General features: G+C 70.7%; 43 protein-coding genes. 35 read left to right on the top strand and 8 right to left on the bottom strand.

All coding sequences use genetic code 11. The features are described 5' to 3' along the window. Both D7W79_RS04120 and fdh read right to left on the bottom strand, forming a co-directional pair. The coding region (locus D7W79_RS04120) for a 4Fe-4S dicluster domain-containing protein (RefSeq protein WP_208729632.1) at nt 1-783 on the bottom strand (783 nt) is incomplete at its 3' end. Between the two features lie 4 nt (nt 784-787). After that, complete coding sequence (fdh, locus tag D7W79_RS04125; protein WP_276375042.1) at nt 788-4,054, bottom strand: formate dehydrogenase; 3,267 nt, start codon at nt 4,052-4,054, stop codon at nt 788-790. Nucleotides 4,055-4,354: 300 nt separating this feature from the next. On the opposite strand from fdh, the gene D7W79_RS04135 reads away from it, so the two are divergent. The 16 genes from D7W79_RS04135 to D7W79_RS04215 all read left to right on the top strand — a co-directional run bounded on the left by D7W79_RS04135 (nt 4,355) and on the right by D7W79_RS04215 (nt 20,861). Next, nucleotides 4,355-4,747 (top strand): response regulator, encoded by a 393-nt coding sequence (locus D7W79_RS04135; RefSeq protein ID WP_120524020.1) that lies wholly within the window; start codon nt 4,355-4,357, stop codon nt 4,745-4,747. Nucleotides 4,748-4,871: 124 nt separating this feature from the next. Then, nucleotides 4,872-5,483 carry a DUF2378 family protein gene (locus tag D7W79_RS04140; RefSeq protein WP_120524021.1) on the top strand — a complete coding sequence of 204 codons (612 nt, stop codon included), beginning with the start codon at nt 4,872-4,874 and terminating at the stop codon, nt 5,481-5,483. A gap of 132 nt (nt 5,484-5,615) precedes the next feature. Next, nucleotides 5,616-6,614: an SDR family NAD(P)-dependent oxidoreductase gene (locus D7W79_RS04145; protein ID WP_120524022.1), complete on the top strand. Its 999-nt coding sequence runs from the start codon at nt 5,616-5,618 to the stop codon at nt 6,612-6,614. Between the two features lie 288 nt (nt 6,615-6,902). Next, a complete protein-coding gene (locus D7W79_RS04150) occupies nt 6,903-7,502 on the top strand; it encodes a hypothetical protein (RefSeq protein WP_120524023.1) in 600 nt (199 codons plus the stop codon). A 118-nt stretch (nt 7,503-7,620) separates the two neighbouring features. Then, complete coding sequence (locus D7W79_RS04155; RefSeq protein WP_120524024.1) at nt 7,621-8,583, top strand: protein kinase; 963 nt, start codon at nt 7,621-7,623, stop codon at nt 8,581-8,583. 362 nt (nt 8,584-8,945) lie between these two features. Then, entirely contained in the window at nt 8,946-9,596 is a 651-nt protein-coding gene (locus D7W79_RS04160; protein WP_120524025.1) for a cytochrome c3 family protein, read from the top strand. Beyond that, on the top strand, nt 9,584-12,769 hold the full coding sequence (locus D7W79_RS04170) for a TAT-variant-translocated molybdopterin oxidoreductase (protein ID WP_244221585.1): 3,186 nt from the start codon (nt 9,584-9,586) through the stop codon (nt 12,767-12,769). The genes D7W79_RS04160 and D7W79_RS04170 overlap by 13 nt, the downstream gene beginning before the upstream one ends. Next, a complete protein-coding gene (nrfD, locus tag D7W79_RS04175) occupies nt 12,766-14,190 on the top strand; it encodes an NrfD/PsrC family molybdoenzyme membrane anchor subunit (RefSeq protein ID WP_120524026.1) in 1,425 nt (474 codons plus the stop codon). Before D7W79_RS04170 ends, nrfD begins: the two co-directional genes overlap by 4 nt. Next, complete coding sequence (locus D7W79_RS04180; RefSeq protein ID WP_120524027.1) at nt 14,187-14,717, top strand: DUF3341 domain-containing protein; 531 nt, start codon at nt 14,187-14,189, stop codon at nt 14,715-14,717. The genes nrfD and D7W79_RS04180 overlap by 4 nt, the downstream gene beginning before the upstream one ends. Next, nucleotides 14,714-15,667 carry a c-type cytochrome gene (locus D7W79_RS44460; protein WP_244221586.1) on the top strand — a complete coding sequence of 318 codons (954 nt, stop codon included), beginning with the start codon at nt 14,714-14,716 and terminating at the stop codon, nt 15,665-15,667. The genes D7W79_RS04180 and D7W79_RS44460 overlap by 4 nt, the downstream gene beginning before the upstream one ends. Continuing rightward, on the top strand, nt 15,664-16,854 hold the full coding sequence (locus tag D7W79_RS04190; RefSeq protein ID WP_120524028.1) for a hypothetical protein: 1,191 nt from the start codon (nt 15,664-15,666) through the stop codon (nt 16,852-16,854). Before D7W79_RS44460 ends, D7W79_RS04190 begins: the two co-directional genes overlap by 4 nt. Further along, nucleotides 16,851-17,210 (top strand): hypothetical protein, encoded by a 360-nt coding sequence (locus D7W79_RS04195; RefSeq protein WP_120524029.1) that lies wholly within the window; start codon nt 16,851-16,853, stop codon nt 17,208-17,210. Before D7W79_RS04190 ends, D7W79_RS04195 begins: the two co-directional genes overlap by 4 nt. Then, nucleotides 17,207-18,238 (top strand): cytochrome c oxidase subunit II, encoded by a 1,032-nt coding sequence (gene coxB, locus D7W79_RS04200; protein ID WP_120524030.1) that lies wholly within the window; start codon nt 17,207-17,209, stop codon nt 18,236-18,238. The genes D7W79_RS04195 and coxB overlap by 4 nt, the downstream gene beginning before the upstream one ends. Continuing rightward, nucleotides 18,219-19,826, top strand: a complete 1,608-nt coding sequence (locus D7W79_RS04205; RefSeq protein WP_120524031.1) for a cbb3-type cytochrome c oxidase subunit I — start codon at nt 18,219-18,221, stop codon at nt 19,824-19,826. Before coxB ends, D7W79_RS04205 begins: the two co-directional genes overlap by 20 nt. Beyond that, entirely contained in the window at nt 19,816-20,445 is a 630-nt protein-coding gene (locus tag D7W79_RS04210) for a cytochrome c oxidase subunit 3 (protein WP_120524032.1), read from the top strand. Before D7W79_RS04205 ends, D7W79_RS04210 begins: the two co-directional genes overlap by 11 nt. Before the next feature lie 11 nt (nt 20,446-20,456). Continuing rightward, nucleotides 20,457-20,861, top strand: a complete 405-nt coding sequence (locus tag D7W79_RS04215) for a cytochrome C oxidase subunit IV family protein (protein WP_244221587.1) — start codon at nt 20,457-20,459, stop codon at nt 20,859-20,861. Between the two features lie 7 nt (nt 20,862-20,868). Here the strand turns inward: D7W79_RS04215 and D7W79_RS04220 are convergent, their stop codons facing one another. Both D7W79_RS04220 and D7W79_RS04225 read right to left on the bottom strand, forming a co-directional pair. Beyond that, on the bottom strand, nt 20,869-22,200 hold the full coding sequence (locus D7W79_RS04220) for a DUF2254 domain-containing protein (protein ID WP_120524034.1): 1,332 nt from the start codon (nt 22,198-22,200) through the stop codon (nt 20,869-20,871). A 70-nt stretch (nt 22,201-22,270) separates the two neighbouring features. Next, nucleotides 22,271-22,822 (bottom strand): hypothetical protein, encoded by a 552-nt coding sequence (locus D7W79_RS04225; RefSeq protein WP_120524035.1) that lies wholly within the window; start codon nt 22,820-22,822, stop codon nt 22,271-22,273. A 279-nt stretch (nt 22,823-23,101) separates the two neighbouring features. Between D7W79_RS04225 and D7W79_RS04230 the strand changes: the two genes are divergently transcribed. From D7W79_RS04230 to D7W79_RS04290, 13 genes are all read left to right on the top strand, one after another. Further along, entirely contained in the window at nt 23,102-24,226 is a 1,125-nt protein-coding gene (locus tag D7W79_RS04230; RefSeq protein ID WP_120524036.1) for an enolase C-terminal domain-like protein, read from the top strand. Continuing rightward, a complete protein-coding gene (locus D7W79_RS04235) occupies nt 24,223-27,264 on the top strand; it encodes an FAD-binding and (Fe-S)-binding domain-containing protein (RefSeq protein WP_120524037.1) in 3,042 nt (1,013 codons plus the stop codon). The genes D7W79_RS04230 and D7W79_RS04235 overlap by 4 nt, the downstream gene beginning before the upstream one ends. Nucleotides 27,265-27,339: 75 nt before the next feature. Further along, nucleotides 27,340-28,221 (top strand): AAA family ATPase, encoded by an 882-nt coding sequence (locus D7W79_RS04240; RefSeq protein WP_120524038.1) that lies wholly within the window; start codon nt 27,340-27,342, stop codon nt 28,219-28,221. A 63-nt stretch (nt 28,222-28,284) separates the two neighbouring features. Further along, nucleotides 28,285-29,490 (top strand): AAA family ATPase, encoded by a 1,206-nt coding sequence (locus D7W79_RS04245; RefSeq protein WP_120524039.1) that lies wholly within the window; start codon nt 28,285-28,287, stop codon nt 29,488-29,490. After that, nucleotides 29,487-30,098 carry a DUF4276 family protein gene (locus D7W79_RS04250; RefSeq protein WP_244221589.1) on the top strand — a complete coding sequence of 204 codons (612 nt, stop codon included), beginning with the start codon at nt 29,487-29,489 and terminating at the stop codon, nt 30,096-30,098. Before D7W79_RS04245 ends, D7W79_RS04250 begins: the two co-directional genes overlap by 4 nt. Before the next feature lie 136 nt (nt 30,099-30,234). After that, nucleotides 30,235-32,520: a hydrogen gas-evolving membrane-bound hydrogenase subunit E gene (gene mbhE / locus D7W79_RS04255; protein ID WP_120524041.1), complete on the top strand. Its 2,286-nt coding sequence runs from the start codon at nt 30,235-30,237 to the stop codon at nt 32,518-32,520. 7 nt (nt 32,521-32,527) lie between these two features. After that, nucleotides 32,528-32,971 carry an MnhB domain-containing protein gene (locus D7W79_RS04260; protein WP_120524042.1) on the top strand — a complete coding sequence of 148 codons (444 nt, stop codon included), beginning with the start codon at nt 32,528-32,530 and terminating at the stop codon, nt 32,969-32,971. Next, entirely contained in the window at nt 32,968-33,336 is a 369-nt protein-coding gene (locus tag D7W79_RS04265) for a sodium:proton antiporter (RefSeq protein WP_120524043.1), read from the top strand. The genes D7W79_RS04260 and D7W79_RS04265 overlap by 4 nt, the downstream gene beginning before the upstream one ends. Continuing rightward, nucleotides 33,336-34,703, top strand: coding sequence for a complex I subunit 5 family protein (locus tag D7W79_RS04270; protein WP_120524044.1), 1,368 nt, complete (start codon nt 33,336-33,338; stop codon nt 34,701-34,703). The genes D7W79_RS04265 and D7W79_RS04270 overlap by 1 nt, the downstream gene beginning before the upstream one ends. Continuing rightward, nucleotides 34,700-35,197: a Na+/H+ antiporter subunit E gene (locus tag D7W79_RS04275; RefSeq protein WP_120524045.1), complete on the top strand. Its 498-nt coding sequence runs from the start codon at nt 34,700-34,702 to the stop codon at nt 35,195-35,197. Before D7W79_RS04270 ends, D7W79_RS04275 begins: the two co-directional genes overlap by 4 nt. A gap of 8 nt (nt 35,198-35,205) precedes the next feature. Then, on the top strand, nt 35,206-35,493 hold the full coding sequence (locus D7W79_RS04280) for an MrpF/PhaF family protein (RefSeq protein ID WP_120524046.1): 288 nt from the start codon (nt 35,206-35,208) through the stop codon (nt 35,491-35,493). After that, complete coding sequence (locus D7W79_RS04285) at nt 35,490-35,855, top strand: cation:proton antiporter (RefSeq protein WP_120524047.1); 366 nt, start codon at nt 35,490-35,492, stop codon at nt 35,853-35,855. Before D7W79_RS04280 ends, D7W79_RS04285 begins: the two co-directional genes overlap by 4 nt. A gap of 135 nt (nt 35,856-35,990) precedes the next feature. Then, a complete protein-coding gene (locus D7W79_RS04290) occupies nt 35,991-37,784 on the top strand; it encodes a thiamine pyrophosphate-requiring protein (protein ID WP_120524048.1) in 1,794 nt (597 codons plus the stop codon). Between the two features lie 25 nt (nt 37,785-37,809). Here D7W79_RS04290 and D7W79_RS04295 read toward each other — a convergent pair whose 3' ends face one another. Genes D7W79_RS04295 through D7W79_RS04310 form a run of 4 tightly spaced genes read right to left on the bottom strand, consistent with a single transcriptional unit; the run spans nt 37,810 to nt 40,950 of the window. Beyond that, nucleotides 37,810-38,277 (bottom strand): hypothetical protein, encoded by a 468-nt coding sequence (locus D7W79_RS04295; protein WP_120524049.1) that lies wholly within the window; start codon nt 38,275-38,277, stop codon nt 37,810-37,812. Between the two features lie 3 nt (nt 38,278-38,280). Next, the gene (locus tag D7W79_RS04300) at nt 38,281-39,219 is read right to left on the bottom strand and encodes a proline dehydrogenase family protein (protein ID WP_120524050.1); all 939 of its coding nucleotides are present in this window, start codon (nt 39,217-39,219) and stop codon (nt 38,281-38,283) included. 35 nt (nt 39,220-39,254) lie between these two features. Then, nucleotides 39,255-40,139: an alpha/beta fold hydrolase gene (locus tag D7W79_RS04305; RefSeq protein WP_120524051.1), complete on the bottom strand. Its 885-nt coding sequence runs from the start codon at nt 40,137-40,139 to the stop codon at nt 39,255-39,257. After that, entirely contained in the window at nt 40,132-40,950 is an 819-nt protein-coding gene (locus D7W79_RS04310; protein ID WP_244221588.1) for a lysophospholipid acyltransferase family protein, read from the bottom strand. The genes D7W79_RS04305 and D7W79_RS04310 overlap by 8 nt, the downstream gene beginning before the upstream one ends. Nucleotides 40,951-41,027: 77 nt before the next feature. Here D7W79_RS04310 and D7W79_RS04315 point away from each other — a divergent pair, with 77 nt between their 5' ends. The 6 genes from D7W79_RS04315 (at nt 41,028) to D7W79_RS04335 (ending at nt 45,361) form a co-directional block, all read left to right on the top strand. After that, on the top strand, nt 41,028-41,537 hold the full coding sequence (locus D7W79_RS04315; RefSeq protein WP_120524052.1) for a hemerythrin domain-containing protein: 510 nt from the start codon (nt 41,028-41,030) through the stop codon (nt 41,535-41,537). 180 nt (nt 41,538-41,717) lie between these two features. Next, nucleotides 41,718-42,245 (top strand): cell wall protein, encoded by a 528-nt coding sequence (locus D7W79_RS04320; RefSeq protein WP_120524053.1) that lies wholly within the window; start codon nt 41,718-41,720, stop codon nt 42,243-42,245. Nucleotides 42,246-42,373: 128 nt separating this feature from the next. Continuing rightward, nucleotides 42,374-43,237 carry a tryptophan 2,3-dioxygenase gene (locus D7W79_RS04325; RefSeq protein ID WP_120524054.1) on the top strand — a complete coding sequence of 288 codons (864 nt, stop codon included), beginning with the start codon at nt 42,374-42,376 and terminating at the stop codon, nt 43,235-43,237. Nucleotides 43,238-43,358: 121 nt separating this feature from the next. After that, a complete protein-coding gene (locus D7W79_RS43520; RefSeq protein ID WP_158616884.1) occupies nt 43,359-43,535 on the top strand; it encodes a hypothetical protein in 177 nt (58 codons plus the stop codon). 125 nt (nt 43,536-43,660) lie between these two features. Beyond that, nucleotides 43,661-44,221: a Uma2 family endonuclease gene (locus D7W79_RS04330; RefSeq protein ID WP_120524055.1), complete on the top strand. Its 561-nt coding sequence runs from the start codon at nt 43,661-43,663 to the stop codon at nt 44,219-44,221. A gap of 9 nt (nt 44,222-44,230) precedes the next feature. After that, nucleotides 44,231-45,361: a hypothetical protein gene (locus D7W79_RS04335; protein WP_120524056.1), complete on the top strand. Its 1,131-nt coding sequence runs from the start codon at nt 44,231-44,233 to the stop codon at nt 45,359-45,361. Nucleotides 45,362-45,377 lie beyond the last annotated feature (16 nt).

A 45,377-nucleotide genomic window follows, 5' to 3' on the forward strand; every position in this document is an offset into this window, starting at 1 on the left:
CCCCAACACCACCGCGCCCACCGCCATGGCCACCATGCCCACCGCGCCCATCGCCACCGAGGCCCACGACCGCAGCGCCTTCTTCGTCGGCACCACGGGGTCGGGCGGCAGGTTGTAGACCTCCGGCTTGTCCAAGAGCAGGAAGAACGCGTTGAGCCCACCCGTGCCCGGCTGGTTCTCCGCGTCCTTCCCGTACAGGTACGCGTCCGTCATGCCCTGCTCATGCAGCGTGCGCACGCGCGTCTCCGCTCGCGCGTGCAGTTCGTCCAGGTCGCCGTACTGGATGGACGCCGTGGGACACGCCTTCGCGCACGCGGGCGTCTGGTCGTCGCCGATGCGGTCGTAACAGAGCGTGCACTTCCACGCGCGGCCGTCGTCCTCGCGGCGGTCAATCACCCCGAACGGACACGCCGACACGCAGTAGCCACAGCCGTTGCACACGTCCGGCTGCACGTAGACCGTGTCGAACTCCGTGCGGACGATGGCGCCCGTGGGACACGCCTCCAGACACCCCGCGAGCTGGCAGTGCTTGCACACGTCCGACATCATCAGCCAGGAGAAGTCCCCCGCGCCCGACGTCTGCCCCTGCAACGGCACCGGCCGCTCCACGAACGCCACGTGCCGCCACGTCGACGCGCCCAGGTGCGCCGTCTGGTCGTAGGACATGCCCGTGAAGTGGAAGCCGTCGTCTGGAAGCTGGTTCCACTGCTTGCACGCGACCTCGCACGCCTTGCAGCCGATGCAGAGCGTCGTGTCCGTGAAGAACCCCTTGCGGCTCCCCATGCGCCTATCCCTTCCCCTCGGGTTCCTGCGCTTCCGTGTGGTCCGTCTCACCCGGCGGCGTCACATCGCGCGGCACCTCCGGCACCGTGAGCGGAGGCTGCGCTGCTCCCGCCGCGGCCCGCTCTCCCGAGCGCATCCGCCCCGCCCGCAGGTCCGCCGTGAACACCTTCGACTCCTGGATGTCCACGTTCTGATCCGCGACGAACGCCGTCAGCTCGTTGGCCCCTTCGCCGCGCACGCGCCCCGTGACGCCCCAGTGGTACGGCAGGCCAATCTGGTGCACCTGCCGCCCCTTCACCCTCAGCGGGCGGATACGCTCCGTGACGAGCGCCCGGCACTCGAGGTCCCCTCGCGCCGTGGCGATGGTGCACCAGTCCCCGTTGGCCAGCCCCTTCTCACGCGCCAGCTCCGGGGAGATCTCGCAGAACATCTCCGGCTGCAGCTCGCTCAGCCAGGACAGCCAGCGCGACATGCCGCCCGCCGTGTGGTGCTCGGTGAGCCGGTAGGTCGTGACGAGGTACGGGTAGCGCGGATCGCCCCAGGCCCGGTGATAGGGATTGTCCTTGCGCCTCCACTCCTCGCGCGTGGGGCTGCACTGCTGCGCGTAGAGCGGATTCGGCACCACCGACTCCATGGGCTCGTAGTGCGTGGGCAGCGGCCCGTCCATCAACCCGCTGGGCGCGAACAGCCAGCCCTTGCCGTCCGCTTGCAGGAGGAACGGATCATTGCCCGCGAGCGTGTCCAGCCCCGTCGCGCCCTCGGGAGGCCGGTACTCCGGGGGCCGGTCCGCGATGAAGTCCGGCACGTCCTCGCCCGTCCACTTCTTCTGGCCGGCGTCCCACCACACGTAGCGTTTGCGCTCGCTCCAGGGCTTGCCGTCCACGTCCGCCGACGCGCGGTTGTAGAGGATGCGCCGGTTGGACGGCCACGCCCAGCCCCACTCGGGCGCCACCCACGTCTGCTCCTGCCCCGGCTTGCGCCGCGCCGTCTGGTTGACGCCGTCCTTGTAGCAACCCGAGTAGATCCAACAGCCGCATGCCGTGGAGCCGTCGTCCTTCAGCGCCGTGAACCCGTCCACCGGCTTGCCGTCCGCCACCGTGTAGCCGTTGATCTCCTTCAGCACCGCCTCCGCGGAGGGCTCCGCGTGCGGCCCGTGCGTCGGGTAGTCCCACGTCAGGTCCAGGAGCGGCGCGTCCTTCGGGTCCAGGGAGCCCGCGTAGAGTTGCCGCAGCTTGCGCCCCAGGTGGTAGGCGAAGTGCAGCTCGCTGCGCGTGTCCCCTTGCGGCTCCACCGCCTTGTGATGCCATTGCAGCAGCCGCTGCGTGTTGGTGAAGCTGCCGTCCTTCTCCGTGTGCGCGGCGGCCGGGAAGAAGAACACCTCCGTTTGAATGTCCTCCGGCCGCACCTGCCCGGACTGCACCTCCGGCGCCGTGCGCCAGAACTCCGCCGTCTCGATGAGGGTGAAGTCGCGCACCACCAGCCAGTCCAGCTTGCGCAGCCCCTTGCGCTGGAGCGCCCCGTTCATGCTGCCCACGGCGGGGTTCTCCCCCATGACGAAGTAGCCCTGGAGCTTCCCGTCCGCCATGTCCGCCACCGTCTGCATGTGCGAGTGGTTCCCGGTCAGCCGGGGCAGGTGGGCGAAGAGGTAGTCGTTGTCCTTCGTGGCCTTGTCCCCGAACCACGCCTTGAGCAGCGACACCGCGTACTTGGGGAACTCCGACCACCAGCCGCTGCCGGACTTGTTGTTGCGGATGTAGTGCTCCAGCCCGTCCGTCGAGGCCTTCGCGTGCGGCATGGGCAGGTAGCCCGGCAGCAGGTTGTAGAGCGTGGGGATGTCCGTGGAGCCCTGGATGGACGCGTGCCCGCGCAAGGCGAGGATGCCGCCGCCGGGCCGGCCGATGTTGCCCAGCAGGAGCTGGAGGATGGCCGCCGTGCGGATGTACTGCACGCCCACCGAGTGCTGCGTCCAGCCCACCGCGTAGCAGAACGCGCTGGTGCGCTCCGGGTTGGAGTTGGCGCACAGCGTCTGGGCCACCTGGAGGAACAGCGCCTCGTCCACGCCGCACACCTGGGACACCACCTTCGGCGTGTAGCGGGAGAAGTGGCGCTTCAAGAGCTGGAACACGCACCGCGGATGCTGGAGCGTCTCGTCGCGGTGCTCCTCGTGCACGTCCACCCGGTGGTCGTGCCCGCCGCCGCCCGCGCCCGGCTCGTCCGTCAGCTCCTTGTGGCCCGCCGCGGGGACGGCCCCCGCCACGTCCTGGTACTGCCAGGACGCGATGTCATAGCGGTTGTCCTTCGGCTGGTAGCCGCTGAAGAGCCCCTCCAGGTCCTCCGTGTCCAGGAAGTCCTCGCGGATGAGCGTGGCCGCGTTGGTGTACTGCACCACGTAGTCGCGGAAGTACCGCTCGTGCTCCAGCACGTAGTGGATGAGCCCGCCCAGGAACGCGATGTCCGTCCCTACGCGGATGGGCGCGTAGAGGTCCGCCACCGCGCTGGTGCGGGTGTAGCGCGGATCCACGTGGATGACCTTCGCGCCCCGGGCCTTCGCCTCCATCACCCACTGGAAGCCCACCGGATGGCACTCGGCCATGTTGGAGCCCTGGATGAGGATGCAGTCCGAGTGCTGCAGGTCCTGCTGGAACGTCGTGGCACCGCCGCGACCGAACGTGATGCCCAGACCGGGCACCGTGGACGCGTGTCATATTCGAGCCTGGTTCTCCACCTGCACGACGCCCAGCGCGCTGAACAGCTTCTTGAGGAGGTAGTTCTCCTCGTTGTCCAACGTCGCCCCGCCCAGGTGCGCCAGCCCCAGCGTCCGGTTCACCGGGTGGCCCTGCGCGTCACGCTGCTGGAACGTCGCGTCGCGCGTGCGCTTCACGCGCTCGGCCACCTTGTCCATGGCCTCTTCCAGCGGGATGGGCTCCCACTCCGTGCCACCGGGGCGGCGGTAGAGGACCTGCTGGACGCGTTGCGTTCCCGTGACCAACTGGAAGGTGGCGGCGCCCTTGGGACACAGCCTGCCGCGCGAGATGGGGGAATGCGGGTCGCCCTCGATGTCGAGGATGCGCCCGTCGCGCACGTGCACCTCCTGCCCGCAGCCCACCGCGCAGTACGGACAGATGGACTTCACGACCGCATCAGCGGACTTCGTGCGCGGCTCCAGCGAACGGCTGCGCGCCGTCATCGCCGTGTCCCCCAGCGCGCGGCCATCCCCGCGGGTGAGCTGCCGCAGCACGGGCCAACCCTTCAACAGGTCGCGGAACTTCAAGGCCGCTCCTCTCCACACTGGACGCGCACGTGGAACCCCGGCCCTGAAGATGGGGACGCGCGGCGGGGGAGGCCAGTGCCTCGAAGGCCCGCGACCCCGAACCGGCGGTCAGAGCAGGCGGGCAGGCATGAAAATGCACGGACCGCGAAATCAGACCGGGGGGCTCCAGCCGTTATTTCTCCACGGTGCCAACGCTCGTCCGGCTCCACCCTCTCCGGGGGCCTTCATGCCTTCAGGAGGAGCCGGACGACCACAGCCACGTGACGGCCGGACGTGGCAGAGAGCGAGTGGAGACACTGCATGACAGACAGTGCCCCCCTCATCCTCTTGATCGAGGACGAGGAAGACATCCGGGACGCGGTCGCGACGCTGTTGGAGATGGAGGGCTATCGCGTCGCGCAATGCATCCATGGCCAGGACGCATGGAACTGGCTGGAGTCCCATCCCCGGCCAGGGCTGGTGCTGCTGGACCTGATGATGCCGGTGATGGACGGACAGGCCTTCCTCAAGCGGCTGTCCGAGGCACGCATGCTGGAGGGCGTGCCCATCATCGTGCTGTCCGGCAGCCCCTTCCATCCACCGGGCGCGGTGACCTATCTGCGCAAGCCGGTGTCGGTGGCTTCCCTGATGGACATGGTGCGCCACTTCCTGCCTTCATCCGGGGAAGGCCCGGAAGGACCTCGCACGTCGTGAAACATGTGTCGCGTGGCGCAACGCGGGGCCATCCAGGACTCGCGATGGAACGAGACCTGTGGAATCCTCGCGCCCCGCCAGGTCCCCGCCTGGTCCAGTCCCCCTCATTCAAAGGACGACGCTGATGCCGCACGGCGCGCTGAATCTCCCCGACGACGTCGCCCGTGACCTGGAGGCTCGCCTGGCCGCGACGACGCCGGAGGACACGAGCCGGGGCCTGTTCTTCCTGGGCGTGCTGGACGCGGTGCGATTCCTGGGCGGCCCGGAGGCGGTGACGCGCTGTCTGGAGCAGGTGGGCGAGACCGCCGACTTCATGCCCATGCAGACCTATCCGTTCCCGCGCTTCCTGCGGCTGTCCTACGTCGCGGCCGAACAGCTGTCGTCGCTCGTGGGCGGGCATGAGGCGGCGCAGCGGCAGATTGGCACGCAGGCGATGCTGGACTTCCTCAACTCCATGTTCGCGCGCGACTTCGTGCAGCAGGCGGGAGGCGACCCGAAGCGGCTGCTGGAGTTGATGCACTCCGGCTACCGCACGGCGCTGAACTTCGGCGAGCGCACCGTGGAGTGGACGGGGCCCACGTCGGGCCGGGTCATCATGAAGCGCTCGCTGATGCCGGTGCCCTACAACGAGGGCATCCTCCAGTCCGCGCTGGAGGTGACGGGCGTGCACGACGTGCAGGTGCGCGGCCAGGCGCAGTCGCTGGTGGACGCCGTCTACGACGTCTCCTGGGCCTGAAGCCCCGCGCGCCCTGCCCCCCGGCCCGCCAGGCGGCCGGGCGAGGGAGGGGCGCGCGGAGGATTTCGGGGGCTTGTCCCGTGCGAAGCCCGTCCGGAAGCCCCACCTCTTCGCGAGGAGGGGGCAAAGCGCATGGCGCGTCACGGGGACTTGAGGGGACAGGTGGCCATCGTCACGGGCGCTTCGAGCGGCGTGGGCTGGCAGTCCGCGCTGCGCTTGGCGGAGGCCGGGGTTCGGCTGTGCGTCACCGCGCGGCGCCAGGCGGCGCTGGAGCGGCTGCGCGTGGAGGTGCTCCAGAAGGGCGGCGAGTGCCTGGTGTGTGAAGGCGACGTCACGGTGGCGGAGGACGTGGAGCGCGTGGTGCGCGAGTGTGTGGCGCACTACGGCCGCGTGGACCTGCTGGTGAACGCGGCGGCGGTGCAGTCCTACGGCTACTTCGACCAGCTGCCCTGGGAGCACATCACGCGAGTGTTCGACGTGGCGTGCTTCGGCTACTTCCGCTTCGCGCGCGCGGTGCTGCCGCACTTCCGGAAGCAGGGCCACGGCCACCTGCTCAACATCCAGTCCATGCTGTCGGCGGGGTCCGCGCCGCTCTTGTCCGCGTACTCGGCGGCGAAGCACGCGACGCTGGGGTGGGCGCAGTCGCTGGAGCTGGAGCTGAAGGGCACGGGCATCCAGGTGTCCAACGTGCTGGTGCCGTCCGTGTCCACACCCATGTTCGACCACGCGCCCACGATGCTCGGGAAGAAGCCCGTGCCGGTGCCGCCCACGTACGACGTGGACCTGGTGGCGAGGGCGGTGGTGCGGCTGGCGAAGCGGCCGGGCCGCACGTCGGTGCCGGCGTTCCTCCAGGGACGGCTGATGCTGTGGCTCAACGGCGTGGCGCCGTCGGTGGGCAAGGCGGTGCTCTCCCGCTTCGGCGCGCGGATGCAGACGACGGACACGCCGCTGTACCGGCCCGAGGGCAACCTCTTCACCCCCGTGGCCGAAGGCGTGGGCCCCCGGGGCAGCGTGCCGCCAACGCCCGCGTGGAAGCGCTTCACCGCGACGCTGGGACTGGCGGCGCTCACGGGCGGCGTGGTGGGCGGCGCGGTGCTGGGCGCTCGCGGCCTGGTGCGCGCGGCGCGCTGAAGCCCCCGGACGCCCCCTCCTCCCGAAGCGGTCCAGACCTGTCCGACAGTCGGACAGGTTCGCCCGCCGCGCCTCCGCCGGGAGGCCCGTGGGGTTCTCTCTTTCTCATCCCTGTAGAGGGAGGGGCCGCGATCAGGATTTTCCTGATCGCGGCGCTGATGGTGGGGTGTCAACGAAGTGTTGGGGAGGCGGGAAAACATCCTCGCGTTGCGGCGGTCTTTGGCTAGAAGGGGCCCCGCATGCGCACCGGGAAGGGTCGGCCGGGCGCGAACGTGGGGAGAAACCTCGATGCGTGGAAACAGCAAGTGGACGGGCCTGGCGCTGGTGGCGGGACTCGCGGTGTCGTCGCAGGCGGTGGCGGCTGAGGAGCCGAGCCTGAACAGCGATCCCGGCAAGGCGTCGGACTTCGGGCAGGCCAGCCAGGTCGTCATCAGCCAGGAGCTCAACGGCTTCCTGGGCTACAACACCGCCTCGGAAGTGTTCCTGATCCGCCTGGAGCCGTCCGCGGACTACTTCCTCCAGCAGAACCTGTCGGTGGGCGCGTCCGCGCTGGTGGCCTTCGGCTTCGGTGACAGCACCGTCGTGGGCCTGGGCGTGCTGGGCCGCGTGGGCTACCACCTGCCGCTCAACGAGCGCGTGTCCTTCTGGCCCAAGGCGGGCTTCGGCGTGCAGTTCGCGCACGTCCCGAACAGCAGCGACGTGAACTTCGTCCTGGATTTCAACGCCCCCATCCTGTTCCACGTCTCGCCGCACTTCTTCGTGGGCGCGGGCCCGCAGGTGCGCGCGCTCATCAGCCAGGACGTGGGCAGCCTGGGTTCGGAGCAGGGCAACTTCTCCGGCAACGACGTGACCATCGGCATCACGACCACGGTCGGCGGCTACTTCTAGCCTCGGACCTTTCCTGGCACTCCGGGCCGTGTGCCCGGGTGCCGGGGACCGCAGGACCTGGGACGTAGGACCGTTCCGGTTGACGTCCCAGGTTGGATGTGTTGGGTTGGAGGGTGCCATGTCCGTGCTTCCGTTCGCCTCCCGGCTGCCCGCGTTCGCCCCCCTGCATCCGCTGGGGAGGGGCCCGCTGGGCGAGTGGGTCTCCCTGGTGTGGCCGCTGGAGTCGGGTCCCGTCGAGGCGCGCCCGCTGGTGGTGAAGACGTTCCTGCTGGCGTCGGGCCTGGCGCCGGAGACGCGGCGTCCGCTGGAGGAGGCGCTGACGCGGGCGGTGCCGCTGCGGCATCCGGGCATCGCGAGGCTGCACGGCTTCCAGGTGGACGCGCGCGACACGCTGACGGTGGTGTCGGACTACGTCCCGGGCTGTTCGCTGGCCACGGCGCGCAGGCGCGTGATGGGGCGCGGGGCGCGGCCGTCGGAGGCGTTCGTATGCCACGTGGGCGCGGAGGTCGCGGGTGCATTGCAGGCTGCGCATGGCGCGCGCGTGGTGCACGGGGACGTGCAGTCACACCGCATCCGCGTGGGGCCCCGGGGTGAGGTGACGCTGACGGACTTCGGGCTGCGGCCCGCGCGTCCGCTGCTGCGCCGCTTCACGTCGCCGTCGCGGCCGGACGTGGTGGAGCTGCCGGTCCGCGAGGACGCGGTGGGCTCGCCGGTGGAGGCGCGGGAGGACGTGCGCGCGCTGGGGCGGGTGTTGCTGGGGCTGGTCGTGGGGAACGCGGTGGTCCCGGAGGATGCGGCCGGGGTGGACGCGGCGCTGGGGGGCGTGTCGCCCGCGCTGCGGGACGTGCTGCGCGGGGTGCTGCTGGACGCGCCGCGGGAGACGGACTCCGCCGCGTGGCTCCAGTCAGCGCTGCGCGACTGCATGGAGCGCGGCATGGCGTGTCACGGGCAGGAAGCGGTGGTGCGCGAGCTGGCGGCGTTGCCGGGCGCCGGGCCGCTGTCGCCGGTGGACGTGTACGTGGGCGCGGCATCGGTGATGACGGCCTCCGCGCCCGTGCGCGGGCGCACGCTGCCGTCCTGAGACACCGGGCGCGGGCTTCGCGCCGAAGCGCCGTCCTGAGGCACCGGGCGCGGGCTTCGCGCCGAGGCCCTGGACGACGGGACACACGGCTTCGTCTTGGGTGGCTCGCGTGGGGCGCTCGCGGACACCTGCGGGCGTGCTGACCTCGCGCATCGCGGATCGATCACTCACGAGCCGGTGCCGCTCGCGTGCTGCTCCGGGGAGCCACACTCGTGTGGAGTGGCGAACGTCGCGCGTCCTGGCCGTGTGAAAGGCGACGGGACGCGAACGGGCGGCTGGTGGTCTCCGCGAGGCCGCGCCCACAGTCGCGCCCGCCTCGCGTGCATGCGTGCTCGGGGCTTTGACGCTGTAGGGGGAGGGCCATGGCTCCGCTGTTCCGTCCTGGAACGGACTCGGTGTTGCGGGCGCTCATCGCGCTGGCACTGGGTGTGCCCGCGGTGTCGCTGGCGGGCCTGCTGCTCCTGGCGCGCAACCCGCTGGGCCGGGGCTCGTTCGCGCCCCACGAACAGCCACTCCCGTTCGACCACCGGCACCACGTGGGCGACGAGGGCATCCCGTGCGGCTACTGCCATGAGGGCGCGTGGCGCTCGCCGGTGGCGGGCGTGCCGCCCACGCAGCGCTGCCTGGGATGCCACGCGCAGGTGTGGAACGAGAGCGCGAGGCTGGAGCCGGTGCGCGCCAGTGGCTTCGACGGCACGCCGCTTCCGTGGAACCGGGTGCACGCGCTGCCGGACTACGTCTGGTTCAGCCATCAAGCCCACGTGAACAAGGGCGTGGGCTGCGTCACCTGCCACGGCCGCGTGGACACCATGCCGGCCGTGCAGCAGGTGGCGCCGCTCACCATGGGCTGGTGCCTGGACTGTCACCGCGACCCGACGCCCTGGCTGCGCCCCGTGTCCGAGGTCGCGAACCTCACGTGGCGCCCCCCGGGAGACCCCAGGGAGACGGGCCGCGCGGTGCAGGCCGCGCTCGACGTGAACCCGAGGACGGATTGCAACACATGCCACTTCTGACCGACCCCGCCCGCACGGATGCCCCTGACGCGCCCGCGACGGAGCCGGTGCGCGCGTGGAGGAGCCTGGAGGAGTGGCACGCGGGAGGACCCGGCCCCGAGGCCGTGTCGAGAGAGCATCCCCCGGGCGCGATGCTCCCGCCCGAGGGCGTGGCTCGGCGCACCTTCCTGCAACTGGCGACCGCGTCGCTGGCGGCGGCGGGCTTCAGCGGGTGCTTCCGTCAGCCGCCGGAGAAGATCCTCCCGTACTCGACACCGCCGGAGGGCCTGACGCCGGGAGTGCCGCTGCACTTCGCCACGGGGCTGGAGTGGAGCGGGCGCACGGTGGGCCTGGTGGTGGAGAGCCACGAGGGCCGGCCCACGAAGGTGGAGGGCAACCCGCTGCATCCGGCGAGCCTGGGCGCGGCGGGAGTCTTCGAGCAGGCGGCGCTGCTGGGACTCTACGACCCCGCGAGGGCGAAGACCGCGCGGCTGCAAGGCGTGGAGGCCGCGTGGAGCACCGTGCGGGACGCGCTGCGTAAGCAGGCCGAGCGCCAGGACGGAGGCGCGGGGTTGCGCTTCCTGGTGGAGCCCACGGGCAGTCCGCTGGTGCAGGCGCTGTACGCGCGCATCCAGCAGCGCTTCCCGTATGCGCGGATCATCCCCTGCGGCGTGGCCCTGGCGGACGGGCGCCGCGAGGGCACTCGGCTGGCCTACGGCAGGGTGCTGGACGTGGTGCACGACGTCGGGCGCGCGGTGGTGGTGGCGGTGGACGATGACTTCCTCGCGACCACACAGCCCGGGCACCTGCGCGCGGCGCGGGACTTCGTGAGCGCGCGCAAGCCGGAGGCGATGAACCGGCTGTGGGTCGCGGAGAGCACGCTGACCCTCACGGGCGGCTTCGCGGACGAGCGGCTGCGGATGCGGCCCTCGCAGGGCGTCGCGCTGATGCTCGCGCTGGCGGCGGAGGTGGGCGGGGGCATATCCGGGAGCACGGGCGCGAACGCTCCGGTGGGTCCGGTGCCTGGCCCCAACGAAGGAGGTGCGGGCGCACGGGCTCCGGCGGCTCCCTCGCGCGCGGCCCCCGCGGAAGGTGGCCCGGGCCCGCGTGTCACGGAGACCCTGGCCGCGAAGCTCGCGCAGCTGCGCGTTCCCGCGACCGCGCTCACGGACGCGCAGCGCGCCTGGGTGCGCGGCGCGGCGAGGGACCTGCTCGCGCACCGGGGGCAGGGCCGGGTGACGGTGGGCCCGCGCCAGCCGCCGCTGGTGCATGAGCTGGCGTTCGCGGTGGACGAGGCGCTGGGCAACACGCCCCGGCTGCTCGAACCCGTGGCGTTTCCGGACGAAGGCCCGGAGGCGCTGAACCTGCTCATGGCGGAGCTGTTCGATGGACGGGTGGACACGCTGATCATCACGGCGTGGAACCCGGCCTGGACGATGACCGTGGACTCGAACTTCACGCGCAACCTGGAGCGCGCGCCCTTCCGCCTGTACCACGGCCTCCACGAGGACGAGACGGCGGCGCGCTGCCCCACCTTCGTCCCCGCGACGCACCCCTTCGAGTCCTGGCGCGATGGCCGCGCACCCGACGGCACCGCGTCCGTACTGCAACCGCTCATCGCACCCCTGTTCCCCGGCGCGGTCTCCGAGGTGGAGCTCCTGTCCGTCTTCGCGGGCCTGGAGTCGCAGAGCCCGTACGAGCTGCTCAAGTCCCTGTGGCGCGAACGCTCGGGCGCACCGCTGGACTTCGAGGCGCGGTGGGAGACCTGGCTCGCGGACGGTGTCATCCCCGGCACCCAGGCGCCGCCTGCGCGGGCCGTGTTGGACGAGGCCGCGGTGGTGCAGGACGCGCTGGAGGTCGCGGGACTGGCGTCCTTGCGCATCGTGCAGGACGCACCGGACCTCCGGGCGGAAGCCCGCGCGAGCCACCTGAGCAAAGCCCCCGAGGGCCTGGAGCTGTCCCTGGTGCTGGACTCGCGGCTGTACGACGGCCGCTTCGCGGGCAACGCGTGGCTCCAGGAGCTGCCCGACCCGGTGACGAAGCTCACCTGGGACAACGCGGCGCTGCTCTCCCCGGCCACCGCGCGGGCCCTGTCACTGGAGAAGGGCGACGTGGCGCGGCTGGAGGTGCTGGGGCAGGCGGTGGAGGTGCCCGTGCTGGTGCTGCCCGGCCAGCCGGACGACACGGTGACGCTGGCGCTGGGCCACGGCCGCGAGCGCGTGGGCCCGGTGGGGCAGGGCGTGGGCGTCAACGCGTACCCGCTGCGGTCCCGGTACATGCCCTGGGGGGGGGGCCTCGGGAGCATCACCCGCACGGGCCGGCACCAGGCCCTGGCGCTCACGCAGGAGCACTGGAGCATGGAGGGGCGCCAGCTGGCGCTCCAACTGGCGCAGGCGGCCTTCCGCGCGAAGCCCCAGGCGCTCCAGCCACTCCAGGAGGACGGCGAGCGGCTCTATCCACCCGCCGCGCTGCTGAAGAGCGACCGCCACCAGTGGGCCATGGCCATCGACCTGCACCGGTGCACGGGGTGCAGCGCGTGCATGGTGGCCTGCCAGGCGGAGAACAACGTGCCGGTGGTGGGGCGCGACGGCGTGCTCAAGAGCCGGGAGATGCACTGGCTGCGCATCGACCGGTACTTCCTGGGCGACCCGGACGACCCGGGCTTCATCACCCAGCCCGTGGCGTGCGTGCACTGCGAGGCCGCGCCCTGCGAGTACGTGTGCCCGGTGAACGCCACCGTCCACTCGGACGAGGGCCTCAACCAGATGGTCTACAACCGCTGCATCGGGACGCGGTACTGCTCCAACAACTGCCCCTACAAGGTCCGTCGCTTCAACTATCTGGAGTACCAGCAGCGTGAGCCCCTCACGCGCCTGCGCCAGAACCCGGACGTGACGGTGCGCTCGCGCGGCGTGATGGAGAAGTGCACGTACTGCGTGCAGCGCATCGAGCGGGCCCGCACGGTCGCGCGCTCGGCGCACCGGGACGTGCGCGAGGGTGAAGTCCTCACCGCGTGCCAGCAGGCCTGTCCCACGGAGGCCATCACCTTCGGAGACCTGCGCGCCCCGGAGTCGCGCGTGCGCCGCGAGCATGAGGACCCCCGGCACTACAAGCTGCTCAACACGCTGGGCACCCGGCCGCGCACGGTGCACCTGGTGCGCCTGAAGAACCCGGCGCCGAAGGGAGGCGCATGAGCACGGCCGATCCGCAGGTGCCCGCGCCCGGAGATCCGCTCGCCGAGCACCCGCTGCTGGAGGGGCGCCACTCCGACCGCGCCTACAGCGAATCGCTGCTGGCGTACGTGCACAGCCCTCCGGGCCGGACCTGGTGGGCGCTGCTGGGGTTCGGGCTGGCCGGCACGGCGGTGCTGACGGTTGCTATCGGCGTCACGCTCTTCGTGGGCGTGGGGATGTGGGGCAACAACATCCCGGTGGCGTGGGCGTTCGGCATCACGAACTTCGTGTGGTGGATCGGGATTGGTCACGCGGGGACGCTGATCAGCGCCATCCTGCTGCTGTTCCAGGAGAAGTGGCGCGGGTCCATCAACCGCTTCGCGGAGGCGATGACGCTCTTCGCGGTGACGTGCGCGGGGCTCTTCCCGCTGCTGCACCTGGGGCGGCCGTGGAAGTTCTACTGGCTGGTGCCGTACCCCAGCAGCCTGCGGGCGTGGCCGCAGTTCCGCTCGCCGCTGACGTGGGACATCGCGGCGGTGGGGACGTACCTCACGGTGTCGCTGCTGTTCTGGTACGTGGGGCTGGTTCCGGACCTGGCCACGGCGCGCGACACGGCGAGGACGCCCCGGGCGCGCTTCTGGTACGGGCTGGCGAGCCTGGGGTGGCGCGGCTCGGCGCGGCACTGGCGGCAGTGGCGCACGGGCTACCTGCTGCTGGCGGGGCTGGCCACGCCGCTGGTGGTGAGTGTGCACACCATCGTGTCCTTCGACTTCGCGGTGGCGCAGCTGCCGGGCTGGCACACGACCATCTTCCCGCCGTACTTCGTCGCGGGCGCGGTGTTCAGCGGCTTCGCGCTGGTGCTCACGCTGTTGATTCCGGCGCGCAAGGCGCTGCGCATCGAGCACGTGGTGACGCCGCTGCACCTGGACAACATGGCGAAGGTGCTGATGGCCACGGGGTGGATGGTGGCCTACGGCTACATCCAGGAGCACTTCTTCGCCTGGTTCAGCGCGAACCCCTTCGAGATGCACGCCACGCAGGCCGAGTTCTTCGGGCCGTACGCGCCGCTGTTCTGGATGCAGGTGTTCTGCAACGTGGGGGTGCCGCAGCTGTTCTGGTTCCCCCGGCTGCGCACGAACGTGGTGGTGCTCTGGGTGGCGGCGCTGCTCATCAACGTGGGGATGTGGACGGAGCGCTTCCTCATCGTGGTGGCGTCGCTGAGCATGGACTTCCTGCCCTCGTCCTGGGCGGCGTACCGGCCCACGTGGGTGGACTGGAGCCTGCTGGGCGGCACGGTGGCGTTCTTCGGCACGGCGTTCCTGCTGTTCCTGAAGTTCGTGCCGCCCGTGTCCATGAGCGAGATGAAGGAGCTCCAGCGCGAGGTGGACGCGTCGCTCCAGTTCCGGCGTGAGCAGGGCACCCGGCCCGGCGGTGCGCCATGAACCGCCACTGGGTATTGGGAGAGTTCACGTCCAGCGACGCGCTGGTGGCCGCGCTCAAGGCCCTGCGCGCGAAGGGCTTCATGCAGCTGGACGCGCACACGCCGTTCCCGGTGGAGGAGACGTTCGAGGCGCTGGGACTGAAGCGCTCGTGGCTGCCGCCGCTGACCCTGGCCGCGGGACTGGGAGGCGCGGCGTTCGCGTACGTGGCGCAGTGGTTCACGAACGCCGTGGACTATCCGTTGGACGTGGGAGGCCGGCCGCTGCACAGCGTGCCCACGAACCTGCCCATCACGTTCGAGCTGGGCGTGCTGAGCGCGGCGCTGATGGTCTTCGGCGCGCTGATGGTGCTCTTCGGCTTCCCGCACGTCACGCACCCGGTGTTCGACGTGGAGTCCTTCCGCAGCGCGTCCGTGGATGGCTTCTGGGCGAGCGTGGCGGTGGACGCGGAGGACGCGCCGGCGGTGGAGGCGGCGCTGCGCGAGCTGGGGGCGCGGCAGGTGTCGGTGGTGGACGAGGGCGCGCGATGAGGCGCTGGATGCTCACCGTGCTGCTGGGTGGGACGGTCGCGTGCGTCGACACGGATCCGATGGCGGCGCAGCCGCGCGCGGAGGCGTTCGAGGCGAGCACGTTCTTCGACGATGGCCGCGCCATGCGGCCCCTGGTGCGGGGGACGGTGGCGCGGGAGTGGCGCACGCGAGGGGACTCGTCGGGGCTCACGGCGGAGGGAGGCTGGCTCCAGGTCGTGCCGGTGCCGCTCACCCGTGAGCTGCTGGAGGAGGGGCGCACGGCCTATGAGACCTGGTGCGCGGTGTGCCACGGGCTGACGGGGGACGGGGATGCCATCGTGGCCCGGAAGATGCCGCTGCGCCGGCCGCCCGGGCTGTTCGTGCCGCACGACCACGCGGCCCAGGTGGTCTACGGCGTGGCGGAGAACGAAGCCCCGTACACGGGAACGCAGGCCGTGACCGCACGCGCGGGACCGGAGGCCTTCCCGCTGCCCGAGAGGGTGGACGGGTGGGGCGCCGTGAGGGACACGTCCGACGCGGGGCGGCCCGGTGCCGCGCTCTCCTGGGCGCGCGATGCGGGCTGGCCCCAGGCCTGGGCGGCGTCACCCGTGGGCCCGGAGTCACGGCCCGGAGCGCCGGGCAGCCCGGACGCGGGGCGGGTGACGGTCAGCGACGCGGCCGCGGCCCGGGCCCGGCAGCATGCGCTCGTGGGAGGGCGCGGCCTCGCGATGGAGGGGCGGCTCGACGAGCCCTCCACGACGGGAGACCTGCCGCACCCGCCGGGCTTCTACTTCGCGGTCATCTCCGACGGTTTCGGCGTGATGCCCGCCTACGGCCCGCAGCTGGCGCCGCATGAGCGCTGGGCCGTGGTCGCGTACCTGAGAGCGCTGGGCCGCAGTCAGCGCGCCCCGCTCACCGCCGCACCCCCCGATGTGCAGGCGCGGCTGCGCCAGGAGGTCCGCACGCGATGACGCCTCCCGTGCTTCCACGCTTCGAGGGCGGACGGCGCGCGCGGATCATCAGCGCGGCGCTGGGGGTCGTGGGCCTCGCGGCCACCGCGCTCGGCGCCTTCGTCGACGTACGCCAGGCCCTGGCGGGGTACCTCTTCGGGTTCACCTACTGGCTGGGGCTGTGCCTGGGCGTGTTGCTGCTGCTCGCCTCCTTCCACGCGTCGAAGGCGCGCTGGCCCGTGGTGCTGCGCCGCGCGCTGGAGGTCACGGCCGCCATCGCGCCGCTGTTCCTCCTGCTCTTCGTGCCCCTCGCGCTGGGGATGCGGCACCTGTACCCGTGGGTCGCGCCCTCCGCGGACCTGGGCGAGCACGCGTTGCAGGTGCTCGACCACCGGCGGCTCTACAACAACGTGCCCTTCTTCCTGGTGCGCGCGGCGCTGTACTTCCTCACCTGGGGGCTGGTGGGGGCGCTGCTGTACCGCTGGTCCGTGCGGCAGGACGCGACGGGCGACCTGCGCTGGACGCTGTGGCAGCGGCGGCTGAGCGGGGGCTCGCTGCCCGCGCTGGGCCTCACGTTCTCCTTCATGACGCTGGACTGGATGATGTCGCTGGAGGCGACGTGGCAGTCCACCGTCTACGCCGTCCACGTCTTCTCCGGCGCCTTCGTGGGCGGGCTCGCCCTGGTCATCGTCGCGGGCGCGGCCACGCGGGACACGCCGCACTTTGGCAGCCTGCTGTCCCCCGGCCACTACCACCGGCTGGGCACGCTGCTGTTCGCCTTCATCTGCTTCTGGGCCTACATCGCCTATTCGCAGTTCATGCTCATGTGGGTCGCCGCCCTGCCGGAGGAGGTGAGCTGGTACCGCGTCCGCCTGGAGGACGGCTGGGGCGCGGTGTCGCTGGTGCTGATGCTGGGCCACTTCGTCATCCCCTTCGCGCTCCTCCTGTCGCGCGAGCTCAAGGCGCGCCCCCGGGCGCTGGGGGCCGTGGCGCTGTGGATGCTGGCGATGCATGCCGTGGACGTGGCGTGGCTGCTGTTCCCCTCGCTCTTCCCGGAGGCCGTCGTCATTCCGTGGACGGCGCTCACCGCGTGGGTGGGCGTGGGCGGCCTGTCCGTGGCGGCGGCCCTCTGGCTCACGCGCGGAGCCTATCCCGTGCCCGTGGCGGATCCCTACCTCGTCCACTCGCTCCAGGTGCGCCCGCCATGAGCGAACCCCGTCCACCGCCTCCGGAGCTGGAGCGGCTGCCCACCGCGTGGCTGCTGCGCGTCGGCGCCGTGGCGCTGGCGCTGCTCGCGGCGGCCAGTGTCGCGGCGTGGGCCCTGTGGATCCTCTGGCGCCCCGGAACCGAGCGTCCGCTCCCGCTCCCTCCGGGCACCCTCCAGATTGGCATGATCGACCCGGTGCCCTTCTCGCTGGACCGGCGCGCGGATGAGCTGAAGGCCCGGCAGCGCGAGCGGCTGGAGGGCTACGGCTGGGTGGACGTGGACGCGGGTGTCATCCACCAGCCCATCGACGCGGCCATGCGGCAGCTGCTCTCCGAAGCCGAAGGAGGCGCGCGATGAACGAGCTGCTGCGCCGGCTCTTCTTCCTCCCGGAGCAGGGCTCCACCTTCGCCGTGAAGGTGGATCACCTGCACTACTTCCTGCTCCTCACCACGCTCGCGGTGGCGGTGGGCATTGGCACGGTCGGCATCGTCTTCCTGGTGCGCTACCACCGGCGCACGGCGTCGGACGCCACGCCGCGCGTGGTGGCGCCCACGTGGATGGAGGGGCTGTTCATCGGCGTGCCGCTGTCGCTGTTCCTGCTCTGGTTCGTCCTGGGCTTCCAGCAGTTCGTCTGGGTGATGAGCCCGCCCCAGGACGCGCTGGACGTGTACGTCACCGGCAAGCAGTGGATGTGGAAGTTCACCTATCCCGGAGGCCCCAGCGCCATCGACACGCTGGTGGTGCCCGCGGGCCGGCCCGTGCGGCTGCTCATCACCTCGCGGGACGTCATCCACTCCTTCTACGTGCCGGACTTCCGCATGAAGCGCGACGCCGTGCCCAGCCGCTACACCGACCTCTGGTTCGAGGCGCCGAAGCCCGGCCGCCACCTGGTGCTGTGCGCGGAGTACTGCGGGCTGGACCACTCGCAGATGCGCGCCGAGGTGGTGGTGCTGTCGCCCGCGGACTTCGAGTCCTGGCGGGACGCCCAGCGCCGGAACCTCCCCGTGGCCGCGCTGCCGGGCGCCAACACGCCGGAGACGATGGCCGTCCGGGGCGAGCGCATCGCCACCGCGCAGGGCTGCCTGCAATGCCACACGGTGACGGGCGCGCCGCACATCGGTCCCACGTGGCTGGGGCTGTATGGCCGCAAGGAGCCGCTGGAGGGCGGCGGCGCGGTGCTCGCGGACGAGGCGTACCTCACCGAGTCCATGATGGATCCGCTGGCGAAGGTGGTGGCCGGCTACGCGCCCGTGATGCCCGGCTACCACGGCCGCTTGAGCGCGGAGGACTCCGGCGCGCTCGTGGAGTTCATCAAGTCCCTGCGTCCCCTGCGCCCGGGTGTCACCGCGGCCGAGGAGCCCGTCTATGTCCCCACCGGCCGCTGAGTCCTACCTGTCGGACGGACGCACCCTGTGGTCGTGGCTCACGACGCACGACCACAAGCGCATCGGGGTGATGTTCCTGGTGCTGACGCTCTTCTTCTTCCTCGTGGGCGGCCTGTTCGCGCTGGCGCTGCGCATCGAGCTGCTCACGCCGGGCCGCACCATCATGGGGCACCTGGCGTACAACCGGATGTTCACGCTCCATGGCGTCACCATGGTGTGGCTGTTCATGATTCCGGCCATCCCGTCCGCCTTCGGCAACTTCCTGGTGCCGCTGATGATTGGCGCCCGGGACGTGGCCTTCCCCCGGCTCAACCTGGCGTCCGTGTACCTCTACGTGCTGGGCGCCAGCGTCACGCTGTGGGGCATGTTCGAGGGCGGCGCGGACACGGGCTGGACCTTCTACACGCCCTACAGCACCACGACGGGCACGGCGGTGCTGCCGGTGCTGGTGGGCGTGTTCATCATCGGGTTCTCCACCATCGTCACCGGGCTCAACTTCATCGCCACGGTGCACACGCTCCGGGCGCCGGGCCTGACGTGGATGAAGCTGCCGCTGTTCGTCTGGGCCATCTACGGCACGTCCATCATCCAGGTGCTGGCGACGCCGGTGCTGGGCATGGTGCTGCTGCTGGTGGCGCTGGAGCGGGTGGTGGGCGCGGGCATCTTCGACCCCGCGCGCGGCGGAGACCCGCTGCTCTTCCAGCACCTGTTCTGGTTCTACAGCCACCCGGCCGTCTACATCATGGTGCTGCCGTCCATGGGCGTCATCAGCGAGGCGGTGTGTGCCTTCAGCCGCAAGAACGCCTTCAGCTACCGGATGATTGTCTATTCCACGCTGGGCATCGCGTTCGTGGGGTTCTTCACCTGGGGCCACCACATGTTCGCGTCCGGCCAGTCCATCTTCGGCTCCGGCGCGTTCGGCGCCATGTCGATGCTGGTGGCCATCTTCACGGCGATCAAAATCTTCTCCTGGCTGGGCACGCTCTACCGGGGCTCCATCGCCATCGAGTCGCCGCTCATCTACACGCTGGGGTTCATGTTCTTCCTCTTCTTCGGAGGGATGATTGGCGTGGCGTACTCGACCACGTCGTTGAACCTGCACTGGCACGACACGTACTCGGTGGTGGCGCACTTCCACTTCATCATGGTGGGGGCCACGGTGATGGCGTTCCTGGGGGCGCTGCACTACTGGTTCCCGAAGATGTTCGGGAGGTGCTTCCCGGCGAAGCTGGCCAACAGCGCTGCGGTGCTGATCATCTTCGGCTTCATCACCACGTTCGTCCCGCAGTTCCTGCTGGGCAACATGGGGATGCCCCGGAGGTACGCGGACTACCCGCCGCACTTCCAGTCGCTGCACGTGGCGTCCACGGCGGGCGCGTCCCTGCTGGCGTTCGGGTTCCTGATCATCGCGGCCTATCTGGCGTGGAGCCTGAAGTACGGCGCCGTCGCGGGGGACAACCCCTGGGGCAGTGACGGCTTCGAGTGGCGGAGCGCCTCCCCGCCGCCCACGCACAACTTCCACGTCACGCCCGAGTACCCCACCGGCCCGCACGAGTACGCGCGGGAGGAGGTGCCGCATGCCGCCTGAGGCCGTAACGGAGCACTGGGGCTCCGAGGACGCGCGCAAGCAGGCGGCGTACCTGGGCATGTGGGTCTTCATCGCGACGGAGGTGTTGCTCTTCGCGGGGTTGTTCACGGCCTATGGCGTGTATCGCTCGGTGTACCCGGAGGCGTTCCGCGCCGCGCAGCTCACGATGGAGGTGGGGCTGGGCACGCTGAACACGTTCCTCCTGGTGTCGAGCAGCATCCTGGTGGCGCTCGCGGTGCACGCGGTGAGAGGCAACCGGCCGGGGCTGGGCGGCGCGCTGCTGCTGGCGGCGGCGCTGTTGGGAATCGTGTTCCTGGGGGTGAAGGGCGTGGAGTACTCGCACCACGTGAGGGAGGGGGGCTTGCCGGGAGACGCGTACCGGTTCGCGGAGGTGCCGCGCGTGGGGGCGAGCCTCTTCTTCACGCTGTACTACCTGCTGACAGGCCTCCACGCGCTGCACGTGACGGTGGGCGTGAGCGTGCTGACGGTGCTGGGCGTGCGGTCCGCGTCGGGGGCGTTCGGGCCGTCGTACGCGACGCCGGTGGAGCTGGGCGGCATGTACTGGCACCTGGTGGATGTCATCTGGCTGTTCGTCTATCCCATCCTGTACCTGTCATGAGGAGCGGGCCCGTGGCCGAGGACGCGGTGGAGAAGCCGGAGCGTCAGCTGGGCGTGGCGGGCGTGCTCGTCGTGGGCGCGGTGCTGCTCGCGTTGACGACGCTGACGTACCTGCTGCACAAGCTGCCGCACGGCGCGTGGTCGCTGCCGGTGGCGCTTCTCATCGCGGGAGCGAAGGGGCTGCTCATCGCCCTGTTCTACATGCACCTGCGCGAGCAGCGCGCGAGCAACGGGCTGGTGTTGATCACGTCGGTGGTGTTCGTGGCCGTGCTGCTGACGGTGTGCGTGCTGGAGACGCGCACGCGCTTCCGGCCCACGATTCCGCCGGGTCCGTTCCCGGTGGAGGCCCTGCCGGGAGCGATGGAGGACCCGAGGAGCGCGAGGCCGCCGGAGCCCGCGGGGCCCGTGAATCCGTAGGACTGGCTCACCTGGGGCCATGGCCCTGGGGGCTGGGGCGGCGGGCCATGGCGGCGTCGCTCGCGTCCTGGAAGGCGCGGTCGATGCTGGCGTCCAGCAGGCGCAGCTGCCGCTCCAGCTCCTCACGGCGGAAGGCCGGGGCCACGCTCAGCAGGTCCGTCACCAGGAAGCGCAGGCGCCGGGTCACCTGGAGGTCCCCCGCGCCGAAGAGGCGGATCTCATCCACGGTGAGCCGCACATAGGCGTCCCAGTCCGGCCGGGGACACAGCAGCCGGAGCGCGCCGGCGTCATCCTTGCGTGACGGGGATGGGAAGCGCCGGTGCACCATGTGGCGCAGCAGGTCGTGGAGCGGGTCGAGGGCCTGCACCGCCGTGGTGGGGTCGTTGATGCCGGGAGACAGCGCCCGCTCCGCCACGTCCACCAGCTGGCGGAAGCCGAAGGCGGTGTCCTGCTGGAGCGTCCGCTCCCGGCCCGTGCCCACCGCGTCCGTCAGGGCCTTCACGTCGAGCTCCTCGGCGTCGCCCCACACCTCCAGGAGCGGCGCGCCGTGCGGCACGAAGTCGCCCATCATCGGCACCAGCCCCACCAGCACACCGGCCTTCTTCGCGCAGGCCATCAGCCGGTCCTCGTTCACGGTGACGAGCACGCCGGAGGACCTCGTGTGGGGCACCACCAGCGAGGGGGGCGTCAGCGGCCGCTGGAGCTCCGGCTCGTGCGTGTCCTGCCCCACCCCTTGCGGATACATCCGCTCCAGCGTCGCGCGCGTCTCGTCGTGGATGCGTCCCAGGATGACCACGGCGCGGATGGACTGGGCGACGTGGTGGATGAAGAAGATGAACGCCCCCACGCAGAGCAGCACGAGCACCAGCGCCAGCCAGACGGACAGCGACGGCACGTGGGCCTGGATGTGCAACTCCTCGGACGTCCCCCGCACGCTGCGCAGGGTCAGCAGGGCGTAGACGAACGTGCCCACGAAGATGCCCAGGGTGAGCTGGCTCTGCCGGTCACTCAGGAACGTGCGCAGGATGCGGGGCGAGTACTGGTTGCTGGCCTGCTGGAGCACGAGGATGGTGACGGAGAAGACGAGCCCCGAGAACGTCATCATCGAGGACGCCACGGCGGAGAGCACCGAGCGCGCTCCCTCCGGACCGCCGCGGAAGAGGTACCAGGCGAAGTCCGTCTGGGGCAGCCGCGCGTCGAGCGCCTCGGCGCCGGAGGACAGGGCGATGGCCACCATCACGCAGAGGGCGGGGAGCAGCCAGTAGCTCGTGCCCAGCCTCTCCGCCAGGCGTGTGGAGCGCAGCCGGGTGAGGGTGCGCTGGATCGCTCCTTGGCTCATGTGAGGACGTTATGCATGCAAGGGCCCGGCGAAGAGGGTGGGGCTGCCCGACTGGCGGCCAGTGGAAGGCTCAGGCCTTCTGCCTCAGGAGCCGGAGCCCGTGCCGCAGCCGGTCCACGCGGGTGAGGACGCCGCGTGCGGCGGGCACCGTCCCGAGCGCCGCTCCGAAAGCCAGGTGCAACAGGAGCAGCAGCGCGGAGGCGTCCTCGCGGGCCAGCGGCGGCGAGCCGAAGGGCAGCAGCAGTCGCGTCATCAGCAACCACGCGCCCAGGCTGTAGAGCTCCCCCAACAGGAGCGCCGCCACCCCCGTGCCCTTCCGGGGCAGCAGGAGCGCGAAGCCCGTGGCCAGTCCCCCCGCCACCGCGAAGTGGGTGAGCACACCCACCAGCGCCACGCCCGCGCCCTGGGTCTCTCCACTCCGGAAGAACAGCCCCGCGACCCGCATCGCCGGCCGCCAGGGCTCGCCGTGCAGCACGCCCGTGAACGCGCACGCGAGCAGCGCCATCACGAAAGCGCCCAGCGTGCCGGCCACGGCTCCCGGGAGCACGGCGTCACGCAGCAGGCTCCAGGGCTCCACCGCCTGGTCCGCGGTCCGGGTCCACTCGCGCTTGCGCATCCTCATCCCCCTGAGCGGCTCCTCGCGGCAGGGCGGTCCGGGCCTTCCGCTCCCCGGGAGCCCTTCAGCTCCAACGTAGGAACGGTCGTCCTCGAGCGGGAGCCACGGGCGTGTCGCGGGCCCCCGCCGAGGCGTCAGGTCCTGGGCGCCTGGGCTCATGGAGCGCCCGGTGGACGTCCCGGACAGCATGCCTGCGAGGCGCGCCGCCGCGCTGCCATCCCGCACCCAGCGCCTAGCTTCACCGTGAAGCCGTCGGCGCGCCCCCCCGCGAACCCAAGGAGCACGATGCCCTCGTCCACCCGCCGTGACAGCGCCGCGCCCATCGAGCGGGTCGAGGTGTCCGCGTACACCGTGCCCACGGACCAGCCGGAGTCCGACGGTACCTTCGCCTGGACGTCCACCACGCTGCTGCTCGTGGAGCCCATGGCCGGCGGGCAGCGCGGGCTGGGCTACACCTACGCGGCCGCGGCCGGCGCGGCGCTGATCCGCGATGCGCTCGTCCCGTTGCTCGTGGGCGAGGACGCCTGGGACCTCCCGGCGCGGATGGCGTCCCTGCTGCGCCGGGTGCGCAACATGGGCTCCGGCGGGCTCGCGGCCCGGGCGCTGTCCGCCGTGGACACCGCGCTCTGGGACCTGAAGGCGAAGCTGCTGGGCGTTCCGCTCGCCCGGCTGTTCGGCCAGTCCCGCCCCGCCGCGCCCCTCTATGGCAGCGGCGGCTTCACCAGCTACACGGACCGGCAGCTCCAGACGCAGCTCACGGGCTGGGCGGACGCGGGCATTCCTCGCGTGAAGATGAAGGTCGGCACCCATGCGGACGCCGACCCCGCCCGCGTGCGCCGCGCGCGCGAGGCCCTGGGCCCCGGGCCCGCCCTCTTCGTGGACGCCAACGGCGCGTACACCGTGAAGCAGGCGCTGGCGTTGGCGCGGGACTTCCGGGAGGCCGGCGTGTCCTGGTTCGAGGAGCCCGTCTCCAGCGACGACCTGACCGGCCTGCGCCGTGTGCGCGACGGCGGGCCCGCCGGCCTGGACGTCGCCGCGGGCGAGTACGGCGACAGCGCCTCGTATTTCCGCCGCATGCTGGAGGCGGGCGCGGTGGACGTACTCCAGGCGGACGCCTCGCGCTGCCTGGGCTTCACCGGCTTCCTCCAGGCGGACGCGCTGGCGGACGCCTTCCACGTCCCCCTGTCCGCGCACTGCGCCCCGGCCCTGCACCTGCACGTGGCCTGCGCCGCCCGGCGGCTGGTGCACGTGGAGTACTTCCATGACCACGCGCGGCTGGAGCGGATGCTCTTCGACGGCGTCCCGCAGCCCGTGCACGGGGCGCTGGCGCCTGACCTGTCCCGGCCCGGACTCGGGCTGGAGCTCAAACGGGCGGATGCCGCCCGCTTCGCCGTGGGGACCTCCGCATGACAACGACCTTCCTGGACACCTTGCGCCACGTGCGCCGCCCCCGTGCCGCCACCTCACGTGAGCGGGCCGCCGTGGACGTCGCGGGCCTGGAGCGCGAGCTGCGCCGCCGGTTGCGCGGCGACGTGCACTTCGACGCGGGCGAGCGCGCGCTGTACGCCACGGACGCGTCCAACTACCGGCAGGTGCCGCTGGGCGTGGTGTGCCCGCGCTCGGTGGAGGACGTGGTGGAAGCGGGGCGCCTGTGCCGGAAGTACGGCGCGCCCCTGACGTCCCGGGGCGGCGGCACGGCGCTCGCGGGCCAGACGTGCAACGTGGCGGTGGTGCTGGACTTCTCCCGGCACCTGGACCGCGTGCTGCACCTGGACCCCGAGCGGCGGCTCGCCCGCGTGCAGCCGGGCACGGTGCTGGACGTGCTCCGCACGGAGGCCGTGAAGCGCCACGGCCTCACCTTCGGCCCGGACCCCGCCACGCACAACCGCTGCACGCTGGGCGGGATGCTGGGCAACAACTCCTGCGGCGTGCACGCGCAGATGGCCGGCCGCGTGGCGGACAACACCGAGTCCCTGGACGTGCTCACCTACGACGGCGTGCGCCTGCGCGTGGGCCGCACGTCCGATGACGAGCTCCAGCGTCTGATGCGCGAGCCCGGCCGCGTGGGCGAGCTCTACCGCGGCATGAAGGCGCTGCGCGACCGCTACGCGGACCTCATCCGCGCCAGGTTCCCGCGCATCCCCCGCCGCGTGTCCGGCTTCAACCTGGACGAGCTGCTCCCGGAGAACGGCTTCCACGTCGCGCGCGCCCTGGTGGGCACGGAGGGCACCTGCGTCACGGTGCTGGAGGCCACGCTGAACCTGGTGCCGGAGCCGAAGGCCCGCTCGCTGCTGGTGCTGGGCTACCCGGACGTATTCCTCGCCGCGGACGACGTCCCGGAGGTGGTGGAGGCGGGGCCCATCGGCCTGGAGGGGCTGGACGCGAAGCTCATCGACGGGATGAAGCGCAAGCACCTGCACGCCGAGGACCTGCCGCTCCTGCCGGAGGGCGAGGGCTGGCTGCTGGTGGAGTTCGGCGGCGACTCCAAGGCGGAGTCGGACGCGAAGGCGCACGCGCTGATGGACCGGCTGAAGGCAAGAGGGCACGCGCCGTCGATGAGCCTCTTCGACGACCCGGCGCAGGAGCATCTGGTCTGGGAGGTGCGCGAGTCCGGCCTGGGCGCCACGGCCTTCATCCCGGGCGAGCCGGACGCGTGGCCCGGCTGGGAGGACTCGGCGGTGCCGCCGGAGCGCATGGGCCAGTACATGCGTGACTTCCGCGCGCTGCTGGACCGCTTCGGCTACCAGGCGTCGCTCTACGGCCACTTCGGGCAGGGCTGCCTGCACTGCCGCATCAGCTTCGAGCTGCGCACGCGCGAGGGCATCGCCCGCTACCGCCGCTTCGTGGAGGAGGCGGCGGACCTGGTGGTGCGCCAGGGCGGCTCGCTGTCCGGCGAGCACGGCGACGGCCAGTCCCGCGCGGAGCTGCTGCCGAAGATGTTCGGCGACCCGCTGGTGCGCGCCTTCGGGGAGTTCAAGCGGCTGTGGGACCCGGACGGCGGGATGAACCCCCACAAGGTGGTGGACCCGTACCGCCTGGACGAGAACCTGCGCCTGGGCACGCGCTACGCCCCCGCCGAGCCGCGCACGCACTTCCAGTTCCCGGAGGACCGGGGCAGCTTCTCGCGCGCCACCACGCGCTGCGTGGGCGTGGGCAAGTGCCGGCGCACCGACGGCGGCACCATGTGCCCCAGCTACATGGTGACCCGCGAGGAGAAGCACTCCACGCGAGGCCGCGCGCACCTGCTCTTCGAGATGCTGCGGGGCGACGTGGTGCGGGACGGCTGGAGGAGCCGCCCCGTGAAGGAGGCGCTGGACCTGTGCCTGGCGTGCAAGGGCTGCAAGTCCGACTGCCCGGTGAACGTGGACATGGCCACGTACAAGGCGGAGTTCCTCAGCCACCACTACCGGGGCCGGCTGCGTCCCCGGCACGCGTATGCCTTTGGCCTGGTGATGTTCTGGGCGCGCGTGGGTGGTCGGGTGCCGTGGCTGGCGAACTTCGTCACGCACGCGCCGGGGCTGCGGACGTTGGCGAAGGCGGCCGCGGGCGTGCACCCGGCGCGGGAGGTTCCCCGCCTCGACGCGACGCCCTTCCAGCGGCGCGTGCGCGGCAGGCGGGCGCGGAAGGGGACGCGAGGCCCGGTGGTGCTCTTCCCGGACACCTTCAACAACTTCTTCCATGCGGACACGGCCAGCGCGGCGCTGGAGGTGCTGGAGGCGGCGGGCTTCGAGGTGCGCGTGCCCCAGGGCTTCGTGTGCTGCGGCCGGCCGCTCTACGACTACGGCATGCTGGACACGGCGAAGGCGCTGTTGCGGCACACGCTGACGCGCTTCCGCGAGGAGATCCGCGCGGGCACGCCGTTCGTGCTGCTGGAGCCCAGCTGCGCGGCGGTCTTCCGCGACGAGCTGCTGAACCTCCTGCCGCACGACGAGGACGCGAAGCGGCTGGCGGCGCAGACGTATGTGTTGAGCGAGCTGTTGCAGAAGCGGGCGCCGGACTTCGAGGTCCCGAAGCTGGAGGGAAAGGCGCTGGTGCAGGGGCACTGCCACCACCAGGCGGTGATGAAGTTCCACGACGAGGAGAAGTGGCTGGACCGCACGGGGCTGGACTGGGAGAAGCCGGACTCGGGCTGCTGCGGCATGGCGGGCGCGTTCGGCTACGAGCGCGACAAATACGACGTGTCGCAGGCCTGCGGCGAAAGGGTCATCCTCCCGAAGGTGCGCGAGGCGTCCGGCGACACGCTGCTCATCGCGGACGGGTTCAGCTGCCGGGAGCAGATCCGCCAGGCCACGGGCCGCAAGCCGCTGCACCTGGCGCAGGTGCTACAAAAGGCGCTGCGGCGGGGCGAGGACGTGCCGGAGGCAGCCGCTGCCCGGCCGCGCCTGGCCGCGGCACTGGTGGTGGGTGGCGTGTTGATGGCGGGGGGCCTGGTCTCCTGGAGGGTCTGAAGGACCTTCACGCGGAGCATGGGTCCGACCGGAGCCATGGACGGCCCCTGGGGGGAGACCGCTAGGCTCCCGGGCGTGATTGCCTCCGTCCGCTTCGAGCACTTCCGGTGCCTGCTTCGCGTGCAGCTCGCCCTGGAGCCAATGACCGTCCTGGTGGGGCCCTCGGCCTCGGGGAAGACCTCCCTGCTGGAGGGGCTCCAGCACCAGCTCGCGTACGAGCCTTCGGACTTCTGGCGGCGGGATGAGTCGCGTCCGCTGCGCATCGAGTGGACGTACGCGCACGGCGACCGCACGCGCGTGGAGTATCCGTTCAGCGTGATGGACACGCTGCCCGGGCAGGGCCACTCCACGCAGCAGCTGGCGCTGAGCATGGAGGCGCTGCGCGCGGGGGGCTCGTCCGCGAAGGCGACGTGGCTGGAGCGCAAGGGCGGCAACCTCGCGAGCGTCTTCGCGGCGCTGCCCATGTCCACGCGCGACGTCATCTCGCAGGAGCTGGCGAAGCGCGTGCCGTCGCTGTCGGACGTGGACGTGTCGCGCGACCTGGAGGACCGCTCCTTCCGGCTGCGCTTCCGGGACCGCTGGAGCCCGGAGGTGTGGTTCGGCCCCGAGCACGTTTCCGACGGAGTGCTGTGGCTGCTCGCGTTCCTGGTGCTGCCCTACCAGCGGCCGTTGCCGGAGCTGCTCACGCTGGACGAGCCGGAGCGCGCCCTGCACCCGGGCCTGGTGCGCGAGGTGCTGGAGCTGCTGCGCGCCATGACGCGAGGCGAGTCCACGGGAGGCCAGCCAGTGCAGGTGGTGCTGGCCACGCACTCGCCGGACCTGCTGGAGCACGTGCGTCCGGAAGAGGTGCGCCTCTTGTCACGAGAGCCCGCGGACGGCTCCGTGCGCGTGCAACAGGTCCCCGCCACCGCGCTCCACTGGCGGCGCGAGTGCCGGGAGCTGCTGGACACGCTGTAGTCGAGAAGACGGGACGGGCGCTGAATGAGTCCGGTGCCGTCCGGTCCCGGGTAGAGTGCCGGAATGCTGCGTAGCATCCGCCTCCGGAACCTCCTTTCGTTCGGGCCTGACTCCGAAGCCTTCCCTCTTCGGCCGCTCAACGTCCTGATTGGTCCGAATGCGTCCGGAAAGTCCAACCTCATCGAGGCGCTGGGCCTGCTTCGGGCGACCCCCGGCAACTTGCTGGCGCCGATTCGTGAGGGCGGGGGCATCTCGGAATGGTTGTGGAAGGGAGGAAAGGAATCCGGTCCTCCCACTGCGAGTCTGGAAGTCGTTCTGGACTACCCGGAGGGCGTCATGCCCCTGCGCTACCAGTTGGCATTCACGGCCGCAGGCCAGCACTTGGAACTGGTTGACGAGGTCATTGAGAACGAGCGTCCGCAGAAGAAGTTGACCCAACCCTATTTCTTCTATCGGTACCAGTCTGGAAAGCCCGCCATCAACGCCCGCTTGAAGGTCGAGGCCCAGCCAGGATCCGCGACAGGGCGCCAACGCAGGGTTTTGCAGCGGGAGGCAGTGAGCTCGGTTCAGTCCATCCTCTCGCAGAGACGAGATGCGGACGTGTATCCGGAGCTGACCTACGTGAATTCGTTACTGGGCCGCTTCTCGCTGCACCGTGAATGGAACATGGGACGGTACACGCCCCCACGGCTTCCTCAACGGGTGGATCTGCCGGGGGACTTCTTGCTGGAGGATGCGAGCAACTTGTGCCTCGTCCTCAGTGACCTGGAAGCCAGGGGCATGAAGCAGCTACTGCTGGAGAACCTGAAGCTTCTCTACGCACGCGTGAGGGACTACTCGGTCCGCATTTCAGGAGGGACCGCGCAGGTGTACTTTCAGGAGGAAGGCCTGAACACCTCCGTGCCGGCAACACGCTTGTCCGATGGCACCTTGCGGTACCTCTGCCTGCTGACGATCCTCTGCCACCCCACGCCTCCGCCACTGGTCTGCATCGAGGAGCCGGAACTCGGGCTGCACCCGGACGTCCTTCCCGAGGTCGGACGCTTGCTGGTGGAGGCGAGCACCCGCACACAACTCATCGTCACGACGCATTCGGAGACGCTGATCTCGGCCCTGTCGGAGGTCCCGGAGGCCGTCGTTGTCTGCGAAAGGGATGAAAACGGGACGACACTGCGTCGCTTGGAGAAGGCGAAGCTTTCGGAGTGGCTGAAGAAGTATGGGTTGGGTGAGGTATGGAGGATGGGTGAGTTAGGGGGAAATCGTTGGTGAAGGAGATCCGGCTCTACATTGAGGGCGGAGGAGATACCCGGTACGGCAAGGAGCGGCTTCGGATCGGGTTCGGCAAGTTCTTCGGCGAGCTTGTTGAGCGAGGCCGGAGCCGCAACATCCGATGGACCTTCGTCATGTGTGGGCCGCGTGATGCCGCGTTCAAGGGATTCAAGCAGGCGCTCAAGGACTATCCATCCGCATTCAACATCTTGCTCGTGGATTCAGAGGGGCCTGTGAACAAGATGCCGTGGGCCCACCTCGCGACGCGGGACCCGTGGCCGCGTCCAAAGGGCGCCACTGACGATTCCTGCCAGCTGATGGTCCAGACCGTCGAGGCATGGCTCATGGCCGACCCGGGTACGCTACAGCAGTACTACGGCAGGAACTTCGCGGTGGGCCGTTTGCCCAAGGCAACCAACGTGGAGACAATTCCGAAGGCGGCGCTCGAACCTGCGCTGGTGAACGCGACGAAGGCGACGCAGAAGGGCGAGTACCACAAGATTCATCACTGCTCGGACCTGTTGGGGAAGGTGGACCCGGCCCGCGTCCGTGACCGGGCGCCCCACTGCGAGCGGCTCTTCACCGTGCTGGAGAAGCTGCTGGCCTGAGCCGCGAAGGCCACCGTGCTGTCCACCAGCGCACGGCGTCTGCTCCACGAGTGACCTGGGGGTGACGCTCCGTACGAGCGGCTGACGGTTGTGTGCCTGCGTCGGCGGGCCACTCCTAACGTGGGCCCCTTCGCCCATGCCCATCCTCCTGCCCATCCTCCTGGCCCTGGCGTGCGCGCCGCTCGCGTACGTCGCGGGCCGGTGGCGCACTGGAGCCGCGGCCTGGACGGGCGCGTTGGGAGCCCTTGTCGCGCTGGGGGCGCTGGTCCATGAATGGACGACGCAGGGGCCCTCGCGCCTCGTGCTTCCCTGGGCCCCCACCTGGGGCCTGTCGCTGGAGTTCACGCGCGACGGCCTGTCCGGCCTCTATGCCGCGCTGGCGCTCGGCGTGGGCGCGCTCGTCGTCCTGTACTCGCGCGCGTACATGCCGCACCACCTGGCGGAGGAGGGCCGGCCCGCGCGCGACGAGGTGCGCTTCCAGGGACTCATCCTCGCGTTCATGGCCGCCATGGTGCTGCTCGTCACCGTGGATGACCTGCTGCTGCTCTTCGTCGCGCTGGACCTCACCACCATCATCTCGTACCTGCTCATCGGCTTCGACCGCGAGGACCCCGAGTCGCGCGCCGCCGCGCTCCTGTCCCTGGTGCTCACCGGCGCCACCTCCGTCGTCTTCTTCGCGGGCGCCATGACGCTGGGCCTCCAGTACGGCACCTTCTCCCTGCCGCTCGTCATCGAGCGCGCCGCGCACGACCCCGCGTCCACCGGCGCGCTGGTGTGCCTGGCCGTGGGCGCGCTGGGCAAGAGCGCGCAGGTGCCGTTCCACTTCTGGCTCCCGCGCGCCATGGCCGCGCCCACGCCCGTGTCGTCATACCTGCACTCGGCGGCGATGGTCGCCGCGGGCGTCTTCCTCCTCCAGCGCCTCTACCCACTGTTCGCCCCGGCCACGGAGGTGCGCGACGGCCTGCTCGCCATCGGTTTCCTGTCCATGGGGATGGGCAGCCTGATGGCCCTGGTAGCGGATCCGTTCAAGCGCGTGCTCGCGTACTCCACCATCGCGCAGTACGGCTACGCGCTTGTGCTGGTGGCGCTGGGCTCCGAGGGCGCGCCGCTCTACGTGGCGGCCCACGCCCCGTGCAAGGCCGCCCTGTTCCTCACCGTGGGCGCCATCACCCAGGTCACCGGAAAGAAGAAGCTGTCCGAAGTCAGCGGCCTGCGCCATTCGCTCCCCGTGCTCGCGGGCGCCAGTGCCATCGCGGCGGCGGGGCTCTCCGCGGTGCCCCTCACCGAGGGCTTCTTCAAGGACGAGGTCTTCTTCGCCGCGCTCGTCCCGAAGGGCCCCGCGTTCATGGCGGCCGGGCTCGTGGGCGCGGGCATGACGCTCGCGTACACGCTGCGCCTGTGGTGGGGCCTCTTCGGAGGACCGCGCCAGGACGTGCCCGCCGCGCCCCGGCTGCTCGTGGCGCCCGTGGTCGTGCTCGCGGGGCTCATCCTGCTGGGCGGTCTGGTGCCGGGGCTCCTCGTCGAGCCCGCCCGCGCCGCGGCGGAGGCGATGCGAGGCGAGCCCTCCACGCTGGAGCTCGCGTACCACTTCGATGCGCGCCCGGAGAACCTGCTCGCCGTGGGGGCCTGGGTCCTGGGCGCGCTGCTCTTCGCCACGCGCCACGCATGGACGCCCGCGCTCTCCCGCGTGCTGGAGGCCGCGTCCCGCGTGGGCGCCGAGCGCGGCTACCGCCTGCTGCTGCACCAGCTGGACCGGCTGTCCACGTGGCTGCACGAGAAGGAGGTGCGCGACCTGCGCGACCGGGTGGCGTCCGTGCTGGTGCCCACGGGCCTCCTGGGCCTGGCGGTGCTGGGCGTGACGCCGCTGCGCGACCGCTTCAAGGTGGGCCCGGTGGGCTGGGCGGACGTGACGCTGGTGATGGCGCTCGCCTTCGCGTCCGCCGCCGCGCTGGCCACGCTGCGCGCGAAGGGCCACCTGCGGCTGGTGCTGCTCATCTCCTGCGTGGGCTTCAGCCTGGCCATGGTGTTCGCCTTCGCCGCCGCGCCCGACGTGGCCCTCACCTCCGTGCTGGTGGAGACCACCTTCACGCTGCTCTTCGCGGGCCTGCTGGCCCTGCTTCCGGAAGACAGGCTGCGGCGCGCACAGGAGGAGGCCCAGAAGCCGCGCGGACGCGACAGGCTGGCCGCCGGAGTCGCCGGCGCGAGCGCCTTCCTCCTGAGCTGGAGCGCCCTGTCCCATCTCCATGCCGACCGCGTGGGCACGCGCACGGTGGAGCTGGCGGAGATCGCGCACTCGCCCAACGTCGTCGCCGCGGTGCTCACGGACTTCCGGGGCCTGGACACGGTGGGGGAGATGAGCGTCGTGGTGGCGGCGCTGCTGGGCGTCACCAGCCTCCTGGGCCTGAAGAAGGGGAGGCGCTGAAGAAGCCATGCGTTCCTTCGTCCCGCCCCTGTCGCGCCTCCTGCTGTGGCCGTCGTTGATCATCGCGCTCGCGCTCTGGCTGAAGGGTGGCGCGTCGGTGGGCGGCGGCTTCCCGGCCGGGGCGTTCGCGGGGCTCGCGGTGCTGTTGCAATACGTGACGGTGGGCCGTGACCAGGCCCGGCGCTACGTGGCGGTGCGGTACGCGGCGCCGCTGGCGGGCGTGGGGCTGCTGCTCGTGGTGGGCACGGCGTTCATGCCGGTGCTCGCGGGCTACGCGCCCATGAGCCTCTTTCCCCGCCCGGGACAGCCGGAGCTGGGCGCGGGCGGGCTGCACCTGCACACCGCGCTCATCTTCGAGGGAGGGCTGATGCTCATCGTCTTCGGGCTGGTGGTCACCGTCATCGACCGCTTCGCCCTGCGCACGGGAACGGAAGAGGAGTCCGGGCCATGATCCTCATCGCGTCCCTGGTGGTGGGCCTGTTGTTCGCCTGCGGCGTGCGCATGGTGCTGGAGCGCGAGCTGGTGCGCGTGGCGTGCGGCACGGTGCTCATCACCAACTCCAGCGTCCTGCTCATCGTCGCGGGCTCCTTCCCGGAGCGGGGCGAGGCGCTGAGCGTGCGGCAGGGCTGGCCGGTGACGGATCCGGTGCTCCAGTCGCTGGCGCTCACGGCCATCGTCATCGGCTTCGCGGTGTCCGCGCTGCTGCTCACGCTGGTGCACCGCACGCAGCGGGCGCACGGCTCCCTGCGCACGGACCGGCTGGTGGAGGCGGAGTTGAAGCGCGTGCACGCCGTGGAGAAGGAGGAGGGGCACTGATGCCGCTCTGGGGACCGCTGCTCCTGCCGTGGGTGCTGGGCGCGGTGCTGGCGTTCCTGGACGGGCGCCGCGCGTGGGTGGCGTGGCTGGCCATCGTGGGGCTCGCGGGGACCCTGCTGTGCACGGCGTGGCTGTTGCCCCAGGCCTGGAGCGCGCAGGCCCCCCAGTTCATCACGGGGGACTGGCCGGTGGGGGTGGGCATCCGGCTGCGAGCGGATCAGCTGTCCATCGTGTTCGCGCTGGTGTCCACGGCGGTGCTGCTGGGCACGCTCGTGTACGAGCACGTGGCCGGAGGCATCACGTCGCGCAGCTTCCCCGCGCTGGTGGTCTTCCTGGGCGCGGGGCTCACGGGAGTGTTCTTCACGTCGGACGCGTTCAACTTCTACGTCTTCTTCGAGCTGGCGATGACGTCCGCGTTCGCGCTGGCGTCGTACGGGGAGAAGCCCCGGAACCTGCGCGCCGCGTTCACCTTCGTGGTGGTGAACCTGATGGGGTCCACGCTGTTCCTCACGGCGGTGGTGATGCTGTACCTGACCACCGGCACGCTGGACATGCTGTCCATCATCGCGTGGGGACAGGCGGGGCCGCCCTTCGCGCTGGTGGTGCCGGGCACGCTGCTGCTCTGCGCGTTCGGAGTGAAGCTGGGGTTCTTCCCGTTCCACTTCTGGGCGCCGGCGGTGTACCGGGACGCGGGCCCCACGGTGGCGGCGCTGCTCGCGGGGGCGCTGGCGAACATCGGCAGCTATGGGCTGCTGCGCTTCGGCGTGGACGTGATGCCGCAGGTGCTGGCGCAGGCCCGGCCGCTCCTGGAGATATTGGGCGCGGCGAGCATCCTCTACGGCTCCGTGCTGGCGCTCTCCCGGCGGGACACACGCGAGGTGCTGGCGTACGCGTCCATCTCTCAGGCGGGGCTCATCATCGCGGCGCTGGGGTTGAATGGCCGCGAGGGCCTGTGCGCGGCGGTGGCGCTGGCGCTGGCGGGGTCGGTGGACAAGACCGCGCTGTTCCTGGCGCAGGACCGGGGCGGCGAGCGGGCGCGGAGGGCCTACTCGGTGGCGGCCTTCAGCACGGCGGGAGTGCCGCCCACGGCGGGCTTCTGGTCCAAGGCCTGGCTCTTGCGAGCGGCGCTGGAGCAGGGACACACGCCGCTCGCGGGGCTGGTGGTGCTGGCGAGCGCCCTGTCGCTCCTGGCCCTCTTCCGCGCCTACCAGCGCGAGAAGTGGCTGCGGGAGGGCGCGGCCCTGCACCGGGGCACGGGAGCGGTGGTCTACGCGCTGTCCCTGGCGCTCATCGTCGTGGGCCTCTGGCCGGAGCCGCTGCTGCGAGCGGGGCGCGACGCCATCCAGGGCCTGGGGACGCTGCCATGAGCCGCCGCTCCGTCGCGCACGTGTTGTCCCTGGCGCTCTTGTACGCGCTGATGGTGGGCAGCTTCCACCCGGTGGACCTCGCGCTGGGCGCGGTGCTGGCCCTGGGCGTGATGCGCCTGTTCCCCATGGCGGGCCTGCCGCCGGTCCTGAGTCCGCGCGAGCACTGGCGGCGCACGCTGCACCTGCCGCGCTTCGGCTGGGCCCTGGCCGTGCTGGTGGCGAAGAGCTGCTTCCAGGTGCTCACGGTCATCTTCGGCCACCGCGACCTGACGAATCGCGCGGGCGTGGTGGACGTCCCCATGGGCGAGCGCACCGCGCGCGGCGTGCAGGTGTCCTCGTGGGTCATGTCCCTGTCCCCGGGCACGGTGCTGCTGGAGCTGGACTGGGAGAAGCGCGTGATGCGCATGCACGCGCTGGACGCATCGGATCCGGAGCAGCTGCTCCGGCAGCAGGACGACTTCTATCAGCGCTACCAGCGCGCGGTGTTCCCCTAGGGGGCCGGATGCACGAGACCTTCTTCACCCTGGCCATCGTGTGGATGGTGGGCCTGCTGGGCGCGCTGGTGGTGCTGGCCTCGCGCCAGCGCTCCCCGGCGGACATGCTCATGTCCGTGGACACCCTGGGCCTGGTCATCTGCGCGGTGCTGGGCCTGTACGGCGCCACGCGCGGCGAGGCCGGCTACCTGGACGCGGCCCTGGTGCTGGCCCTGCTCTCCTATGTGCAGACCGTGGCCGGCGCCCGCTACCTGCACCACGGCCGCGCCTTCCACGACGAGGAGGACTCCCGATGATGGCCGCCCTCCATCAATGGGTGGCCGACGCCCTGGTGGCGCTGGGCCTGCTCTTCATCACCTGCGCCGTCATCGGCATGTACCGCCTGCCCTCGGTGCTCACGCGCGTGCACGCGGCGGGCGCCGTGCCCTTCGGTGGAGTGATGGTCATCATCGGCGCCACGCTGGCGACCGGGGACGGCTGGCTCCTCCTCCGGGGGCTGCTCGTCGCCGCGTTCCTGATGCTCACCATCCCCAGCTCCGCCCATGCCATCGCCTGGCTGGCGGAAGGGCGGCCGGAGCTCGCCCATGACAAAGCCCGGCGGGGGTTGCTCGGACATGGCAGGCAGCCCAGCGAACCGGAGCCCCCCGGCCGCCAGTAGTCCGTCTGCCCGCAGGCACGCCCAAGGACGGGCGGCACGGGCACCTGGATGCCTCCGGGGCCTGGAGGGGGGCACCGGTCACTAGCTTGATGCGCGAGGGCCTTCACCGCCCCCCCTTTCACAGGAGCCTCGCGCATGAGCGCCACTGTCAGTGACTATCTCATCTACCGTCTCATCCAGTGGGGGGTGCGCCGCATCTACGGCTACCCGGGTGACGGCATCAACGGGGTGATGGGCGCGCTGGGGCGCAACTCCGAGATGAAGTTCGTGCAGGTCCGCCACGAGGAGATGGCCGCCTTCGCTGCCTGCTCGCACGCGAAGTTCACCGGCGAGGTGGGCGTGTGCATGGCCACCTCCGGCCCGGGGGCCGTCCACCTGCTCAACGGCCTCTACGACGCGAAGCTGGACCATCAGCCCGTGGTGGCCATCGTCGGCCAGCAGGCCCGCACGGCCCTGGGCGGCCACTACCAGCAGGAGGTGGACCTCACCACCCTCTTCAAGGACGTGGCCAGCGAGTACATCACCATGGTGACGGACCCCTCCGCCGTCCGCCACGCGCTGGACCGGGCCGTGCGCATCGCCCGCTGCGAGCGCACCGTGACGTGTCTGGTGTTGCCCAACGACTTGCAGGAGCTGCCCTACGAATCGCCTCCGCGCAAGCACGGCACCGTGCACTCCAGCGTGGGCTATGCGTCCCCGCGAGTGATTCCCCAGGACGCGGACCTGCGCCGCGCCGCGGACGTCCTCAACGCCGGCAGGAAGGTGGCGATGCTGGTGGGCGCGGGTGCCATGAACGCGGCGGATGAAGTGCTGGAGGTCGCGGAGCTGCTGGGCGCGGGTGTCGCCAAGGCGCTGCTGGGCAAGGCGGTGCTGCCGGACGCGCTGCCCTTCGTGACGGGCTCCATCGGCCTGCTGGGCACGAAGCCCAGCTGGGACCTGATGCAGGAGTGCGACACGCTGCTGATGGTGGGCACCAGCTTCCCCTACTCGGAGTTCCTGCCGCCGGAGGGACAGGCCCGCGGCGTCCAGATTGACCTGGACGGCCGGATGCTCTCCATCCGCTACCCCATGGAGGTGGGGCTGGTGGGCGACGCGAAGGAGACGCTGCGCGCGCTGCTTCCCCTGCTGAAGCGCAAGGAGGACCGGAGCTGGCGCGAGGGCGTGGAGAAGGGCATGGCGCGCTGGTGGAAGGTGCTGGAGGCGCGCGCCATGATTGACGCGAACCCCCTCAACCCGCAGCGCGTGTTCTGGGAGCTGTCACCCAAGCTGCCTGACGGCGTCATCCTCACGGCGGACTCGGGCAGCGGGACCAACTGGTTCGCGCGCGACCTGAAGGTGCGCAAGGGGATGATGGCCTCGCTGTCCGGCAACCTGGCCACCATGGGCTGCGGCGTGCCGTACGCCCTGGGCGCGAAGTTCGCCTTCCCGCACCGCCCGGTGCTCGCGGTGGTGGGGGACGGCGCCATGCAGATGAACGGCAACGCGGAGCTCATCACCATTTCCAAGTACTGGAAGGAGTGGAAGGACCCGCGCCTCATCGTGCTGGTGCTCAACAACCGGGACCTGAACCAGGTGACGTGGGAGCAGCGGGTGATGGCCGGTGACCCGAAGTACGCCGCGTCCCAGGACCTGCCGGACTTCCCCTACGCGAAGTACGCCGAGTCCCTGGGCCTCAAGGGCATCCGCGTGGACCGGCCGGAAAGGCTCGCCGCCGCGTGGGATGAGGCGCTGGCCTCGGACCGGCCCGTCGTCTTCGAGGCCTACACGGACCCGGACGTACCGCCCCTGCCGCCGCACATCACGGTGGAGCAGGCGAAGATGTTCGCCTCGGCCGTCGTGAAGGGCGACCCGGACGCGGCCGGCTTCATCAAGCAGTCCGTGAAGGGCGTGGTGGAGACCCTCCTGCCCCACAAGGACCCCAAGTCCTGACGTCACGGAAGGGCCCGCGCTTCCGCTAGGACGCGGGCGTTTCCTCCTTCACCAGCCAGCGCATCGTCGCCTCGGTGACCACGCCGAACACGGCCGTCTGCGCGAACAGCCAGACGTGCTCCGCGCGCGACCAGGTGTTCGCGAGCGCCGTCGCCTTGAAGACGGGGAAGGCCGCACGCTCGAACGCGAGCACGCCCAGTCCCAGCAGCACCCCGCTGTGCAGCAGGGTCCACTTCGACGTGCGTCTGCGCACGAGGCCCCAGCCCATCCCCAACAGGGGGCCATAGCCCGCGCGCAGCGCGAAGGCCCAGCGCGACGCCTCCCGCCGAGACATCCTCCGGCGGAACAGCCGGCTCAGCACCTGCCGGGCGATGTGGCGCGCGGCATAGGGGGGCGGATGGCCCAGCGAGGTATTGCGCACGGTGACCAGCAATCCCAGGGCGCCGGTGCCCACGGCTCCGGCGACATACGCGGCGGCGTAGGGGTCCCTCATGGCCTATCCCTTCATCAGGTTGCGCATCACGAACCACAGGTTGGCCGGACGCTCCGCCAGCCGTCGCATGAAATACGGATACCAGTGCTTCCCATACGGGACATAGACACGCACCGGATGGCCTTCCTTCGCCAGCCGCTCCTGCAGGTCGCGCCGGATGCCATACAGCATCTGGAATTCAAAGGCGCCCTTGGGCAGATGCTGGCGCGCGGCGTACTCCAGCGTGGCGTCAATCATCCGCTCATCATGCGTGGCGATGCCGTGATACACGCCGCTGTCCAACAGGATGCGCATGCAGCGCACGAAGTTCGCGTCCACGTCCTTCTTGTCCGGGAAGGCCACGTCGGGACCCTCCAGGTAGGCGCCCTTGCACAGCCGGAGCCGGACGCGCTCGGCGCACAGGGCCTTCGCGTCCGCCTCCGTGCGCTTGAGGTAGCTCTGGAGCACCGCCCCCACGTGCGTCTCCCCGAACTCCGAGTGCAGGTCCCGCACGATGTCCAGGGTCACCTGCGTGACGGCGCTCTCCTCCATGTCCACGCGCACGAACGAGTCCCGCGCCGCCGCGTCCGCCACCACCGCCCGAGCGTTCTGGAGCGCCAGGTTCCGGTCGAACAACAGGCCGCACTGCGTGAGCTTCAGCGACACATTGGCCTTCACGCCCACCTGGTCGATGCGCGCCAGCAGCCGCAGGTAATGCCGCACCTCGTCGCGCGTCTCCTGGGGCGAGCGCACCGCCTCGTTGAGGTGGTCGAAGCTGGCCGACAGTCCCTTCGCCGTGAGGGCGCGGACCGCGTCCACCGCCTCCTCCAGCGTCTCCCCCGCGATGAAGCGCGACGCCAGCTCGCGAAAGGGTTTGAGCCGCGTGGCCACGTCCTTGAGGTTGGGCTGACGCGACAGGAACAACAGCGCGGAACGGGACAGCTGGTCGGCGGCGGTCGTCATACGGATGTTCCCCCGACGATAGAGATAATGCCTGCTCAGTCAGGGTGCCGCGACAGGAAGTCGGACACGCGCGCGTTGAACGCTTCCGGGTGGCTCATGTACGGCAGGTGACTGGCCGTCTCCAGGAACTCCAGCCGGGCGCCCGGCACGTGCGCCGCCACGTCGCGCGCGGCCGCGGGCGGCACCAGCAGGTCGCGTCCGCCCTCGATGATGAGCGTGGGCACGCGCAGCTCCCGCAGCCGGTGCAGGAAGTCCGCGGCCAGGATGTCGCGCAGCCGCCGCATCAGCTCCAGCGACGACAGGCGCCGGGCCTCGCGGACGATCTCCGCGCGCCCCTCCGGCGGCAGCCACCGGCCGCCCAGCACGCGGGCCACCGTGGGCGCGAACACATACGCCAGCGGCCGGGGCGCGCGCACCAGCGTGGACAGCGTCAACGCCAGCCGCCGCACCTTGCGCACGCTGGCCACCGGCGACACCAGCACCAGCGCCTTCACCCGCTCCGGGTGCTCCAGCGCATACGCCATGGACACCAGACTTCCATAGGAAGACCCCATCAACGCGAAGCGCTCCGGCAGCCGCGCCTCCGGGTGGTTGAGCACCGACAGGTTCCACTGCAGCGGCGTGTGCGTCGCGGGCGTCTTCAGGGGCGGCGTCCACAACAGGAGGTTCCACGCCTGGGCCAGCGGCTCCATGGGCGCGAAGGACCGGCCACTGGCCCCCAGCCCCGGAAGACAGACCACCGTGCGTGATACATCCCTGTTGCCCTGGGGAAAGGTGAACAGCCGCACCGGCGTGCCCCGGACGACGCGCTCCTCGCACTCCAGCTGCTCATACCCTTGCTGGATGTCTTCCACGTCCGGCACCAGCGGCGGGACGCGGGGCTTGGGCGCGGCGGTATGGGGAGAGGCGGCGTCAAGCATGACAGGCCCTCAGGAGCAGCCGCCGGACGCTGGCGGCCACGCGGTCGCGGAAGGCCCGCACGCGCGACTCCGACGCACCCGACGGCGGCGGTTCATGGGGTTCACCCACGGCGAAGGTCAGCTGGACGGGCAGCGGCAGGGGACCCAATCCCATCACCAGGGGCATGCGGTATTTATCCTCCGCGGCCAGACGCACACACCAGCGGTCCTCGTCCGGAGGCCAGAAGAAGGTGTCATCCACCCCAAAACCCGCGAAGGGCACCACCGGCACCCCGGCCTGCATGGCCAGCCGCACGAAGCCCAGCGCGCGCTCCCACCGCAGGCGGTAGCGGCCCTGGCTGCGTTTGAAGGTCTCCCGCGCGCCGCCTGGATAACAGACGACGAGCTGCCCCTCCTGGAGCGAGCGCAGCGCGTTCTCCCGCGTCCCCTCCACGCCGCCCAGCCACGGCAGCACCGTGCGCACGAGGGGAATCTTGAAGAACCCCCGCTCCGCCAGCCCCAGCGGATAGCGCCCCGTGGCCTGGTGCACGAGGTGGAAGAAGGCCGGCGTCTCGTATCCCCAGACACCGTGGTTGCCCACGAGCAGCAGCGGCCCCTGCCTGGGCAGGTGTTCAGCACCCACCAGTCGGGCGCGGTGGTAGCGCGCGGACAGGGCGGCGCCACGCTCCGCGAAACGGAAGACGGTCTGTCGGACACGGGTGAGTGGGTTTTCCACGGTGGAGCAGAAGATGCAGCCGCCCTCGCGGGCCGGCACCCTGGTACCAGGCAGGCGGGCAGGGGCTCCACCGGTGCCGTCAGCGCGAAGGGGCATGCACGCCAGCAGGCTGCCTTTCACTCCGGCGGTCCGGTGGGGACCCGGTGCGGTTGTCTGCTTCCGGGGCCGTGCCGATGCTTGAGGGCATGGTCGGCCCATTCGACATCCTCCTGCAGCAACACCGCGAAATGGAGGCGCTGCTGGAGCGGCTGGCCTCGGAGACGGACGAGGAGGAGCTGGCGCAAGAGCAGGAGGGCCTCTCCCGCCTCCTGCGCCTGCACTCCCGCCTGGAGGAGCGCTGCGTCCAGCCGCTCGTGACGCGCGTGGAGGGCCGCACCCGCGCCCGCGAGGAGGCCGAAGACCACCTCACCCTGCGCGAGCTGATGGAGGAATTGCAGGAGCTGACGCCTCGCGGCGTCGAGTGGCAGGCGCGCCTCTTCACCCTGGAAGACCAGGTCGTGGCACATGTGCAAGCCACGGAACACGGGGTGCTCCCACGCCTGTCCGCATCCCTGGACGCGGAGGAATTGAGGGAACTGGGACACGACCTCGCACTCACGTACGAGGAACTGCTGGAACGCTCGCAGCACCCCCCTGCCTCCAGTCGCGGAGCGTTGTTGGAAGCCCTGCATTGGGATGCGTGAGAAGCGCCTGAAAGCGCCGCCGAGCCCCATTTCCCGGGCCTTTCTCACCTGCTGATACGCAGTGGCGTCACAACTTTTTATCGCTTCCTTCGACAATTGCCTTTCTGGAAGGTATTGGTAGTCCGGCGTGCCGGTTCACGCCAAGGCAATGCTCCCCCCTTAAACCGAGGATTGTTCGAAATGTCAGTTGACAAGGCGTTCCGCGAGATGATTCGCAACGAGATTGAAGTGCAGCTCAAGCCCCTGCGTGACGTGGTGTCTCGTCTGGAGTCTGGGACGGCGGACCTGGACGCGCTGCGCAGCGTGGCCGAGCGGCTGGCCCCCCTGGCCCAGGTGGTGGGCCCCCTCTTCGGCGCGAACGCGCCCGCGGCGGGCAAGGTCGGCCGTCGTCCGGTGGGTCGTCCGGCGGGCCGGGCCGCGGTGAGCGCGCCGGTGGCGGCGGCGGCGGGTGGCAAGCGCCGGGGCCGCAAGCCGGCGGCGGCGGAAGGCGGCGCCCGTGAGTGCGCCATCAAGGGCTGCGGCAAGCCCAGCCGCACCAAGGGCTACTGCGCGGCGCACTACCAGAAGCTGCGCATGCTGGAGAAGACCAACCGCCGTCCCTCCGAGTGGGCGGACTACGCGAACCCCAACAGCGTGGAGGACATCAAGCTGCCCCGTGGCCGCGCCGCCTCCAAGGCGCTCGCGGAAGCCGCTCAGAAGAACGCTTAAGCAGTACAGTCGCCCCGGCCCGGGCAGAGGTGGTGGACCCGTTCTTCCGTCTGGAAGAGCGTGGCTGGATTGACCGCGCGGAGGATGTGCTTGCGCCGCGAGGGGGTTGGTGTGCATGTGCCCGGGCCATGAACAAACGCGACCTGGAGCCTGGAATCGTCACGGACCTCGCGGGCCGGACGACCTATGGTGATTACCTGCAGCTGGACCGCCTTCTGTCCGCGCAGGTGCCCCGTTCCCAGCCTCCCCATCACGACGAGTTGTTGTTCATCGTCCAGCATCAGACGAGCGAGCTGTGGATGAAGCTGCTCATCCATGAGCTGTCCGCCTGCATCCGCTACATCCAGGCAGACCGGCTGGAGCCGTCCTTCAAGATCTTCGCGCGCGTCGCGCACATCCAGCGGATGCTCTTCGAACAGTGGAGCGTGCTGGAGACGCTGACGCCCAACGAGTACCTGGAGTTCCGCGACACGCTGGGCCACGCGTCCGGCTTCCAGAGCTTCCAGTACCGCGCGGTGGAGTTCCTGCTGGGCAACAAGGACGACGCCGCGCTGGGGCCCTTCAAGCACGTGCCGGGCGTGCACGCGGAGCTGGAGCGCCTGCTGGAGTCGCCGGGCATCTACGACGAGTTCCTGCGCCACCTGTCGCGCATGGGCCACGACGTTCCCAGAAGCCATGTGGAGCGCGACTGGCGTCAGCCGTATGAGAAGAGCGCCCAGGTGATGGAGGTGTTCCGCCGCATCTACTCGGACGCGGAGAAGCACTGGGATGCGTATGAGATGTGCGAGAAGCTGGTGGACACGGAGGAGCGCTTCCAGCTCTGGCGCTACCGGCACATGATGACGGTGATGCGCATCATCGGCTTCAAGCAGGGCACGGGCGGCTCGTCGGGCGTGGGCTTCCTGCGCAAGGCGCTGGACCTGCGCTTCTTCCCGGAGCTGTGGGACGTGCGCACGTCGCTGGCGCCGCCCGCGAAGCCCCGGGGCGCCTGAAACACCCGCGCCGCTCGTGCCCCCGCATGCTCCGCGGGCCGGCAGGGACGGGGTGCCAGCCGGGCCACGGGCTCCCTAGCTTGGGAGAGGTCAAACCCTCTCAACGCGCGAAGGAGCCGCCATGGGTGAGCACGAGAGCCCCCGGAAGGAACCGCAGCTTCCGGAAGACGAACAGAAGAACAAGCGTCAGGCCGGAGACCGCCCCGTTCCCACGCCCGGCCACATCGGCAACCTGCCGGACGACGGCCCGGGCCCGGCAGGCATTGGCATCAAGCTGCCCGAGGGCGGCGGTGACTGAGTGAAACATCCGGATGTCTCAAGGCCGGGGGGCCTTCCGGGGCTCCCGGCCGCCGGGGTACACGTGTCAGACGGGCATGAGAGTGTCCGGGCATGTCCCTACCTGCTAGGTTCCCTTTCCCAGAGATGACCCGAAAGCCCCCCACCTACGCCGACCTGGAAGCGCTCCCCCCGAACCAGGTGGGGGAGATCGTGGATGGAGAGCTGTACGCGAGCCCCCGGCCGGCGGCACGGCATGCCTCATCGTCAATGCAGCTCGCCACCGAGCTGAACAATCCCTTTGGCCGGGGACGTGGGGGACCTGGAGGGTGGCTCTTTCTGTTCGAGCCGGAGCTGCACCTGGGCAAGGACGTCCTGGTCCCGGACCTCGCGGGTTGGCGCCGGGAGCGGATGCCCAAGGTGCCCGACGTCGTAGGCATCCAGATGGCGCCGGATTGGCTGTGCGAGGTGCTGTCCCCCTCCACGTCCCGGCTGGACCGGTTCCGGAAGCTGCCCGTCTACGCCCGCGAAGGGGTCAGGCACGTCTGGTTGGTGGACCCGCTCCAGTACACGCTGGAGGTCTTCCGGCTGGAGGGCTCCCACTACCTCCTGGTGGGGACCCATCAGGACGCGGAGACCGTCCACGCGGAGCCATTCGAGGCCTTGGCGCTGGAACTTCGCGTCTTGTGGGAGGACATCGCGGAGTAGGCTCCTGCCATGTCCGCGCCCGCCGAAGTGACGCTGCTCTTCGAACAGGCCCACATCCTCTGCTACCGCACGTTCGACATCGCGGAGGAGATCGACCTGGAGCGCGCGCGCAAGGCGCTGTCGGAGGACTCGCGCCGCTTGAAGCTGTCGCGTGAGAACAGCCAGTACATCCAGCTGCCCAACCCGCCCGTGGCCTATGAACTGGGCCGCAGGCCGCTGGCCCTGCGCGGCGGTCCCGTCACCGTGGACGCCACCGCGCGCCTGTTCGACCACGGCGCCGCGTCCATCATCCTGCGCGTCCCCGTCGCTCCCGGCACCACCTGGGAGACCCTCACAAACGTCGCCGACGAACTCTATGACAGCCAGGCGCTGGAGGACCTGGCCCTGGAGCTGGTGGAGGGCGTGCGCCGCACCATCTCCGCCGCCGTGCAGGGGCCGCACCTCTGGGACCAGAGCGAGAGCTACACCGTCATCTTCGCCGAGCGCATCCAGGGCAACCCTTCCGCGGAGGAGCTGTTCCAGCGCGCGGACATCGCGCGGCTCCTGCTGGGGGAGAGCACCACCGCGCCGCTGGCGCCGCGCGAGCGCGAGGCCGTCACCCAGGTGCGCTTCAGCTACACCGCGCACGACCTGGTCGTCGTGGACTGGAACAGCGCGTTCGTCTACGAGCCGTCCGGTTCGCGCGACATCCCGGACCTGCTGGAGATCGCCAACGCGCAGCTCCTGGAGTTCCGCTACTACGACGAGCGGTTGGACCAGCACATCGCGCGCATCCACGACGAGGTGCAGGCGCGCAAGCCCGGCTGGCTCACGCTGTTCCGCAGCCCGTACCGCAGCCTCGCGCGCGAGACGCTGGGCACGCTCGTGGACCTCAACGAGTTCGTGGAGCGGGTGGAGAACAGCCTGAAAATCATTGGCGACTTCTACCTGGCCAAGGTCTACGAGGGCGCCGTGCGCCGCCTGCGCATCCCCGCGTGGCAGGCCTCCGTCACGCGCAAGCAGCAGCTGCTCGCGCAGACGTATGGCCTGCTCAAGGGCGAGGTGGACATCGACCGCTCGCACATCCTGGAGGTGATGATCGTCGCGTTGATCATCCTGGAGCTCGCCCTCGCCCTCGGCCGGGTGTTGCTGCCTGGGTGAGTCCAGCCCCCTGGGG

The organism is Corallococcus exercitus, assembly GCF_003611585.1.
Lineage (GTDB): Bacteria > Myxococcota > Myxococcia > Myxococcales > Myxococcaceae > Corallococcus > Corallococcus exercitus.

Excerpts from the sequence above, each read along its gene's own strand:
- D7W79_RS04315 (WP_120524052.1), top strand. The coding sequence starts at position 41,028 with ATGCTTGAGGGCATGGTCGGCCCATTCGACATCCTCCTGCAGCAACAC.
- D7W79_RS04245 (WP_120524039.1), top strand. The coding sequence starts at position 28,285 with ATGCTGCGTAGCATCCGCCTCCGGAACCTCCTTTCGTTCGGGCCTGAC.
- D7W79_RS04285 (WP_120524047.1), top strand. The coding sequence starts at position 35,490 with ATGATGGCCGCCCTCCATCAATGGGTGGCCGACGCCCTGGTGGCGCTG.
- D7W79_RS04275 (WP_120524045.1), top strand. The coding sequence starts at position 34,700 with ATGAGCCGCCGCTCCGTCGCGCACGTGTTGTCCCTGGCGCTCTTGTAC.
- D7W79_RS43520 (WP_158616884.1), top strand. The coding sequence starts at position 43,359 with ATGGGTGAGCACGAGAGCCCCCGGAAGGAACCGCAGCTTCCGGAAGAC.
- D7W79_RS04305 (WP_120524051.1), bottom strand. The coding sequence starts at position 40,139 with ATGCTTGACGCCGCCTCTCCCCATACCGCCGCGCCCAAGCCCCGCGTC.
- D7W79_RS04270 (WP_120524044.1), top strand. The coding sequence starts at position 33,336 with ATGCCGCTCTGGGGACCGCTGCTCCTGCCGTGGGTGCTGGGCGCGGTG.
- D7W79_RS04190 (WP_120524028.1), top strand. The coding sequence starts at position 15,664 with ATGACGCCTCCCGTGCTTCCACGCTTCGAGGGCGGACGGCGCGCGCGG.
- D7W79_RS04295 (WP_120524049.1), bottom strand. The coding sequence starts at position 38,277 with ATGAGGGACCCCTACGCCGCCGCGTATGTCGCCGGAGCCGTGGGCACC.
- D7W79_RS04160 (WP_120524025.1), top strand. The coding sequence starts at position 8,946 with ATGGCTCCGCTGTTCCGTCCTGGAACGGACTCGGTGTTGCGGGCGCTC.
- D7W79_RS04195 (WP_120524029.1), top strand. The coding sequence starts at position 16,851 with ATGAGCGAACCCCGTCCACCGCCTCCGGAGCTGGAGCGGCTGCCCACC.
- D7W79_RS04290 (WP_120524048.1), top strand. The coding sequence starts at position 35,991 with ATGAGCGCCACTGTCAGTGACTATCTCATCTACCGTCTCATCCAGTGG.
- D7W79_RS44460 (WP_244221586.1), top strand. The coding sequence starts at position 14,714 with ATGAGGCGCTGGATGCTCACCGTGCTGCTGGGTGGGACGGTCGCGTGC.
- D7W79_RS04145 (WP_120524022.1), top strand. The coding sequence starts at position 5,616 with ATGGCGCGTCACGGGGACTTGAGGGGACAGGTGGCCATCGTCACGGGC.
- D7W79_RS04210 (WP_120524032.1), top strand. The coding sequence starts at position 19,816 with ATGCCGCCTGAGGCCGTAACGGAGCACTGGGGCTCCGAGGACGCGCGC.
- nrfD (WP_120524026.1), top strand. The coding sequence starts at position 12,766 with ATGAGCACGGCCGATCCGCAGGTGCCCGCGCCCGGAGATCCGCTCGCC.
- D7W79_RS04135 (WP_120524020.1), top strand. The coding sequence starts at position 4,355 with ATGACAGACAGTGCCCCCCTCATCCTCTTGATCGAGGACGAGGAAGAC.
- D7W79_RS04325 (WP_120524054.1), top strand. The coding sequence starts at position 42,374 with ATGAACAAACGCGACCTGGAGCCTGGAATCGTCACGGACCTCGCGGGC.
- D7W79_RS04300 (WP_120524050.1), bottom strand. The coding sequence starts at position 39,219 with ATGACGACCGCCGCCGACCAGCTGTCCCGTTCCGCGCTGTTGTTCCTG.
- coxB (WP_120524030.1), top strand. The coding sequence starts at position 17,207 with ATGAACGAGCTGCTGCGCCGGCTCTTCTTCCTCCCGGAGCAGGGCTCC.
- D7W79_RS04330 (WP_120524055.1), top strand. The coding sequence starts at position 43,661 with ATGACCCGAAAGCCCCCCACCTACGCCGACCTGGAAGCGCTCCCCCCG.
- D7W79_RS04320 (WP_120524053.1), top strand. The coding sequence starts at position 41,718 with ATGTCAGTTGACAAGGCGTTCCGCGAGATGATTCGCAACGAGATTGAA.
- D7W79_RS04335 (WP_120524056.1), top strand. The coding sequence starts at position 44,231 with ATGTCCGCGCCCGCCGAAGTGACGCTGCTCTTCGAACAGGCCCACATC.
- D7W79_RS04260 (WP_120524042.1), top strand. The coding sequence starts at position 32,528 with ATGCGTTCCTTCGTCCCGCCCCTGTCGCGCCTCCTGCTGTGGCCGTCG.
- D7W79_RS04155 (WP_120524024.1), top strand. The coding sequence starts at position 7,621 with ATGTCCGTGCTTCCGTTCGCCTCCCGGCTGCCCGCGTTCGCCCCCCTG.
- D7W79_RS04150 (WP_120524023.1), top strand. The coding sequence starts at position 6,903 with ATGCGTGGAAACAGCAAGTGGACGGGCCTGGCGCTGGTGGCGGGACTC.
- D7W79_RS04265 (WP_120524043.1), top strand. The coding sequence starts at position 32,968 with ATGATCCTCATCGCGTCCCTGGTGGTGGGCCTGTTGTTCGCCTGCGGC.
- D7W79_RS04220 (WP_120524034.1), bottom strand. The coding sequence starts at position 22,200 with ATGAGCCAAGGAGCGATCCAGCGCACCCTCACCCGGCTGCGCTCCACA.
- D7W79_RS04280 (WP_120524046.1), top strand. The coding sequence starts at position 35,206 with ATGCACGAGACCTTCTTCACCCTGGCCATCGTGTGGATGGTGGGCCTG.
- D7W79_RS04205 (WP_120524031.1), top strand. The coding sequence starts at position 18,219 with ATGTCCCCACCGGCCGCTGAGTCCTACCTGTCGGACGGACGCACCCTG.
- D7W79_RS04235 (WP_120524037.1), top strand. The coding sequence starts at position 24,223 with ATGACAACGACCTTCCTGGACACCTTGCGCCACGTGCGCCGCCCCCGT.
- D7W79_RS04225 (WP_120524035.1), bottom strand. The coding sequence starts at position 22,822 with ATGAGGATGCGCAAGCGCGAGTGGACCCGGACCGCGGACCAGGCGGTG.
- D7W79_RS04310 (WP_244221588.1), bottom strand. The coding sequence starts at position 40,950 with ATGCCCCTTCGCGCTGACGGCACCGGTGGAGCCCCTGCCCGCCTGCCT.
- D7W79_RS04170 (WP_244221585.1), top strand. The coding sequence starts at position 9,584 with ATGCCACTTCTGACCGACCCCGCCCGCACGGATGCCCCTGACGCGCCC.
- D7W79_RS04140 (WP_120524021.1), top strand. The coding sequence starts at position 4,872 with ATGCCGCACGGCGCGCTGAATCTCCCCGACGACGTCGCCCGTGACCTG.
- D7W79_RS04230 (WP_120524036.1), top strand. The coding sequence starts at position 23,102 with ATGCCCTCGTCCACCCGCCGTGACAGCGCCGCGCCCATCGAGCGGGTC.
- mbhE (WP_120524041.1), top strand. The coding sequence starts at position 30,235 with ATGCCCATCCTCCTGCCCATCCTCCTGGCCCTGGCGTGCGCGCCGCTC.
- D7W79_RS04180 (WP_120524027.1), top strand. The coding sequence starts at position 14,187 with ATGAACCGCCACTGGGTATTGGGAGAGTTCACGTCCAGCGACGCGCTG.